Origin of the sequence: Acinetobacter sp. YH12255, from assembly GCF_013417355.1 — a bacterium.
Lineage (GTDB): Bacteria > Pseudomonadota > Gammaproteobacteria > Pseudomonadales > Moraxellaceae > Acinetobacter > Acinetobacter pseudolwoffii.
Genome location: NZ_VPEC01000007.1, coordinates 57,288 through 105,553, shown reverse-complemented (window position 1 = coordinate 105,553; position 48,266 = coordinate 57,288). Strand labels below are relative to the sequence as shown.

58 protein-coding genes, 4 tRNA genes and 2 pseudogenes (1 of these 64 only partly in view) are annotated in these 48,266 nt (G+C 44.6%); 17 read left to right on the top strand and 47 right to left on the bottom strand.

Annotated features, from left to right (window positions below; all coding sequences use genetic code 11):
• A pseudogene (locus FTV30_RS04925) lies at window positions 1–184 on the bottom strand (IS5/IS1182 family transposase); the annotation flags it as partial.
• A 503-nt stretch (window positions 185–687) separates the two neighbouring features.
• On the opposite strand from FTV30_RS04925, the gene FTV30_RS04920 reads away from it, so the two are divergent.
• On the top strand, window positions 688–1,137 hold the full coding sequence (locus FTV30_RS04920; RefSeq protein ID WP_100535247.1) for a hypothetical protein: 450 nt from the start codon (window positions 688–690) through the stop codon (window positions 1,135–1,137).
• A 53-nt stretch (window positions 1,138–1,190) separates the two neighbouring features.
• Here FTV30_RS04920 and wrbA read toward each other — a convergent pair whose 3' ends face one another.
• Complete coding sequence (gene wrbA, locus FTV30_RS04915) at window positions 1,191–1,787, bottom strand: NAD(P)H:quinone oxidoreductase (protein WP_180001125.1); 597 nt, start codon at window positions 1,785–1,787, stop codon at window positions 1,191–1,193.
• 114 nt (window positions 1,788–1,901) lie between these two features.
• On the opposite strand from wrbA, the gene FTV30_RS04910 reads away from it, so the two are divergent.
• On the top strand, window positions 1,902–3,149 hold the full coding sequence (locus FTV30_RS04910) for a YihY family inner membrane protein (protein WP_180001128.1): 1,248 nt from the start codon (window positions 1,902–1,904) through the stop codon (window positions 3,147–3,149).
• Window positions 3,150–3,179: 30 nt separating this feature from the next.
• Here FTV30_RS04910 and yddG read toward each other — a convergent pair whose 3' ends face one another.
• The 4 genes from yddG to FTV30_RS04890 all read right to left on the bottom strand — a co-directional run bounded on the left by yddG (window position 3,180) and on the right by FTV30_RS04890 (window position 6,337).
• Window positions 3,180–4,067 carry an aromatic amino acid DMT transporter YddG gene (yddG, locus tag FTV30_RS04905; protein WP_180001124.1) on the bottom strand — a complete coding sequence of 296 codons (888 nt, stop codon included), beginning with the start codon at window positions 4,065–4,067 and terminating at the stop codon, window positions 3,180–3,182.
• Complete coding sequence (locus FTV30_RS04900) at window positions 4,064–5,002, bottom strand: DMT family transporter (protein WP_180001123.1); 939 nt, start codon at window positions 5,000–5,002, stop codon at window positions 4,064–4,066. Before FTV30_RS04900 ends, yddG begins: the two co-directional genes overlap by 4 nt.
• A gap of 153 nt (window positions 5,003–5,155) precedes the next feature.
• Window positions 5,156–5,797, bottom strand: a complete 642-nt coding sequence (locus FTV30_RS04895) for a fumarylacetoacetate hydrolase family protein (protein WP_180001122.1) — start codon at window positions 5,795–5,797, stop codon at window positions 5,156–5,158.
• Between the two features lie 42 nt (window positions 5,798–5,839).
• Window positions 5,840–6,337 carry a YcxB family protein gene (locus FTV30_RS04890; RefSeq protein ID WP_005168696.1) on the bottom strand — a complete coding sequence of 166 codons (498 nt, stop codon included), beginning with the start codon at window positions 6,335–6,337 and terminating at the stop codon, window positions 5,840–5,842.
• 160 nt (window positions 6,338–6,497) lie between these two features.
• On the opposite strand from FTV30_RS04890, the gene FTV30_RS04885 reads away from it, so the two are divergent.
• On the top strand, window positions 6,498–7,796 hold the full coding sequence (locus tag FTV30_RS04885; protein ID WP_180001121.1) for an SRPBCC family protein: 1,299 nt from the start codon (window positions 6,498–6,500) through the stop codon (window positions 7,794–7,796).
• Window positions 7,797–7,901: 105 nt separating this feature from the next.
• Here FTV30_RS04885 and FTV30_RS04880 read toward each other — a convergent pair.
• The 4 genes from FTV30_RS04880 to FTV30_RS04865 all read right to left on the bottom strand — a co-directional run bounded on the left by FTV30_RS04880 (window position 7,902) and on the right by FTV30_RS04865 (window position 8,581).
• Window positions 7,902–7,978: transfer RNA gene (locus FTV30_RS04880), tRNA-Arg, on the bottom strand.
• A 295-nt stretch (window positions 7,979–8,273) separates the two neighbouring features.
• Window positions 8,274–8,350, bottom strand: a tRNA-Arg gene (locus tag FTV30_RS04875).
• 48 nt (window positions 8,351–8,398) lie between these two features.
• Window positions 8,399–8,475: transfer RNA gene (locus tag FTV30_RS04870), tRNA-Arg, on the bottom strand.
• Between the two features lie 16 nt (window positions 8,476–8,491).
• Window positions 8,492–8,581 (bottom strand) — tRNA-Ser (locus FTV30_RS04865).
• Between the two features lie 263 nt (window positions 8,582–8,844).
• Here FTV30_RS04865 and rnr point away from each other — a divergent pair.
• The 6 genes and pseudogenes from rnr (at window position 8,845) to FTV30_RS04835 (ending at window position 15,439) form a co-directional block, all read left to right on the top strand.
• Window positions 8,845–11,292 (top strand): ribonuclease R, encoded by a 2,448-nt coding sequence (gene rnr / locus FTV30_RS04860; protein WP_074383572.1) that lies wholly within the window; start codon window positions 8,845–8,847, stop codon window positions 11,290–11,292.
• A 79-nt stretch (window positions 11,293–11,371) separates the two neighbouring features.
• The gene (locus FTV30_RS04855) at window positions 11,372–11,926 is read left to right on the top strand and encodes a hypothetical protein (RefSeq protein ID WP_180001120.1); all 555 of its coding nucleotides are present in this window, start codon (window positions 11,372–11,374) and stop codon (window positions 11,924–11,926) included.
• A 70-nt stretch (window positions 11,927–11,996) separates the two neighbouring features.
• Window positions 11,997–14,036: a M3 family metallopeptidase gene (locus FTV30_RS04850; protein ID WP_180001119.1), complete on the top strand. Its 2,040-nt coding sequence runs from the start codon at window positions 11,997–11,999 to the stop codon at window positions 14,034–14,036.
• Between the two features lie 40 nt (window positions 14,037–14,076).
• Window positions 14,077–14,286 carry a YheV family putative zinc ribbon protein gene (locus FTV30_RS04845; RefSeq protein WP_171294115.1) on the top strand — a complete coding sequence of 70 codons (210 nt, stop codon included), beginning with the start codon at window positions 14,077–14,079 and terminating at the stop codon, window positions 14,284–14,286.
• An 18-nt stretch (window positions 14,287–14,304) separates the two neighbouring features.
• Entirely contained in the window at window positions 14,305–14,739 is a 435-nt protein-coding gene (locus FTV30_RS04840; protein ID WP_005094113.1) for a hypothetical protein, read from the top strand.
• Between the two features lie 53 nt (window positions 14,740–14,792).
• Window positions 14,793–15,439 (top strand): annotated as a pseudogene (locus FTV30_RS04835) (DMT family transporter).
• 59 nt (window positions 15,440–15,498) lie between these two features.
• Here FTV30_RS04835 and FTV30_RS04830 read toward each other — a convergent pair.
• The 5 genes from FTV30_RS04830 to FTV30_RS04810 form a co-directional block, all read right to left on the bottom strand.
• Window positions 15,499–17,781 carry a TRAP transporter large permease subunit gene (locus tag FTV30_RS04830; protein WP_180001118.1) on the bottom strand — a complete coding sequence of 761 codons (2,283 nt, stop codon included), beginning with the start codon at window positions 17,779–17,781 and terminating at the stop codon, window positions 15,499–15,501.
• A gap of 197 nt (window positions 17,782–17,978) precedes the next feature.
• Entirely contained in the window at window positions 17,979–18,551 is a 573-nt protein-coding gene (gene rrtA / locus FTV30_RS04825; protein WP_100357814.1) for a rhombosortase, read from the bottom strand.
• Between the two features lie 67 nt (window positions 18,552–18,618).
• The gene (locus FTV30_RS04820) at window positions 18,619–19,659 is read right to left on the bottom strand and encodes a hypothetical protein (RefSeq protein WP_180001117.1); all 1,041 of its coding nucleotides are present in this window, start codon (window positions 19,657–19,659) and stop codon (window positions 18,619–18,621) included.
• Between the two features lie 536 nt (window positions 19,660–20,195).
• Complete coding sequence (locus FTV30_RS04815; protein WP_159138627.1) at window positions 20,196–20,582, bottom strand: hypothetical protein; 387 nt, start codon at window positions 20,580–20,582, stop codon at window positions 20,196–20,198.
• The gene (locus tag FTV30_RS04810) at window positions 20,575–20,832 is read right to left on the bottom strand and encodes a succinate dehydrogenase assembly factor 2 (RefSeq protein ID WP_005094125.1); all 258 of its coding nucleotides are present in this window, start codon (window positions 20,830–20,832) and stop codon (window positions 20,575–20,577) included. The genes FTV30_RS04815 and FTV30_RS04810 overlap by 8 nt, the downstream gene beginning before the upstream one ends.
• Before the next feature lie 183 nt (window positions 20,833–21,015).
• On the opposite strand from FTV30_RS04810, the gene FTV30_RS04805 reads away from it, so the two are divergent.
• Window positions 21,016–22,188, top strand: coding sequence for an acyl-CoA dehydrogenase family protein (locus FTV30_RS04805; RefSeq protein ID WP_180001116.1), 1,173 nt, complete (start codon window positions 21,016–21,018; stop codon window positions 22,186–22,188).
• Window positions 22,189–22,248: 60 nt separating this feature from the next.
• On the opposite strand, the gene FTV30_RS04800 is transcribed toward FTV30_RS04805, so the two are convergent.
• From FTV30_RS04800 to FTV30_RS04655, 30 genes are all read right to left on the bottom strand, one after another.
• Entirely contained in the window at window positions 22,249–23,739 is a 1,491-nt protein-coding gene (locus FTV30_RS04800; protein WP_180001115.1) for an NAD(P)/FAD-dependent oxidoreductase, read from the bottom strand.
• A gap of 221 nt (window positions 23,740–23,960) precedes the next feature.
• Window positions 23,961–24,326, bottom strand: coding sequence for a 50S ribosomal protein L17 (gene rplQ / locus FTV30_RS04795; protein WP_004281488.1), 366 nt, complete (start codon window positions 24,324–24,326; stop codon window positions 23,961–23,963).
• A gap of 18 nt (window positions 24,327–24,344) precedes the next feature.
• Entirely contained in the window at window positions 24,345–25,352 is a 1,008-nt protein-coding gene (locus FTV30_RS04790) for a DNA-directed RNA polymerase subunit alpha (RefSeq protein WP_005094131.1), read from the bottom strand.
• A 16-nt stretch (window positions 25,353–25,368) separates the two neighbouring features.
• A complete protein-coding gene (gene rpsD / locus FTV30_RS04785) occupies window positions 25,369–25,995 on the bottom strand; it encodes a 30S ribosomal protein S4 (protein ID WP_005094132.1) in 627 nt (208 codons plus the stop codon).
• Window positions 25,996–26,007: 12 nt separating this feature from the next.
• A complete protein-coding gene (gene rpsK, locus FTV30_RS04780) occupies window positions 26,008–26,394 on the bottom strand; it encodes a 30S ribosomal protein S11 (protein ID WP_004281491.1) in 387 nt (128 codons plus the stop codon).
• Window positions 26,395–26,413: 19 nt separating this feature from the next.
• On the bottom strand, window positions 26,414–26,770 hold the full coding sequence (gene rpsM / locus FTV30_RS04775; protein WP_004281492.1) for a 30S ribosomal protein S13: 357 nt from the start codon (window positions 26,768–26,770) through the stop codon (window positions 26,414–26,416).
• A gap of 105 nt (window positions 26,771–26,875) precedes the next feature.
• A complete protein-coding gene (rpmJ, locus tag FTV30_RS04770; RefSeq protein ID WP_000867907.1) occupies window positions 26,876–26,992 on the bottom strand; it encodes a 50S ribosomal protein L36 in 117 nt (38 codons plus the stop codon).
• Window positions 26,993–27,012: 20 nt separating this feature from the next.
• On the bottom strand, window positions 27,013–28,332 hold the full coding sequence (secY, locus tag FTV30_RS04765) for a preprotein translocase subunit SecY (RefSeq protein ID WP_171063316.1): 1,320 nt from the start codon (window positions 28,330–28,332) through the stop codon (window positions 27,013–27,015).
• A gap of 45 nt (window positions 28,333–28,377) precedes the next feature.
• Complete coding sequence (gene rplO, locus FTV30_RS04760) at window positions 28,378–28,818, bottom strand: 50S ribosomal protein L15 (RefSeq protein WP_180001114.1); 441 nt, start codon at window positions 28,816–28,818, stop codon at window positions 28,378–28,380.
• A 3-nt stretch (window positions 28,819–28,821) separates the two neighbouring features.
• The gene (gene rpmD, locus FTV30_RS04755; RefSeq protein WP_005094139.1) at window positions 28,822–28,998 is read right to left on the bottom strand and encodes a 50S ribosomal protein L30; all 177 of its coding nucleotides are present in this window, start codon (window positions 28,996–28,998) and stop codon (window positions 28,822–28,824) included.
• Between the two features lie 6 nt (window positions 28,999–29,004).
• Window positions 29,005–29,502: a 30S ribosomal protein S5 gene (gene rpsE / locus FTV30_RS04750; protein WP_004281496.1), complete on the bottom strand. Its 498-nt coding sequence runs from the start codon at window positions 29,500–29,502 to the stop codon at window positions 29,005–29,007.
• A gap of 2 nt (window positions 29,503–29,504) precedes the next feature.
• On the bottom strand, window positions 29,505–29,855 hold the full coding sequence (rplR, locus tag FTV30_RS04745; protein WP_004281497.1) for a 50S ribosomal protein L18: 351 nt from the start codon (window positions 29,853–29,855) through the stop codon (window positions 29,505–29,507).
• Between the two features lie 14 nt (window positions 29,856–29,869).
• Window positions 29,870–30,403, bottom strand: a complete 534-nt coding sequence (gene rplF, locus FTV30_RS04740) for a 50S ribosomal protein L6 (protein ID WP_005094142.1) — start codon at window positions 30,401–30,403, stop codon at window positions 29,870–29,872.
• 13 nt (window positions 30,404–30,416) lie between these two features.
• On the bottom strand, window positions 30,417–30,812 hold the full coding sequence (gene rpsH / locus FTV30_RS04735) for a 30S ribosomal protein S8 (RefSeq protein ID WP_005094144.1): 396 nt from the start codon (window positions 30,810–30,812) through the stop codon (window positions 30,417–30,419).
• Window positions 30,813–30,824: 12 nt separating this feature from the next.
• Complete coding sequence (rpsN, locus tag FTV30_RS04730; protein ID WP_004732275.1) at window positions 30,825–31,130, bottom strand: 30S ribosomal protein S14; 306 nt, start codon at window positions 31,128–31,130, stop codon at window positions 30,825–30,827.
• A gap of 9 nt (window positions 31,131–31,139) precedes the next feature.
• Complete coding sequence (gene rplE, locus FTV30_RS04725) at window positions 31,140–31,676, bottom strand: 50S ribosomal protein L5 (RefSeq protein WP_005094146.1); 537 nt, start codon at window positions 31,674–31,676, stop codon at window positions 31,140–31,142.
• A 16-nt stretch (window positions 31,677–31,692) separates the two neighbouring features.
• The gene (gene rplX, locus FTV30_RS04720) at window positions 31,693–32,010 is read right to left on the bottom strand and encodes a 50S ribosomal protein L24 (protein ID WP_004281502.1); all 318 of its coding nucleotides are present in this window, start codon (window positions 32,008–32,010) and stop codon (window positions 31,693–31,695) included.
• A 9-nt stretch (window positions 32,011–32,019) separates the two neighbouring features.
• The gene (rplN, locus tag FTV30_RS04715; RefSeq protein ID WP_005094147.1) at window positions 32,020–32,388 is read right to left on the bottom strand and encodes a 50S ribosomal protein L14; all 369 of its coding nucleotides are present in this window, start codon (window positions 32,386–32,388) and stop codon (window positions 32,020–32,022) included.
• Window positions 32,389–32,479: 91 nt separating this feature from the next.
• Entirely contained in the window at window positions 32,480–32,737 is a 258-nt protein-coding gene (gene rpsQ, locus FTV30_RS04710) for a 30S ribosomal protein S17 (protein ID WP_004281504.1), read from the bottom strand.
• A complete protein-coding gene (gene rpmC / locus FTV30_RS04705) occupies window positions 32,734–32,931 on the bottom strand; it encodes a 50S ribosomal protein L29 (protein ID WP_004281505.1) in 198 nt (65 codons plus the stop codon). The genes rpsQ and rpmC overlap by 4 nt, the downstream gene beginning before the upstream one ends.
• The gene (rplP, locus tag FTV30_RS04700) at window positions 32,931–33,344 is read right to left on the bottom strand and encodes a 50S ribosomal protein L16 (RefSeq protein WP_004281506.1); all 414 of its coding nucleotides are present in this window, start codon (window positions 33,342–33,344) and stop codon (window positions 32,931–32,933) included. The genes rpmC and rplP overlap by 1 nt, the downstream gene beginning before the upstream one ends.
• 3 nt (window positions 33,345–33,347) lie before the next feature.
• Window positions 33,348–34,100 (bottom strand): 30S ribosomal protein S3, encoded by a 753-nt coding sequence (rpsC, locus tag FTV30_RS04695; RefSeq protein ID WP_004281507.1) that lies wholly within the window; start codon window positions 34,098–34,100, stop codon window positions 33,348–33,350.
• Between the two features lies 1 nt (window position 34,101).
• Window positions 34,102–34,431 (bottom strand): 50S ribosomal protein L22, encoded by a 330-nt coding sequence (gene rplV / locus FTV30_RS04690; RefSeq protein WP_001982638.1) that lies wholly within the window; start codon window positions 34,429–34,431, stop codon window positions 34,102–34,104.
• A gap of 11 nt (window positions 34,432–34,442) precedes the next feature.
• Entirely contained in the window at window positions 34,443–34,718 is a 276-nt protein-coding gene (rpsS, locus tag FTV30_RS04685; protein ID WP_004281508.1) for a 30S ribosomal protein S19, read from the bottom strand.
• 19 nt (window positions 34,719–34,737) lie between these two features.
• The gene (gene rplB / locus FTV30_RS04680) at window positions 34,738–35,562 is read right to left on the bottom strand and encodes a 50S ribosomal protein L2 (protein WP_005094148.1); all 825 of its coding nucleotides are present in this window, start codon (window positions 35,560–35,562) and stop codon (window positions 34,738–34,740) included.
• 11 nt (window positions 35,563–35,573) lie between these two features.
• Entirely contained in the window at window positions 35,574–35,894 is a 321-nt protein-coding gene (gene rplW, locus FTV30_RS04675; RefSeq protein WP_005094149.1) for a 50S ribosomal protein L23, read from the bottom strand.
• Entirely contained in the window at window positions 35,891–36,493 is a 603-nt protein-coding gene (gene rplD, locus FTV30_RS04670) for a 50S ribosomal protein L4 (protein ID WP_005094150.1), read from the bottom strand. The genes rplW and rplD overlap by 4 nt, the downstream gene beginning before the upstream one ends.
• Before the next feature lie 11 nt (window positions 36,494–36,504).
• On the bottom strand, window positions 36,505–37,143 hold the full coding sequence (gene rplC, locus FTV30_RS04665) for a 50S ribosomal protein L3 (protein ID WP_005094152.1): 639 nt from the start codon (window positions 37,141–37,143) through the stop codon (window positions 36,505–36,507).
• A gap of 60 nt (window positions 37,144–37,203) precedes the next feature.
• Window positions 37,204–37,515, bottom strand: coding sequence for a 30S ribosomal protein S10 (rpsJ, locus tag FTV30_RS04660; RefSeq protein ID WP_000070912.1), 312 nt, complete (start codon window positions 37,513–37,515; stop codon window positions 37,204–37,206).
• 246 nt (window positions 37,516–37,761) lie between these two features.
• The gene (locus FTV30_RS04655) at window positions 37,762–38,523 is read right to left on the bottom strand and encodes a type 1 glutamine amidotransferase (RefSeq protein ID WP_180001113.1); all 762 of its coding nucleotides are present in this window, start codon (window positions 38,521–38,523) and stop codon (window positions 37,762–37,764) included.
• 161 nt (window positions 38,524–38,684) lie between these two features.
• Here FTV30_RS04655 and FTV30_RS04650 point away from each other — a divergent pair, with 161 nt between their 5' ends.
• The 6 genes from FTV30_RS04650 (at window position 38,685) to FTV30_RS04625 (ending at window position 43,909) form a co-directional block, all read left to right on the top strand.
• Window positions 38,685–39,887, top strand: coding sequence for a PLP-dependent transferase (locus tag FTV30_RS04650; protein ID WP_005094155.1), 1,203 nt, complete (start codon window positions 38,685–38,687; stop codon window positions 39,885–39,887).
• Between the two features lie 59 nt (window positions 39,888–39,946).
• The gene (locus tag FTV30_RS16435) at window positions 39,947–40,162 is read left to right on the top strand and encodes a hypothetical protein (protein WP_180001093.1); all 216 of its coding nucleotides are present in this window, start codon (window positions 39,947–39,949) and stop codon (window positions 40,160–40,162) included.
• Between the two features lie 309 nt (window positions 40,163–40,471).
• Window positions 40,472–41,683: an NO-inducible flavohemoprotein gene (hmpA, locus tag FTV30_RS04640; RefSeq protein WP_100355133.1), complete on the top strand. Its 1,212-nt coding sequence runs from the start codon at window positions 40,472–40,474 to the stop codon at window positions 41,681–41,683.
• Window positions 41,684–41,772: 89 nt separating this feature from the next.
• Entirely contained in the window at window positions 41,773–42,225 is a 453-nt protein-coding gene (locus tag FTV30_RS04635) for an Rrf2 family transcriptional regulator (RefSeq protein WP_180001112.1), read from the top strand.
• Between the two features lie 88 nt (window positions 42,226–42,313).
• Window positions 42,314–43,258: a ribosome biogenesis GTP-binding protein YihA/YsxC gene (gene yihA / locus FTV30_RS04630; RefSeq protein WP_005168732.1), complete on the top strand. Its 945-nt coding sequence runs from the start codon at window positions 42,314–42,316 to the stop codon at window positions 43,256–43,258.
• Window positions 43,259–43,489: 231 nt separating this feature from the next.
• On the top strand, window positions 43,490–43,909 hold the full coding sequence (locus tag FTV30_RS04625; RefSeq protein ID WP_180001111.1) for a VOC family protein: 420 nt from the start codon (window positions 43,490–43,492) through the stop codon (window positions 43,907–43,909).
• Here FTV30_RS04625 and FTV30_RS04620 read toward each other — a convergent pair.
• Entirely contained in the window at window positions 43,906–45,144 is a 1,239-nt protein-coding gene (locus FTV30_RS04620; RefSeq protein WP_034608350.1) for a dicarboxylate/amino acid:cation symporter, read from the bottom strand. The two genes, FTV30_RS04625 and FTV30_RS04620, sit on opposite strands and share 4 nt — an antisense overlap.
• 177 nt (window positions 45,145–45,321) lie before the next feature.
• Window positions 45,322–46,194: an acyl-CoA thioesterase II gene (locus FTV30_RS04615; protein WP_005094170.1), complete on the bottom strand. Its 873-nt coding sequence runs from the start codon at window positions 46,192–46,194 to the stop codon at window positions 45,322–45,324.
• 285 nt (window positions 46,195–46,479) lie between these two features.
• Here FTV30_RS04615 and plsB point away from each other — a divergent pair, with 285 nt between their 5' ends.
• Window positions 46,480–48,266: the 5' portion of a glycerol-3-phosphate 1-O-acyltransferase PlsB gene (plsB, locus tag FTV30_RS04610; RefSeq protein ID WP_180001110.1), read on the top strand. Its footprint extends 781 nt past the window's final position; 1,787 of the gene's 2,568 nt are visible here — the first part of the coding sequence; its start codon is at window positions 46,480–46,482; its stop codon lies beyond the right edge, outside the window.

The following is a 48,266-nucleotide window of genomic DNA, read 5'->3' as shown; positions in this document are numbered from 1 at the left end:
GTAAGTAATTTAAAGTTAACAACAATTGATCCTCTAAACACAACGAATGAGGTCTTCCAGATTTTTTCTTGGCAAGTTCAGCGTGTTGTAACACTGATACCATTTTTAAGAATAATGGACGAGGAACGCCAACAAGTCGTTTAAATTCCCCATCATTAAATCTAGTTAAATTTTCATATTTCATGGGACTAGTATAAACAATTTTTTACTTTCGCAAGAGGTCTAATTAATCAATGAGAATGAAAACCACTTATAAAAAAATGCCGATTTTAAGCTGTTTTTTTGATAAAAAATGCCAAATAGCTTTAATGATTCCTTTCTGTTTGCAAGCTTTTGAGAGCAGCCAGCAAACCGTCAGCTACTTTGAATATAAAGAAATGGCCAATCAGGCCTGTGTATAGATAGAGTACTGAGGAAGAAAAACCTCCAGAATCTTGTAGTGTCCTGCATGATCGAAATAATTCAAAAATGACTCAAGCAGATAAAAATAAATATATTTACAGCTGAAATACAATGTTTTAGCGTTAATTCAACTAGAATCAGGAAAGTAGGAAATGCTCCTGATCTCAGGATTCAGCATGTATATATGCTGTTGCAGCATATTATGAAGAGCTGCTGATCTAGAGAAAATTGCATCTCCTCCATAAACTTAAAACAAGTGAATACCAATCCTTGATGGAAAAACCTATGCAATGTCCTAAATGTGGTTCCACTGACATCGAACAGCGTGATCACGAACAGAATTTAAAGAAAATTGGTGGCATTCTCATGAGCTCGGCCGGTGCCACTGCGGGTACAGTCGGTGGTGCCGCTTCTGGCGCATCCGTTGGCGCAGCGATTGGTACTGTTGCTGGCCCCTTAGGTGTAATTTTAGGTGGGACAGTGGGTACTTTTGTCGGGGCAATCAGTGTTGGCATTACCGGTGGCGTAATAGGGAATTTCCTCGGCAAAAAAGCCGGGATTTCCGTCGACCGTAATTTATTCTTGGATTATCAATGTTTAAAATGCAAACATAGATTTATTCAAAAAGATCAAAAAGATCAAAAAGATCAAAAAGATCAAAAAGATCAAAAAGATCAAAAAGATCAAAAAGATCAAAAAGATCAAAAAGATCAAAAAGATCAAAAAGAAGATTAATATCATGAAGGAAATGAAGTGAGTGAGTTCTTCATTTCCTTCTGAGTTAATGCTTAAGACTGATTGAGTTTTAAAGCCACTTCAGCCAGTCGTTTGCCCTGTACTTCGCACAAAACTTTTTCATCTGGGCTTAAACCCTGATCATGCCGTGGGCCACTGACATGACTGGCACCGTACGGCGTACCGCCAGTCTTGGTATTGGACAAGGCAGCTGTAGCATTACTGAGCCCCATAATCATCATACCGTGGTGGAATAATGGTGGCAGCATAGTCAACAAGGTACTTTCCTGTCCGCCATGCATGGAACCCGATGCGGTAAAGACACAGGCCGGCTTACCGTGCAGCGCGCCATTCAGCCATAGACTGGTGGTCTGATCCCAAAAGTATTTCATTTCTGAGGCCATATTGCCAAAACGGGTCGGTGAACCTAAGGCCAAGCCAGAACACTGGGCCAAATCCTCTAAACTGCAATAAATATCTCCTTCTGCCGGAATACTCGGCTCGGCTACGGTTACGACGCTAGAAATATTCGGGACAGTCCGAATTTTTACCGCCATTCCTGTCGATTCAACGCCATTGGCTATCAGATGTGCCATTTCTTTCGTTGAGCCATATTTGCTGTAATATAAAACAAGAACATAAGGTTGCATGAGGCTTCTTATTCATTACTTAAAAAAATAAAACTATACGATATTCTGTAACTTTTTTGGTTAAGCTAATGGATGAAAATTCATGATGATTAAAAAAATTGAGATTGGATGCACATGATTGTTGAGTATTTAAAAAAGTTACCCTTTTATGAGAAACACTGGTTTCAGTTTATTTTATTCGTACTCCGACGCTTTGAAGCAGACCGTTGTCGTGAGCAAGCCGGTTCCCTGACCTATACTACGCTTTTCGCAGTCGTGCCGATGTTGACGGTTTTCTTGGTCATTATTTCATCGATTAAAGCCTTAGAGCCTGCACGACAACAATTGCAACAGCTGATCTACAGTAACTTTCTACCCAAAACCACGATTGCCTTTGATAAAGCGCTGAATGCCTTTACCGATAAATCCAGTAATTTAACCGTGATTGGTATCCTGTTTTTATTCATTACGACCGTATTGATGCTCACCAGTATCGAAACGGCCTTTAACCGAATTTGGCGAGTGACTCAGACCCGAGGTGGAATTATCGGGTTTATGCGCTACTGGACTATCATTTCGCTGGGACCGATTTTACTGGGTAGTGCCTTCGTCATTTCATCAACCGTGGCTTCCATGAGTGTCCTCAGCAATAACTTTGCCGGGTATGAACTTAATGGTGCTTTTGTCCTCTGGGCCATTTCCTTTTCTCTGACCGTACTCGGATTTTTCATTCTCAACTGGACCATCCCCAATCGCAGTGTGCCACTCAAGTCTGCATTTATTGCCGGCCTATTTAGTGCAGTGGTGTTTGAGCTGCTTAAAAACCTGTTCGGTTTTGTGATGTCAAACTTTACCAGTTATGAGATTGTCTATGGTGCATTCGCCGCTGTGCCGATCTTTCTACTGTGGATTTATTTATCCTGGAATATTGTCTTACTCGGCGTTGAGATCAGTTATGCCCTGACGGCCTTTGAGTCTAGTCAGGATCATAAACGTCACCCAATCATCATGCTGCTGGATCTATTAGAGCTGTTTCATAAAAAGCAAAAAACTGGTGAGAGCATTAGTGAAGCAGAAGCATTAGATGCTTTGGGTCGTGATGAAATTGGTCGCTGGCCAAACTATGTGAGCATGTTTGAAAAACAAAATCTGATCAAACGTACCGATGACAATGAATATGTCTTGGTACGTGATCTGGATCAGGTGAGTTTTTGGGACTTTTATCTGCAACTTCCTTATCCATTGCCACGTAAGCATCACTTCACCGAGGCACATACCGAGGAAATCTGGATGCAGAAATTCTCGCCTAAGCTACAGGAAACCGATCAATATCTGGAAGAAAAGCTGAGTTTTCCACTTTCCGAATTGTTCCGGAATAAATAATCCTAAATCCTCTCGCTTGAGAGGATTTTTTTAAGTTGTTTGCGTAGACTTCCAGCAGACGATCGCACCTGCGGTCACCAAAGCAGTACCAATCCAAAAACTCAGCTCGGGTCGAATATCCAGAATCAGCATCGACATAACTGAAGACAGAATTGGCATAAAATAGGTGGCCAAAATCAGTACCTTGATATTGCCGTACTGCATGCTCTGATTCCAGTTACTATAAGCAATCCCGATCAGACTGCCTACTATGGCGATTTCCAGCCAGAGCTTCAATGAAGGCATCCTGAAAGGCTCATCCAAGCCCAGATGTAAGCCCCATAACGCAATGACGGCGACCACAAAAAAAATCGGTACGCCATTTTGTCCACGACCATATTTTCTGGTCAGAATGCAATAACATGGCCATAACAAGGCACCGATAAAAGCAAAGCCATAAGCCCAAGGATTTTCAGCTAAAACCTGCATAAGTTTCGATAGATTGGTAATTTCAGGATTGACCACCAACATCAGACCGACTACAGCAAGCAAAAATCCTGGAATGCCCCAAAGACGCGCCTGCAATTGCCGGGCAAATATCGAAAAGACAATCATCAAGGGTGGCCAGAGATAATTGATCATCGCAATCAGCATCACCTGTTCACGGTGATCCGACCAGGCAACTGCAACAAGAAATAGAATTTCATAAGCAACGAACAAAGCCCCACACCCCAATAGATAGCACTTGGACATTTGCCTGATTTTAGGAAATCCAATCAATGCCAGAATCGCCAGACTACTAAAACTGTAAATCAGGGCAATCCCCTGCACCGGACTGGTAGATTCGGTAATCAATTTGACCACAGCCACCAGACTGGCCCAGATCAGAATGGAAGACAGGCCAATCCAGGTGGCCAGTTTCATCGACCAGACGTTCATGTTTGCTCTTGAGGATTGTTCGTTGTATTCGGTTTTTTCAGCCATCCCTGCAAGCTCACCAGAATCACGCCCAGCATGACCATACAGGTTCCAACAATAAAATTCAGTTCGATCTGTTCATCCAGAATCAGCACCCCAAACAGCATGCCAAATACAGGCGTTAAAAAAGAAAATACGCCCAAACGTGAAGCCAGATAATGTTTCAGCATCCAGAACCAGATCAAATAACTGGCAAAGGAAATCAGCACGGTATGAAAGATCAGACTGGAAATAGACAGGGTCGTCCATTGAATGGTCGCTTGTCCACTAAAAAAGGCCAAGGGTAGCAATAATATGCCGCCCATCAATAATTGATAGAATAAGGTCTGGGTGGCAGGTGCTTCAGCCAGTCGGCTCAGACGTACACTGACAGTGGTGGCTGCCCAGAATATACCTCCGAGTAAGGCCAGAAAATCTCCCCACAAAGCATCGGTTTGTAAAGTAGAGCTTGTCTGTGGTCTGAGTAAAAAACTAACCACAATCCCGCTAAATGCCACGAAGATACCGCCCCATTGCACACGCGACAAACGCTCTGCCGGCAATTTCCAGTGCAGACCCAATGCGACAAAAATCGGCGCAGTATAAAGCAAAACAATGGTATGCGAAGCTGAGGTATAGCGTAGTGCTTCCCCAATCAGATAAAACTCGGTTGCGAACAGTATTCCGACCAGCAATCCTGCAGGCAAATAGCGGGTGCTCAAAAGCTGACGGCGCACGCTCTGCTGAATCAGGGGATACACCATGATCGCAGACAAGGCTGAACGCAAGGCAATTTGCATCAAGGCTGAAATATCACTGGCCGCCCATTTCAACACGACCTGTTGTAGCCCCCACAACATACATAATACAAACATGATGGCAGATGCTTTGGTATCTAGCGCCTGACGTTGCTTCACCCCTACTCCTGTGACCGCTTTAAAGTGCCCACTATAATCTTCTCTGCGGTAAAACAATACTTTTCTATTATTTTGCCAGCGCTGTAAATATTTTAAAACTCGATAAAAAAGGACTGCACTCGCAGTCCTTTCAATCAAAAAATAACGTTCAGCTTATTTAACCCAAGTCGTACAGACATAATCCTGAGACTGGCCTTTCAGGGTCATTTTCAACTGATCGCCTGCATGCAATGCCGCCACACCCGCGGGTGTACCCGTCATCACCACATCACCTTCTTCTAAAGTGAATACCTGGCTGATATCTGCCAGTAAAGTCGCGATATCAAAAATCAATAAAGCGGTATCGCCTTTTTGACGCAGTTCTTCATTCACCTCCAAAGTGTAATGCACATCTTGCCAGTCCGCGACCACATCATTCACAGGAATCCAGTCTGACAACAGACACGAACCATCAAAGGCTTTGGCACGTTCCCAAGGCTGGCCTTTTTTCTTGAGTTCATCCTGCAAGTCACGCAGGGTCAAGTCCAGACCTAAAGTCACCGCACCCACCGCTTGCAGTGCTTTTACAGGATCATTTTCTTTGCTTAAAGTCCGGTCAATACGCAAACTGAGTTCACATTCATAGTGGCAGTTGCCCCACTCCGGATTCCATTCAATCCCTGCATCGAGCGAGCCTAAGGCACTCGGTGGCTTAATAAATAAGACCGGACGATCAGGGATCGCATTTCCGAGTTCTTTGGCATGATCGGCATAACTGCGACCAACGCAGACAATTTTGGATGGGCGTGTACTCATGATCAAAACTTTCCTTTATTTGTCTTTATATCGATCTCTGGATTATTTTTTAAATGCATTCTCAAAAATGTTTTGCTCAGTCGCATCTTTAAAGGCACGTTTTGGCACAATGATGACGGTACGGTTTTTCAGTTCCAGCATATAGGTCAGTTTGCCGGCAGCAAAATTCTGCACTTCACTATACGCTACCAGCTTGCTACGCTCATTATTAAAAATCTCCGCATAGTCCTGATACAGATCGAGGCCTTGCTCACTCTTACCAAACTGATATTTGACGAACTGGCGTTTAAACATCATCGGTAGAAACCAGTAACGCATGATGCCTTGCAGGATCAGGAAGAATGCCCCCAAAGCCACGTAATAGCGTCCTACCCCGTCAAAGCCCATCGAAAAGCCCCAAAGGATAATCCCGATACTGACCAGAGGCGTCAGAAAACGTGAAATCTGCTTTTTGCCAAAAGTCGCCAAGGCAAAACCATCCTGAGATTCTTCTAAAGTCAGAAAATAACGGGTCGATAAAGTCGGTGCTGACTCAGTCATAGCATCACATCAAAAAAATAAAATCTTGCCCAATACTATAGCAAAATATGCACAATGCTTATGGCCTGACGCATCAATTACATAACTTTGCTTTGGAAAAACGTGTATTTAGTTTTAAATAAACAGCAATTAAAACAAAAAATATGCAACAGGATGTTGAATGAAAGGATTCAAGCAATGTATTGCAATCGGTATCTGTTCGGGTCTGTCTACTCTATCACTGGCCAAGATCATTCCCTGGGATGCAGAATTACCCAGTAGCCTGAGTGCTTATCCGGGCAATGCCCAACAATTGGCAGAATTAACAGGCGAAAGGATTCTGATTTATGCGCATCCGGTAACTAAAACCCAGCTTCCTACCTTAAACAGTAAGGCCACCAGCAAGGCACAATTTTATAGTGCCGCCGTGGTTTTGCCTGTGGCTGAAACACAGGTCGAGAAATTGCTACAGCATTATCCGGATTATGTTGGCCTGTTTCCGACTTTAAAGTCGGCCAAAATTTTAGAACAGCAAGGCTCGATTCAGCAGGTCAAATATCAGGTGCATATCCCCACACCAATTCCGATATTGAACTTCAAAGAAACCGTGGTGATGCAGCATCATCTGGGCAATAACAGCATCAGCACTTTAATTATTGATGCACCCATTCCTTATGGCGCGGGAAAACTGGAATGGTTCGCGCTTGATCCGCACAGAACTCTGGTGACAGTGACCCAGTGGGGCGACCTGAACCAGCCCAAAGGTTTTCTATTCAGTAAGATTCTCAATGCCCTGCCTGAAGCCAAACTTGGCATTCCTCCCAGTACCAACGCATTTGTACTCGAAGCACTGCAACAGCGCTTTAAAACCAGTCATGCCACAACACTCACCGCCCCGACTCCACAACTGAAATTTAATTCACAACAGCTACAGAAGATTGCCCAGCTTAGTCAAAAATCCGGCCAACCGGTCAGTTTTATTTTGCCCAGCTATCAGATTAAAGAAGGAAAAGCGTCAGAAAATTTGAGATTTAGCAGCACCTATCAATACTTTCCGCATTCGGTAGACAAGCTACGACCGTGGTTGGCTGCACAAGCCAGTCAACAGCTTTTCCCACGCCAGATCAAGAAAGTCGAACTTAACCCGATCAATACCCAAAGTGTAGATGCCAACTATAAAGTTTCAGTGGGCTTAGGCGTGATTCAGATTCCATTCAACTTCAAGATGCGTTTTTACCAGCCCGATCCCTTGCAGAATCAGTTCAATGCCAATGGTGGCGACTTAAAGTTTGTCAAAGGCGGCATGAAGCTATTGCCGCAATCACAAGGTAATCTGTTCCAAATCACCAGCAGCATGAAGATTCATGATCAGGTACCGTTTTTATTAAGGGCCATGCGCAGTCTGCCCTATCACGATGTATTACCTGCGGTGGGTGGCAATACCGTCTATGCACTCAAGGTACAGCAAAAATTAAGATAATCAACGAATCGGTAGTTATTGGTTTTTTATATGAAAAAGCGTTAAATATTACAGACGTAAAAAAACCGCATCAATGTGCGGTTTTTTCAGAATTCTTATCAAGATTGGTGCGCTCAGAGAGATTCGAACTCCCGACCCCTTAGTTCGTAGCCAAGTGCTCTATCCAGCTGAGCTATGAGCGCGACGTCTTGATGGGGTGCATTATACGGATTTTTTAAGGCTTGTTAAGTGTTTTTTAATAAAAGCACAACTGAATGTATAGTAATTAAACGATACAGCAGTATTTACAGTTTTCTGTGAGAATTTCTGCACATTTAGAGCTAAAAACAATTAATACCATCCGGACTTTGACGCTGCATTCAATGTGGCGACAAGCTCCATTTCATCCTGATGAAAAGTACACAGCAAATACCGAGAAAGATGTCCCCAAATTTCAGGCACAAAAAAACCGCTATGAAAGCGGTTGATTGTTAAAGTTGGTGCGCTCAGAGAGATTCGAACTCCCGACCCCTTAGTTCGTAGCCAAGTGCTCTATCCAGCTGAGCTATGAGCGCGTAACTTGTGTGCCTAGGTTGGCAATACGTTTTTATACTTAACTTACTTGGTGCGCTCAGAGAGATTCGAACTCCCGACCCCTTAGTTCGTAGCCAAGTGCTCTATCCAGCTGAGCTATGAGCGCGCGACATAAGTAAGCGTGGCGGTGAGAGAGGGATTCGAACCCTCGATACAGTTACCCGTATGCGTCCTTAGCAGGGACGTGGTTTCAGCCACTCACCCATCTCACCGTAACGTGCGGCCATAATACAAATTTCGGCATGGCACTGCAAGCGCAGCATCGAAAAAAAGTGCATATTTTTGCTCGTTTAAATACTTTTTAAGCAATTCAGCGATTTTTCGTACATTTTCCTGCTCAAAAAACCGAATAAATTTCCAGTTATCTAAAATGAACAGAAAATTGAAAACTTAAATGGATTATTGCAATCATTTACGTGCAGTCTGCGCACACATGTTTTATGCTAAACCTATCTCCTAAGATAAATTTAAAGACATGATGAAAAACTGGGTCGATCCTGAAGCAAAAGCTGAAGCCGAACGTTATGACAACCCTATCCCAAGCCGTACGCTAATTTTAGAAACCATAGAAAAAAATAATGCCCAGTCTCATGCCGACCTGGTAGAACATTTCGAAATCGCAGATCAAAAAAGTATTGATGCTCTCAGCCATCGTTTAATTGCGATGGTGCGTGACGGGCAATTGATGAAAGATGGTTATAAATTCCAGATTGCCGTCGAGCAGCCTGAATCCGAAGCGACGGTTTATATCAATTCCCGCGGGATGGGAACTGCCAACATTTCTGGCCAGGACGATCTCTTACTGGCTGAGCGTGAACTACGGCTGGTCTTTAATGGCGACCGTGTCAAAGTACGTCAAACTTCAGTAGACCGTAAAGGTAAAGCCTGGGGTTATGTGACTGAAGTTGTGCAGCACCGCGTTAAGCAGATCATTGGTAAAGTTTCCCTATATGAAGGTGAATACTTTGTTCAACCTGCCAGCCCAAATGCGCATCAGCCCATTACTCTTGAAAAAGAACTGATTGAACATGCGCAAGTCAATCTGGGTGATTCGATTCGCGTGGCGATTGATACTTATCCGACCCGTGAAGAATTTGCGACCGGTCATATTGTCCAGTCCATGGCAGATAAAGCCGATACCGAAATCATCATTCCACAAACCATTTTAGAATATGGTTTGCCCTATGAATTCCCGGAAGAAGTGATTCAGGATGCAGAAAGCTTTAAAGAACCAACAGAGAAAGACCGTGAAGGTCGTGTGGATCTGCGTGATTTAGCTTTGGTCACTATTGATGGTGAAGATGCACGTGACTTTGATGATGCAGTATATGCTGAAAAACGTCCGGGCGGTGGCTATCGCGTGGTCGTAGCGATTGCCGATGTCAGTCATTATGTACGTACAGGCAAACCGCTGGACGATGAAGCTCAGGAACGCGGAACTTCTGTCTACTTCCCGCACTTTGTTTTACCAATGCTGCCTGAAGCCTTGTCGAATGGCTTGTGTTCTTTAAATCCGGCTGTTGATCGTCTCTGTATGGTCTGTGATTTAAAACTGTCACGTGCCGGTCGTGTTACCGGTTTTGAGTTCTATCCATCCGTGATGCACTCTAAAGCACGTTTGACTTATGATCAGGTTGCCCAATATCTGGAAGGCGACAGTCAGGCCATTACCGAAGATCGCGAAGTTCGCAAGTCGATCAACACCCTGTTCCAACTCTATCAGGTTCTGAAAGGCTTACGTGCTGAACGTCATGCCATGGAATTTGAAACCGTTGAAACGTATATGACTTTTGATGAGCTGGGCGGAATTAAAGAGATTTTGCCGCGTAGCCGTAATGATGCGCATAAGCTGATTGAAGAATGTATGTTGTTGGCCAACGTGGCAGCCGCAGAATATGCATTGAAAAATGAAATTCCGATGTTGTACCGCGTACATGAGCCACCTGAGTTCTCGCGTATTCAAAAAGTCCGTGATTTCGTCAAGCTGCTTGGTTTGAAATTCCCGGAGCAACCGACCCAAGCAGATTATCAGGCGGTGATTGAAGCGACCAAAGACCGCATAGATGCACCAAGCATTCATGCGGTGTTATTACGCTCCATGATGCAGGCTTATTACGGCCCTAACAATGCGGGGCACTACGGTCTGGCTTATGAGGCGTACACACATTTCACTTCGCCAATTCGACGTTATCCAGACCTGTTATTGCATCGTGCCATTAAAGCGCATTTAAATAAAAAGCCATCTCCGCTTTCAGGTGGAGCTTTAGATGAAGCAGGAACACATTTCTCTGCCACTGAACGCCGTGCCGATGAAGCCTCTCGCTCGGTGACGACCTGGTTGAAATGTCATTATATGCAGCAGCATCTGGGCGAAGAATTTGTTGGCATCATTAGTGCGACAGCAGAGTTTGGCCTGTTTGTGACGCTAAAAGACCTGTATGTGGATGGTATGGTGCATGTCAGCCAGTTGGGCGATGACTTCTTTGTCTTTGATCAAGTCAGCCAGAATCTGGTCGGCCAGAATCGTGGTCAGGTCTTTGGTCTGGGCGATGAAGTCAAGATCAAGGTGGCTGGCGTCAATCTGGAAGAGCGCAAGATCGACTTTGAACTGGTACAGCAACTCAGTCATGCCGGCCGTGCGATCCGTGCCCGTGCGCCGCGCGTGAGCGAGAAAAAACCGGCAGTACGTCCAGCAGCAACAGAAGAGGTTTTTAGCAAGAATGAGCGCGAGTCTAAATCCAGCCTGAATGCCGATGGAGAACAGCCCATACGACGCAAAAAAGCCAAAGGAAAACCCAGCTCTTACAACAGCAAGTCTGTTAAAAAATCTGCAGCAAAGCCTGAAGCAAAGGCTAAAGATAAAGTAAAGAAAAAGACCAAGATCAAAAAGAAAAAGTCGAATGCAAAAGCCAAGACTGAATAATTTTTGACAGTATAAAAAGAGCGCTACGGCGCTCTTTTTTATTTATAATCAAAATATTAAAATAGGAAAAATTATAAGAATGAATACCATAACTATTTTTACTTTGATCATTTCTTTAATGGCTTTGCTTGTGACTTATGCCGTATTTAAATCTGATCAGCAACCACAAATTATAGTTTTTGCTCTTCCGCATTACGGTAAGCAATCTTTCATTCAACTACAGATAAAGAATATAGGAAAATCCATTGCCTATAATGTACAAATATCGAGTGATCAACCCATTCCTAAACGGGCCTTCGGAATTAAAAAATTAAATGCTTCAAAAGATTATTTTGATAGCGGTATTTTCAAACATGGAGTCAAAGTATTTCCACCCAATCAGAGCTATATATACGATTGGGGACAATACGGCGGCCTCAGAGAGGCTTTAGATAATAATCCTATCACCATGAAAGTCACGTATTGGTATAAACACCCTTTAAACTTATGGAAAACTCAAATCACTGATATTTCCATCATCGATATAAATGAACTAGAAGCCTTACCTTCATCTGATGGTGGATTTATTGAACAGCTTCAAAATATTAATAAAGAATTGAAAATATTAAATACAAAGCTAGAGAAAAAACTTTAACTCCCTTGATTTCCCCCACCAAAGGCCCTACATCTAGAACTAATATAGGCAATTGATTCGGCAGACCGACATGACTTTAGAAAAGGCAACTTTGCCTGTTCCACAATTTGATCAGATTACCCTGGCCGATCTCAAAGAAAAAATTGAAACAACCATTCAAGCCGGACAAAAGTTTTTAAATGAACTGACTGATACGCCAGACTCGGTTCAGGCTCAACTTGAGATTCTGGAACAGGTCGATACCCTCGAAAATAATATGAGTGAATCCTGGGGCGTGTTATCACATCTGAATGCCGTGATGAACAATGCCGAAACCCGTGACGTCTATCAAGCCTTATTACCGGGTCTGAGCGAATACTATACGCAACTAGGTCAACATACGGCGCTGTATCAAACTTATCAGCATATTCATGATGCATCAATTTTTAATGAATTACCTGCAGCCCAGCAAAGTGCCATCAAACTGGCCTTACGTGACTTCAAACTGTCTGGTGTGGCCTTAGAAGGCGAAGCGAAGAAACGTTATGCGGAAATTTCTGCACGTCTCTCACAACTGTCTTCGGACTTCTCCAACCATGTGCTGGATGCAACTCAGGCTTATTTCAGACCATTAGCTGAAGATGAGTTAGCGGGTCTCTCTGAAAGTAATATTGAGCTGTTAAAACAATATGGCCAGCAACGCGAGCTGGATCAGCCGGTGGCTACGCTAGATTTCCCGTCTTATCTGGCAATCATGACCCATGCGGAACATCGTGAACTGCGTGAAGAGCTGTATAAAGCCTATACCACGCGCGCTTCAGATCAGTCCGAACAGACTGAATTTGACAATACCGCCTTAATTGAAGAAATCCTCAGCTTACGTCAGGAAATGGCCAAGCTGCTCGGCTTCAACAATTATGCAGAATTGTCTCTGGCCAGCAAAATGGCGCCAAGTGTAGAAGCAGTAGACGAATTCTTGCGTGATCTGGCAGAGCATGCCCGTGCGCCGGCAACCAAGGAAATTGCAGAACTAAAAGCCATTGCCGCTGAAGATGGTATTGATGAACTGAAACCTTGGGACAGCAGCTATTATTCAGAGAAGCTGAAAATGCAGCAGTTTAACCTGTCACAGGAGGCGCTGAAACCTTATTTCCCTGCACCAAGAATCCTGCAAGGCCTGTTCAGTATTGTCAATCGCCTGTATGACATTCAGGTGATTGAACGTGAAGCGCCGGTTTGGCATCCAGAGGCGCGTTATTTCGAACTGGAAGATCAAGGTCAGGTGATTGGCGGTTTCTATTTTGACCTGTATGCGCGCCAAGGCAAACGTGGTGGTGCCTGGATGAGCGGTTTCCGTTCGCGCATGCAGACCCGTGATGGCCTGCAAAAACCGATCTGCTATATGGTGGGTAACTTTACTCCACCTGTTGGCAACCGACCTGCACTGCTCACGCATGATGAAGTAATTACCCTGTTCCATGAATTTGGTCACGGCCTGCATCACATGCTGACTGAAGTGGACAATATCGCGGTGGCAGGTACGCATGGCGTGGCTTGGGATGCCGTGGAGCTGCCAAGCCAGTTTATGGAATTCTGGGCCTGGGATCAGGACAGTCTGAATCTGCTCAGTGAACATATTGAAACCAAGGAATCTTTGCCGGCCGACCTGCTCAAAGCCCTGCTCGATGCACGTTTCTTCCAATCCGGTATGCAAACCCTGCGTCAACTTGAATTTGCCTTGTTTGACTTGAGTATTCACCGTGTCAATCCGGCTTCAAATGCTGAACAGGTTCAGGCCACACTGAATGAAATTCGTGAAAAATATGCAGTTCTGCCCACCACCGACTATAACCGTTTTCAGCACAGCTTTAGTCATATCTTTGCAGGTGGTTATGCAGCGGGATATTATTCCTATAAATGGGCCGAAGTTTTGGCCAGTGATGCCTTCGACCGTTTCGAAAATGAAGGGATTTTTAATACCACCACTGGAAAACAGTTTCGGGAAAATATCCTCGCAGTTGGCGGAAAAGATCAAGCACTTGACGCATTTATCAATTTCCGCGGACGCGAGCCAAAAATAGATGCATTGCTACGTCATCAAGGTTGGACGAACCGCTCTAAAAACGCTTAAACTAGCTTTTTAAGTTGATCACAAGGTGAGTATGATGACCATTAAACGTCGTTTCATTGCAGGCGCAAAATGTCCAAAATGTCAGGCGTTAGATCGCGTCGTCATGCTGACCTCTGGTGAAGATGAGTGGATTGAATGTATCGAGTGTGGTTATGAAGAAAATCGTCCCACGCATATTGACCAACCAGAAACACCAGCTGTTCCAGATGAAATTGGCGTGATTCAGTTTAAACCTCGTTCAGCAAAATAAAAAATCAAGGTTCAAGCTATGTCAGTAGAACAAAGAAATAACCCCAAACTTTTAATGGGGATTATGGGGGCTTTAGTTACTGTCGTTGTATTGGTGCTGCTCTATCAATGGTTGAATGCACCTTCGAAGGAGACACAACGCATGCAACAGGAGGAAATCGCAGCTGTTCCGGCAACCACATCTACAGCGACAACTGAAGAAGATACAGATGCAAGCAATGCGGCTGAGGCACTCGAGACCAAAGCATTAATCAGCGGCAGCCTGTTAAAAGCGCCAGTGCCGGAAAATTCTACTTTGGCCAACGAAGAGATGGCCAAATTAGCCGATATTCAAGTTCAGCTCAATGAGCAAAAAGCCACGCTAGAGGCGCAGCACAGCGATGCTGACCAGCTCATTCAATTGAAAGAGGAACAGATCAAGCTACTCGAAGCACAACTGGCTCAAGGCCAATAATCTTGATGCATTTTGGCTAGAAGATCTGCAGATCTTCTAGCCAAATTGTCTCCATGTCTACCACAGCCACCTCACCACTATTCAAAGCCATTATTTTACTGACCTGCTCTGCTTTTTTATTTTCAGTGATGGACGTATGTATCCGTTATGCCTCACAAACGGTTGATCATGCTACTGTGGTTTTCTTCTGTAATGTAGTCGGGCTGTTTATTTTCCTGCCTTTCATTTTCAACCAAGGTCGCGGATTTTTTAAAACTGAAAAACTGTGGATGCACACCTGGCGTGCGGTGGTCGGTCTGATTACCATGTATGGCTTTTGTTACAGTTCGAGCGCTGACCAAAACCGAATCTCCAGAAAAAATCGTATTTTATTTCTGTTTGATTGGCAGCCTGATTGCAATGATTCCGATGTTTTGGGTGTGGCGGCCCTATACTCTGACAGAACTTCAGCTATCTGATTACTGCCGGCATTCTGGCCAATTTCAGTCAGTTATTGATGTCAAATGCTTACAAACTGGCGTCGGCAGGACAAATTGGGCCGGTGAATTATGTGGTGATTTTCTTTGCCGGTATATGGGGTTTTCTGTTCTGGCAGGAGGTTCCTGATCTATATAGCCTGATCGGATTAGGGTTGATTTTCTGCGCGATTCTGCTGTGTAGCCCAATCCTGCAAAAGCGCCTGAATTCATCTAAAATCTGAGCCAAGAATTCAGATTAAATTAAAAAAGCACCCGTAGGTGCTTTTTTAGTGTCTATCTTTTATGGATACCAACCGAACAGCTTAAAGACATAAGGCACATAGGCGATGATCAGCATCGCAGGCAGCAGCACAATCACCGGTAAAATCCAGCGTTCATAACGGTAGTAAAAAGACAGATGGCGTACTTCTGCATCCGCTTCAGCCACTTCGGCATCGCCAATGGATTGTCTGGCCAACAGATGGTTCAGTGCCACCGGTGGCGTCACATAGCCCAGTTCAAAGCCAATCAGGGTGATCATCCAGAAATGCACCGGATGAATGCCGTATTGGTAAGCCACTGGAGCAACAGTCGCCGAGATCAGAATCACCGCACCAAACGGATCCATAATCATCCCGACAAAAATCATCAAGCCGACAATCAGGGAAATGACCAGAATAGTACTGCTGATATCGGTTGGAAACGCTTCCATAATTTCCATACGTTCCAGCAAGCCACCGACACTCACAGAAAGTGCCATCAGGATCACCAGCGCACCAATATGCCCCACGGTTTCACTGGTGGAGATATGCATCGACTTCCAGAAATCCACCTCACGCAAGATTTCTGTCGCCTTTGAACGCTGCACAGCATGATCAACCACCATTTCTTTGCCTGGTTGTTCGCTATGTTCAGCCTCACGATATTCTGCATTGGCTGCGGCACCGGCTGTCGCCAGTTCAGGTGTCGATTTTGAGTTTAGAGTTGCGGTCAAGGTTTCATCCCAATGCCCCACTGCCGGCAACGGCGCAGGTTCATGGCGTAACTTGTCGAACAAGACAATCATCAGCAGAATGACTGGCATCATCACTGGTGCGGTAAATTCATTCAGGTCAGTCGACAAAGCATATTTATAGAATAACCATATCAGAATAAAAATCACGATATATGGAATAATCGCAATGAAAGCACGACCAGATTGAGGAGCTGCTACAGTTGGCGCGGCAATGCGGAATTTGTTTTCTGCAAAGAACAGGGAAATTACCAGGAATAAAGTCGAGCTGAGTAGGAAGACATAAATCCCGTAGTGATACAGTAAGTCGGTGGTCACTTCTTTATTTAGTGATGCGACGACGACAATCAGCAAGCAAGGACGTAAAACCACACCCAGTGAACCGGACATTGCAGTGGCGGCCAGTGCAAACTGACGGCGTCCACCCGCATTCCAGACTTCCTTGTAAATAATCGCACCTGCGGCAATTACGAAAATCCCTGAAGCCCCAGTATAGGCGGTCGGTAATGCAGCTGCCAGCAAGATTAACCAGGTCAGGGTTTCAGGGGCCAGATTCCATGGACGCAGAATATTCAGAAACATGTCCACGACACGGGTCTGTTTCAGCAACATACCGGCCCAGATAAACAAGGCCAAGTTCAGAAAGATACTAGAAAACTCTACCAATTGACCGAGGTAAATCCCCTGTCCCATTGGATAGTCCATAAAGAAAGTGAAGTTTATCCCGGTAGTAATGGCCATATAGGCATATAGCGGTACACTCAGAAAGGCCAGACCAAAACTGCCACCCTCACGTGTTGGTTTTGGTTGTTTGATCACCTGATACAAGCTGATCAGGGTGAGTGCGCTGAACAGAATCATCCACAACCAGTAGATATATTTCATCTCCCCCATCGGCACGCCCGAGTTCAATACGGACTGATATTGGCTATAGGATGAAAATGCCAGGAAAGCATTAGCGACCAGCATGGCGACCGAATAAACTTTAAAGTCGATACGCGTGCTCGGGCTACGCAAGCCAATATGATGGGTTTTTAGAGTGGCACTGATCGCAGCAAAGACCACCATGATGACCAGAAGCAAAGCCCGGTTTTCCGTACCAAACTTGAAGATGCCAAAGAAAGAAGTTTCAAAGGTCCGATAAGCCCGAATACTTGGATGTGCTTGCACATGTTGAATGGCTTTATCATAAAACAGGTAGGATTCTTCACAGACCTGTTGTGCCTGTAACACCGCAGCACGGACATCCGCTTCCGAACGCACCCCGAAGAAGTCGGCATATTCATCGGCTGCATCGGCTTTTATCTGCTGCTGAACGCGTTGATCGACATTAATATTGCGTTCACATTGTGGACGCGTCGGCTCAGCCCTTAAAAATGAATATTGCATTCCTGTTGCCGGATCGCCGTAAATACGCTCCCCCATACGCAGCAACTGGCCGTGAATCATTTCCCCGGTGCCAATAATCAAAGTGAGCAAAAGTAAAACCAGCACGACGAAGGTCGAGATCCACTCTGTCCATATATAACGCAACAGACCTAATCCTGATCTGTTTTGATCATTATTTTGCATGTGTATTCCTATTTTTATTTTAGCGGCCTGATGCTTGGTCTAGGACGCTGATCTTCCCTTCTGCCTAGAAAATTCCTTTTCAAAGGTCAGGATCTTTATTCTATGTTTTGACTTTGCATGAAAATTGGCACAATAAAAATGACAATTTATATTTTCTTTTTGTATTTTCTGCCAAGTAAATTATTTATCTCTGCACTTTAATTATCCCGAAAATAATTGCTCACAATATAGATCAGCGCCAGAATCACGCCCCAAATCACCCCAAGTAAATGTGCCTCAACCAAAACCGGACTACCGATCAGCTGCGCCGTTCCGACATTGCCAATGGTGTTTTCCCAGACCAGTTTGGCAAAAATCAAAAATAATACCAGCGCCGCAAAGCCGCGTTCCCGCTTATACAGCAAATGTACACAGGCTACGGCGACATAGGCACCATGCAGCACGCCCGACAGGCCAGCATAGGCTTCAATATTGGGTAAGAAAAAATAAAAGCTTAAACTGATCAACGGTGGCAAGATCAGCAAAATGGCACAGAAATGCCAGACGGTAGCGCGTGGAAAAATGAAAGGTAAACAGATAAAGGCGAGAATGTTTAGAAAGTAATGAATCCAGCTCACATGTACCCAGTGCGCTGTCCAGAGTCGCCAGAATTCACCCAGCAGACTCTCTTGCCAGTAGATGAAATGATCATGAAAAATTTGCAGACATGCACAGAGAGAGACAAAAGCCGCTAGAAAAATAATTTTTCGTCGAAAATGTTGATCTAGCATCGGCCTGTTGTTCTCCCTGGCTATCTAATTTGACTTCATCCCTGAAGCTTTATGCATAGTATCTGCATTACAGATCCGCACTGAACAGATCATCGAGCTCGGAAGAATTGTCGGATTCATCCCAGAAACGTTGCATGCCATCATCGCCACTGCGTATACCGGTATTTTCTGTCCAGTAACGATCGGATATGCCACTGACCATAATCGCAGCCATACTGTCGATCAGCTTGAATTGCGGATTCACCGGTTTTTCCTCGGTACGGGCCTGAGCAAAGGTTTTCAAGGCATCCCGAACTTTGGCATCATCGCCACTGGCCTGAGCCGCTACAGCGTACAAGGCATGAGATAAACGTACACCTTTTTGCTCACCAATTTGTGTAGATTGTTTTAATGTTTGGTAAGGATCCGGCTTGCCTTCCCCAGCGCCTGGCAATAAAGTCCAGATCACCGCACGGGTGGCATTCGGAGCGCCCCAGAATTTCGCGTTATCCAGACACACCATGCCACGTTCAACCACGGCAGCAATATCTTTCGGTACATGCACTGCACCACCCGAGTTAATATCATTGGTCATGGCCTGTAAACCGCTGAGCATAGCCAGTAGATAAACCGTTTGCTCGATATCACTGTTCATGCGCGGGCATTCTTCGCCCAAGGGTTTCTGGTATTTTTTTTCATAACGGCTCTGGAACAGTTGATAACCGGTATATTGACGCTGTGCTGCCAGTGCCGCCCAGCGCTTCTGCTCGATTCGGGCATCCTGGGCTTCTGCCACCTGATTGGTTTTTGAAGCACGTAAATAGCGTAACTCGGCTTCCAGTGCTTTTTGCTCGGCACAAATACCGGCAGCCGAATACATCAGCACAGCCACCCGCGTTGGATCTGCCCCCATTTCTTTGGTTGCCATGATGGCCGGAGTTAGAGAATTGCCTGAATTACAGACCATCTCGGCATCATCCATGGCTAAAATTGGCGGGACAATATGGTTTTCGGTAAAACCCAGTGCAACATTGGCACCGGTTTTAATGACATGGGAACACCCCGTTAATACTGTTGTTGTTATTGCAATGGTCGCCATACCTTGGCATATTTTACGGACGCCTGACATTTTCCTGTCCTCTATAATTGTGATTATGTCCATCTTTCTGTTAAAGATATCAGAAGCATTTTGTGAATAAAAGAGTATTTACTCTAATCTGGACCAGACACTGTGCCATCAAACTGGCCGACTGCAATTGACTTGATCTGTTGAATTACCAAATTTTGGGCAAAAAAAAGTAGCATTGCGACGGTTCAGCACATGCTACTTATTAACTGTACAAACAGAGAGGCGGTAATAACTCTGCTTGATTAAGATGAAAATTTATCCTTCAGCACCGTCGCGAATTGTCCAACCACCAAAGCTGAAACAATCACTACGATCAAAAACATTTACACTAGAGATTCTATTGAGTTCTCTCGTATTTGCTTTTAGTGCGTTCAATGTACAGGCTAAAAATAAAACATAGGCGGGAAATTGTCATACAATTTATCTTACTGATAAGTCATTATTATTTTCTGTCTGACAATGAAAGCGCGTTAATGATCTAAGTATCTGTTTTATTGAAATTTCAATCAAGTGATTAAAATAGCGTTGTCTGACAACTAGATAAGTTTGGTCAGAACTTTCAGGGATTTCCATTGTTTTAGCGGTAATTGGTCACACCAGATCAATAAAGGCTGAGCCTTAGCGTGCTGAAAATACACCACAATATAAGCTTGATGATCAATCACATGACTAACACATACCCGACAGGTGGGCCGAGATTTGGCTGTCAATGACCATTCACGTCCATCCAGATATTCAAACTGTTCAATCTGGGGCGTCTTGCGATAAAACAGCTGATAAATCACCAGTCCCATCACAGCACACAATAGCCAAATTGTAATTGGCAGTAGCTGATACAGCAGGTACATCAACAGTGCAAAAATAAAAAGCTGAAACGCCAGTGCACAATAACTGCGTTTCAGCTTGAAACAGCGATTATCCATGGACGTAAAATTTAAGCTTCTTGATCAAATCTTTTAATTCAGGACGCGGCGGCTCAGAGACTTCCATAAACCAGTCCAGCAGATCTGGATCTTCCTGATCGACCAACTCAGCAAACATCTGCTTTTCAAATGGATCAGCAGTTAAGTAGTAGTTTTTTACGTAGGGATCAAAATATACATCCAGCTCTTTTAGACCACGACGCGCGCGATAAATCACTTTGCGCTCTTCTAAGGTGATGTCATCAGTCATCGAATTTCCCCAATTCGTTATAAACCGGAATAGTTTACCTGAAGCCATCGCTGAATTTCGAGGGATTTCATACAAATGACCAAAAGCATCAGCATATTTAAGTTATTTGAACATTCCGCTCATTGTTGCTGATCTATGCTTGACCTACTTTAAAGCAAACAGATCAGAATAAGGAATAACAAGATGCAATCTGCAGCCATTCGCCCGCTTGCCCCGATGCTGCCCCGCCAGCTTTTTACTGCCGAACATGAAGCATTTCGTCAAACCGTACGCAAGTTTTATGAAAAGGAAGTTATTCCGCATAGCGAGCGCTATGAAAAGCAACAGCATGTGGATCGAGAGCTCTGGACTAAAGCGGGTGAACTGGGACTACTCTGCGCCACCATGCCAGAGCAATATGGCGGCTCTGGGGTAGACCGGCTGTATAGCATGATTCTGATTGAAGAACAGGCTTATGCTGGTGATTCAGCCACAGGTTTTTCCCTACATTCAGATATTGTCGCCAATTACCTGCTGAACTTTGGCAATGATGCTCAAAAACAGCAGTGGTTACCCAAAATGGCTTCCGGGGAAATCGTCACCGCGATTGCCATGACCGAACCGGGAACCGGTTCTGACCTGCAAACAGTACGTACCTCTGCGGTACTGGATGGCGATGACTATGTGATTAATGGATCCAAGATCTTTATTACCAATGGCTATCTCTGTGATATGGCGATTGTGGTCTGTAAGACCGGTCATAGTGACAAAGGCTCGGCCAATCTCTCATTGATTATGGTCGAAGCCGACCGGGCCGGATTTAGCAAAGCTAAACCGCTGAATAAAATCGGCATGAAAGGCCAGGATACTTGCGAGCTGTTCTTTGACGATGTACGCGTACCACAAGAAAATTTGCTCGGTCTGGAAGGCATGGGCTTTATGATGTTGATGAAAGAACTGGCCTGGGAACGCCTGATTGTGGCAATGATGTGTCAGGCTGGCGCTGAAGCTGCTTTCGCACATACAGTGAAATATACTAAGGAACGTCAGGCCTTTGGCAAGAGTATAAGCCATTTTCAAAATACCCGCTTTAAACTGGCAGAAATGCGTACCGAAATCGAGTTTTGTCGCGCTTATCTGGATCGCTGCATGGAGCTGCAACTCAAGCAAGAACTAGGCATCGATGCCGCTGCTGCGGCCAAATACAAGATTTCAGAAATGTGTAGCAAGGTGGTAGATGAATGCCTGCAATTGCATGGTGGTTATGGCTATATGCTGGAATATCCAATTGCCCGGGCCTATATCGACAACCGTGCCAACCGGATTTATGCTGGTACCAACGAAATCATGAAAGAACTGATTGCACGTTCACTGTAAACTGGACGCATAAAAAAGGAGTCACTCAGGACTCCTTTTTCTTCAGTTCAATATCCGACTTTAAGAGACCAGACGCGGTTTATGTTTAAGAGCCTTGCTGTTTTTCTTAAATTTCAGCACCCTATCTTCAAACGAAGCTTGTTTGAGTTCCTTACGATCTGCCAGATAATTATTGCTGACTTTCCACGGTGCATGTTTACCTTGTTTTGGCATCACATCTGCAGCACGGGCAATATAGCCCGAACTGAGACTACCCATCACAGTATCCTCTAGCAATTCAGTCTGATCACCCTGAGCGATGACTTCAGCATAGCCCTGCTGATCCATATAGTTCAGCAAACGGCAAATGTACTCAGCGGCAATATCGACTTTTAAAGTCCAAGAGGCATTGATATAACCAATAATTAGCGCCATATTCGGCACATCACTAACCATGATGCCTCTATACAGCATATGTTGTGAGGTATCGACAGGTTGACCATCAATCGTCGCCTGAATTCCACCAAGAATCTGGATATTTAAGCCTGTGGCTGAAACGATAATATCTGCCTCCAGATGTTGACCCGATTTCAGCTGAATGCCAGTTTCAGTCAAGCTTTCGATCTGATCGGTTACAACTGATGCCTGCCCTTCACGTAAAATTTTAAACAGATCACCATCCGGCACCACGCATAGGCGCTGATCCCACGGCTCATAATTCGGGGTAAAGTGTTTCATATCCACTTTACCTTTGAGCTGAAACTGCACGGATTTAAGTAACAGCGTTTTTAACAGTTTTGGCTGTTTTTGTGCCAAGGCATAAATTCCGCGCTGCATGCCAATATTCCGGGCACGGGTAATTTTATAAGCCACATCTTCTGGTAGATACTGCCGCATCTTTGCATAAATCATATCAATGGAGGGCACTGAAGCGATATAGGTCGGGGAACGCTGTAACATGGTCACATGCCCGGCGCCGCCTTTGACCATCGCCGGAACTAAAGTAATCGCGGTGGCACCACTACCAATGATCACCACTTTTTTGCCCTGATAATCTAAATTTTCCGGCCAATGCTGCGGATGAATGAATTGACCTTTAAAAGCCTCCTGATTTGGAAACTCAGGCTGAAAACCTTGGTCATAATTGTAATAACCGGTACAACTCAGTACAAAATTCGCAATCCAGATCTGCTTCTTGCTGTGTTCATCCTCAATCTCTACTGACCATTTACAGGTCATAGAATCATAGTTGGCGGTTAACACACGGTGTTGATAATGAATTTTCGATTCCAGATTAAATTCATCTACTACTTCGGCCAGATAGCCCTTAATCGAAGCGCCATCGGCAAGTACACTGGCTTTTTTCCAGGGTTTAAAATTAAAACCAAAGGTCGACATATCCGAATCAGAACGAATTCCCGGATATTTAAATAAATCCCAAGTTCCGCCAATGCTGGCACGTCGCTCAATAATTTCAAATGAGCGCTGCGGACAATGTTTAGAAAGATGCGCTGCCAGACCAATTCCCGAGATCCCCGCACCCACAATTAAAATATCGATTTGCTTTTCCATATTGTTCTTTTACCTAAGCGATACTATCTGTTTTTATTAAATCACAAAATTGACAATACACAATGTCAAGTTTAATAAAAAGCCATTATTTTTTTATCTTTTCAGGCCAGATTCAGATTAGTTCTGCATGATGCAAATACCTGAAAATAAATTTCAGACATTAAAAAAGGCCGGTTTATTCAACCGACCTTTTCGAACAACTCGCGTTATTCTTCACGAAATTAGTTAACTTCGCGATCTACTAGCTCAACGTAAGCCATCGGTGCAGCATCACCTGCACGGAAGCCCGCTTTAAGAACACGTAGATAACCGCCGTTACGCTCTTTGTAACGAGGGCCAAGAACGGTAAATAATTTACCAACAGTTGCTGCTGAACGAGTACGAGCAAACGCCAAACGACGGTTTGCTACTGTATCGTTTTTAGCTAAAGTGATTAAAGGCTCAGCTACACGACGTAACTCTTTCGCTTTAGGCACAGTTGTTTTGATCAACTCGTGCTCGAACAAAGAGTTAGCCATGTTTTGGAACATCGCTTTACGATGGCTGCTTGTACGGCCTAATTTCACACCACTATTACGATGACGCATGGTGATAGTCCTACTTAATTAACGGCTACGATAGGCGAAACGATCGTCCATACGGAGACTAGCCGGTGGCCAGTTCTCTAAACGCATGCCGAGTTGTAAGCCTTTAGAAGCCAGAACATCTTTGATCTCAGTAAGCGATTTTTTACCCAAGTTAGGAGTTTTAAGCAACTCAACTTCAGTACGCTGTACAAGATCACCAATGTAGTAAATGTTTTCTGCTTTCAAACAGTTAGCAGAACGAACAGTTAGCTCTAGATCATCTACTGGGCGAAGCAAGATTGGGTCAACTTCTTCACGCGGCTCTTGAGCCACAGGTGCTTGATCTTTCTGAAGGTCAACAAAGATTGCAATTTGTTGTTGCAAGATTGTTGCCGCTTTGCGGATTGCTTCTTCAGGATCTACAGTACCATTGGTTTCAAGATCAATGACCAATTTGTCAAGGTCAGTACGTTGTTCTACACGAGCGTTTTCCACTGTATAAGACACACGTTTGATTGGGCTATAAGAAGCATCTAACTGCAAGCGACCCACTGGGCGAGTTTCGCCTTCTGGGAAGCGTGAATCAGAAGTCTCGTAGCCACGACCTTGAGCAACTTTCAGACGCATTTTCAATGAGCCTGAGGCACTTAAAGTACCGATCAAATGTTCAGGGTTAACCACTTCAACATTATGAGGTAAACGAAGGTCAGCCGCAGTTACGTCGCCTGCACCTTGTTTCTCTAATGTTAAGTATGCTTCATTTTGATCGAACAGCTTAATCGACAATCCTTTTAGGTTCAGCAAGAGCTCGACGATGTCCTGCTGCAAGCCTTCCAAAGTACTGTACTCGTGCTCGACCCCTTCAATCTCAACTTCTACCACAGCTGCGCCAGGTAGAGAAGAAAGAAGGATGCGACGTAAAGCATTACCCAGAGTATGACCAAAGCCACGCTCTAAAGGTTCTAGAATAACTTTTGCCGAGGTCCCGCTTGCCGCTTCGACCTTGATCGCTTGCGGAGTTAGAAACTCATTTGCAGTACGCGTCATATTGCTTCCTCAAGGATTATTTAGAATACAATTCTACAATCAAGCTTTCGTTGATTTCAGCAGGTAAATCAGAACGATCCGGTGCAGCTTTGAACGTACCTTCTAATTTAGAATGGTCGATTTCCATCCAAGAAGGCATGCCACGTTGAGTTGCTAATTCAATTGCGTTTTTGATACGTAATTGTTGTTTAGCGCCTTCGTGAACTGCGATCACATCACCCGCTTTAACTTGGATAGACGCAATGTTAACACGACGGCCATTCAAAGTGATGCTGCGGTGAGATACTAACTGACGAGCTTCTGCGCGAGTAGAACCGAAACCCATACGATAAACAACGTTATCAAGACGGCTTTCAAGTAGCTTCAACAAGTTTTCACCAGTTGCGCCTTTAACACGAGCAGCTTCTTTGTAGTAGTTACTAAATTGACGCTCTAAAACACCGTACATACGACGTACTTTTTGTTTTTCACGTAATTGTAGTGAGTACTCAGACTGTTTACCGCCACGAGCTCCACCATGTTGGCCAGGAGCTTTAGCGTGTTTTTTAGTTTTTACATCAAACGGTTTAACGCCTGATTTAAGTTGCAGGTCTGTCCCTTCGCGGCGAGAGAGTTTGCATTTTGGACCAATATAACGAGCCATGAATGTTTCTCCTTACACGCGACGTTTTTTAGGTGGACGGCAACCGTTGTGCGGGATTGGCGTCACATCGGTAATGCTGTTAATTTTATAACCCACTGCACCTAAAGCACGAACCGCAGATTCACGACCAGGACCAGGACCTTTTACAAGGACGTCCAAGTTTTTCAAACCGTAGTCTAAAGCAGCTTTACCAGCAACTTCAGCAGCTACCTGAGCAGCGAACGGAGTTGATTTACGTGATCCACGGAAGCCTTGTCCACCTGAAGTGGCCCAAGCCAGTGCATTACCTTGACGATCGGTAATAGTCACAATGGTGTTATTAAAAGAAGCGTGAATGTGTGCGACACCTTCAGAGACGGTACGAGTGACCTTCTTGCGTGCGCGAGTATCTTTAGCCATCTTTTAGCTTCCAGAAATCTTATTTCTTAATAGGTTTGCGCGGACCTTTACGGGTACGAGCGTTAGTTTTGGTGCGTTGACCGCGGACAGGCAAGCTGCGACGATGACGAAGACCGCGATAGCAGCCTAAATCCATTAAACGTTTAATGTTCATGGAAATTTCGCGACGTAAATCACCTTCGGTCGGAACCTTAGCAACTTCTGCACGAATCGCATCAAGCTGAGCGTCATCTAATTCACGGATCTTAGTCGTTGGAGCAATACCCGCAGCAGCTAAAATAGCTTTTGAAGTATGGCGACCAATACCAAAGATATACGTTAGAGAGATAACAGCGTGCTTGTTATCCGGAATGTTTACACCGGCAATACGAGCCATTCAATTTTCTCCAAAAAGGCAGTAGATAATCAACCGCCCCACAAAAATCTTGAGGGGCGGATAATAACCCAATTCGCCTACAGAAATCAACAGGTCTTAATCAGATTAACCTTGACGCTGCTTATGACGAGGTTCTGCGCTACAAATTACGCGGATAACCCCATTACGACGGATAACTTTACAGCTACCACAAATTTTCTTAACAGAAGCTTGTACTTTCATGATGAAACCTCTAAGTGCGCTTATCCCTTAGGATGAGCTGTCGTTTTTCTCATTAACGTTTGATTATCGTACTGGTGCGAGGTGAGGTGTGACTGCAGCTGAGCCATAAAGTCCATCACTACTACCACAACAATCAGCAAAGAAGTACCACCCAAATAGAATGGAATACCAAATGAACTTTGCAACACCATCGGCATCAAACAAATGACGGTGATGTAAATCGCGCCAATAAATGTCAAACGACTGAGAATATGATCTAAGTAACGAGCAGTTTGCTCACCTGGACGTATACCAGGCACATAAGCTCCGCTGCGTTTCAAGTTCTCTGACACTTCTTTAGGACTAAATACCAGTGCTGTATAGAAGTAACAGAAAAAGATAATTAACGCACCAAAGAGCACCAAATACAACGGCTGACCAGGCGACAATACCAATGCTACATCTTGCAGGCTACGCTGAATAAATCCGGCATTCGGATCTGCACTACCCACCCACTGGCCTAAGCTCGCAGGGAACAACAGCAATGAGCTGGCAAAAATTGCCGGAATCACACCCGCCATATTAATTTTCAATGGCAAATGTGTCTGCTGTGCAGTAAATACACGACGACCTTGTTGTTTTTGAGCATAGTTGACCGGAATACGACGCTGCGCTTTCTCGATAAACACGATAGCTGCCAAAACACCCAGAGATAACAGACCAAAAATTACCAAGCCAATCAGGCTGGTCTGGCCATTATCTACAGATGACAAAGATTGCATAATTAAATTAGGCAATCCGGCAACAATACCCGCGAAGATGATCATGGAAATACCATTCCCCACCCCACGTTCGGTAATCTGCTCACCCAACCACATCAAGAACATGGTCCCCGCAACCAATGAGGTTACTGCAGGAATATAAAAAGCCAGACCAGTATTCAGGGTAATCCCCTGACTGATCAAGCCTGCACACATCCCGATCGCTTGTACAAGCGCCAGAAATAATGTGCCTTGTCGTGTGTATTGATTTATTTTACGTTTGCCTTGCTCGCCTTCTTTTTTCAAAGCTTCCAGCGAAGGAACCACTGTCGACATCAGCTGCACGATAATCGATGCAGAAATGTAGGGCATGATCCCAAGAGCAAGAATAGACATTCGTTCTAATGCACCACCGGAAAACATGTTAAACAAACCAAGGATAGTACCTTGGTTTGCATTAAACAGGTTTTCTAGGGCCGCATTATTGATGCCCGGTACTGGAATATGCGCTCCTAGCCGAAACACCAACAACGCACCAATGAGAAACATCATTCGACGAATAATTTCACGGTATTTCACATGAAATGGTTGGCCTTTCATCATGTTGACATGACCTGAAGAACTAGGAGTCATAGACACTGGGGATTACTCCTCGACTTTGCCGCCAGCAGCTTCAATAGCAGCTTTAGCGCCTTTAGTCAATGCAACACCTTGAACAGTGAATGCACGAGTAATTTCACCAGAAAGTACGATACGAGCACGGATCATGTCTTTACGTACAACGTTCGCCGCTTTTAAAGTTTCTAGAGACACGATGTCGCCTTCAACTTTAGCAAGCTCAGATAAACGTACTTCAGCAGTTTTCAAAGCCAATTGGCTAGTGAAGCCGAATTTAGGCAAACGACGATAAAGTGCTGTTTGACCGCCTTCGAAACCTGGACGAGTACCACCGCTCTTACGTGAGTTTTGACCCTTGACACCACGGCCACCGGTCTTACCAACGCCAGAACCGATACCACGGCCTACACGAAGGTTGTCACGTTTAGCACCTTCTGCAGGTGCAATTGTATTTAAACGCAGAGTCATGGCTTATTCCTCTACACTAACCATATAGTAGACTTGGTTGATCATACCACGGTTAGAAGGCGTATCTTGCACTTCTACAGTATGACCAATACGACGCAGACCTAAACCTTGCAGGCTCAGCTTATGATTTTTCAAGCGGTGCGATGCAGATTTAGTCTGGGTAACTTTAATCGTTTTCATGATTGATTACCCTTGAATTTGTTCTACTGAAAGACCACGTTTCGCAGCAACCTTCTCAGGAGTAGTCATATCACGCAAACCGTTGAAAGTTGCGTTAACTACGTTAGCAGCGTTAGTAGAACCACGGCATTTAGTCAAAACGTTACGTACACCTACAGCTTCTAGAACTGCACGCATAGCGCCACCAGCAATTACGCCTGTACCTTCAGAGGCAGGCTGCATGAATACGCGACTAGCGCCATGACGTGCATGAATTGGGTGCTGTAACGTACCATCAACAAGGTCAACAGTAATCATGTTGCGACGAGCAGCTTCAAGTGCTTTAGAGATAGCAGCTGGAACTTCACGTGCTTTACCACGACCAAAACCTACGCGACCATTACCATCACCCACAACAGTTAATGCTGTGAAAGAGAAGATACGACCACCCTTAACAACTTTGGCTACACGATCAACGGCAACCAGCTTTTCAACAAGACCTTCGTTTTGTTCAACTTTAGCCATGATTAGAACTCCAAGCCGTTTTCACGAGCAGCATCAGCCAAGGCTTTGATACGACCATGATATTTAAAACCAGAACGGTCAAATGCAACTTTAGTAACACCAGCTGCTTTAGCGCGTTCTGCGATTAAAGCACCTACTTTTTGAGCTGCTTCAACGTTACCAGTTGTACCTGCACGTAGAGTAGCGTCTAAAGTAGAAGCTTGCGCTAATACTTTGCCACCATCTGCAGAGATAACTTGAGCATAGATGTGACGCGGAGTGCGGTTTACACACAAACGAGTCGCACCCAATGCACGGATGTGCAAGCGTGTGCTTTTCGCACGACGCAAACGGGATTGTTTCTTTTCGTTCATAAGAACCTCGCGCCTTATTTCTTCTTAGCTTCTTTACGAAGTACAACTTCGTCAGAATAACGAACACCTTTGCCTTTATACGGCTCTGGTGGACGGTAACCACGGATATCTGCAGCAACCTGACCTAAAGCTGCTTTGTCAGCAGATTTAAGTACGATTTCAGTTGCAGTTGGAGTTTCAGCAGTTACACCTGCAGGAAGTGCATAATCGATCGGGTGAGAGAAACCAAGGTTAAGATGAACAACATCACCTTTAACCGCAGCTTTATAACCAACACCGATAAGCTGTAACTTACGTTCGAAACCTTCGCTAACACCTTTTACAAGGTTGTTAAGCACAGCGCGAGCAGTACCAGCTTGCATCCAAGCGTCTTTCGACTCTTGTACTGGAGCAATAGCCAGAGTACCGTCTTCCTGTTTAAGCTCGACCAGCGCATGCAGGTTGAAAGACAATGTACCTTTAGTGCCTTTCACTTCGACCTGCCGGCCGTTCTGAGTAACTGTTACACCATTCGGTACAGTTACTGGGGCTTTAGCCACACGAGACATGAGGAATCACCTATTAAGAAACAAAAGCAATAACTTCACCACCAACGCCTGCAGCACGTGCAGCGCGATCAGTCATGATGCCTTTGCTTGTAGAAACAATTGCAATACCTAAACCTTGCTTAACGCTTGGAAGTGCATCTTTACCGCGATACTGACGTAGACCTGGACGGCTTACGCGTTTCACAGTGTCAATCACTGGCTTGCCTTCAAAATATTTTAACGTAATTGTTAAAGTTGGTTTGCCTTCAGCTTCCGCAACTTCTACGTTAGAAATGTAACCTTCTTGTTGAAGTAAGTTAGCAATTGCAACTTTCAACTTAGAATTAGGCATAGAAACAGTTTGTTTCTTCGCCATTTGTGCGTTACGAACACGTGTTAGCATGTCGGCAACGGTATCTTGCATACTCATTTATAGTGCTCCTTACCAGCTTGCCTTAACAACGCCAGGTACATCACCTTGCATTACTGTTTCACGTAATTTGTTACGGCTTAAGCCGAACTTACGGAAATAGCCATGCGGACGACCAGTTAAACCACAACGGTTACGTAGACGTACTGGAGATGCATTACGTGGTAATGCTTGCAATTTCATCATCGCTTCGAAACGTTCTTCGTCTGATGCATTTACGTTTGCAATAACAGCTTTTAATTCAGCACGTTTTGCAGCGTATTTAGCAACAGTAGCTTCGCGTTTCAATTCGCGATTAATCATACCTTTCTTAGCCATATCGACCTCTTATTTGAACGGGAAGCCGAATGCACGCATAAGCGCACGGCCTTCGTCATCGGTGCGAGCAGTCGTAGTAATGGTAATGTCCATACCACGAATACGATCAATCTTGTCAAAATCGATTTCAGGGAACATGATCTGTTCCTTAAGACCCATTGAGTAGTTACCACGACCGTCGAATGATTTCGCAGAGAAACCACGGAAGTCACGGATACGAGGGATCGCAATCGAGATCAAACGGTCTAAGAATTCGTACATACGTTCGCCGCGTAAAGTAACTTTACAACCGATCGGCCAACCATCACGGATTTTAAAACCAGCGATTGATTTACGAGCTAACGTAAGTACTGGTTTTTGACCAGCGATAGCTTGCATATCTGAAAGAGCACCATCAAGGAGTTTTTTGTCAGCAGCAGCTGCGCCAACACCCATGTTGATCGTGATTTTAGTGATGCGAGGAATTTCCATCACATTTTTAACGCCTAAAGTCTCTAATAACTGAGCTTTAAGTTCGTCATTGTAACGTGTTTTAAGTCTGGCCATGGCCTATATCAACCTATTACTTCGCTACCGCCACTGATTCACCATTTGATTTGAATACGCGAGTTTTCACGCCATCAATCACTTGGTAACCAACACGGTCAGCCTTTTGGGTTGTAGCATTAAAAACTGCCACGTTTGAAATATGAAGCGAAGCTTCCTGAGTTACAACGCTACCTTCAGCGCCTGTAGCACGGTTCGGCTTTTGGTGCTTCTTCACCAAGTTAAGGCCTTCAACCTTAACACGGTCATTAGAAACAGACAGAACAGTACCCTGTTTGCCTTTTTCTTTACCTGCGATCACAATTACTTGATCGCCTTTTTTAATCTTAGCCATGATCGCCTCTTATAGAACTTCAGGAGCCAATGAAATAATTTTCATGAACTGTTCAGTACGAAGTTCACGAGTCACTGGTCCGAAAATACGAGTTGCAATCGGCGCTTTGTTGGTGTTCAAAATAACAGCAGCGTTATCGTCGAAACGAATCACTGAACCGTCTGCACGACGGATACCGAATTTTGTACGAACCACAACTGCATTCATCACGTCACCTTTTTTAACACGTGCGCGTGGAATTGCTTCTTTTACAGTAACTTTAATAATGTCGCCAACAGAAGCATAACGACGATGCGAGCCACCAAGTACTTTAATACATTGTACGCGGCGTGCACCACTGTTGTCTGCTACGTCGAGCATAGTTTCGGTCTGAATCATTGCCCTACTCCAAAACCGAGCAACACCGGTCGAAATTTCGAAAGGCTCAAAGAGTACTCGAAATTGACCGATGATGCAACAAGAACGTTAATTACTCAGCAGCTGCTTCAACAACTTCAACTAGAGTCCAAGACTTAGTTTTAGAAATTGGGCGGCTTTCTTTAATGGTTACAACATCACCAGCTTTCGCTGTGTTGTTCTCATCATGAGCATGTAATTTTGTTGAACGGCGGATTAATTTGCCATACAACGGGTGTTGAACTTGGCGTTCAATAAGAACAACGATAGATTTATCCATCTTGTCGCTTACAACTTTGCCAGTTAACGTGCGGACTGTTTTATCACTCATTGTCCGTTCCCCTGTTTTTCGGTAAGGAGGGTCTTAATACGAGCAATCGTCTGACGAGTAAGTGCAACTTCATGCGATTTACCCAATTGACCAGTTGCTTTCGCCATACGAAGACGGAATTGGTTAAGCTGTTGCTCATCAAGCAAAGCTGTCAACTCTTCTACCGACTTTTCACGTAGATCTTTAGTTTTCATTACATTACCGTCCGAGTCACGATAGCGGTTTTAAACGGAAGCTTAGCTGCTGCAAGCGTAAACGCTTCGCGAGCCAATTCTTCGTTAACACCATCAATTTCGTACAAGACTTTACCTGGTTTGATTTGGCAAACCCAATATTCCACAGAACCTTTACCTTTACCCATACGCACTTCAAGCGGCTTAGAAGTAATCGGTTTGTCCGGGAATACACGGATAAAGATCTTACCACCACGCTTAATACGACGGCTAATTGTACGACGCGCTGCTTCAATTTGACGCGCAGTCATTTGACCACGTTCAACTGATTTAAGTGCAATAGTACCGAAAGATACTGTGCTACCGCGGTGTGCTAGACCAGTGTTACGGCCTTTCTGCACTTTACGGAATTTAGTACGCTTAGGTTGCAACATGGATTATTCTCCTTTTTCAGCAGAACGATCATTGCGACGACCACGACGCTCTTGACCTTCACCACGACCACGACCGCGTTTAGCTGGACGTTCTTCTGCTGGAGCTGGGTTCATGACTTGTTTCATGCCGCCCAAGATCTCACCACGGAAGATCCAAACTTTAACACCAATCGTACCGTAAGTAGTCTCAGCACGCATAGTCGCATAGTCGATATCTGCACGAAGCGTATGTAGAGGTACACGACCTTCACGATACCACTCAGTACGAGCAATCTCAGCACCACCTAAACGGCCTGAAACTTCTACTTTGATACCTTTAGCACCAGCACGCATTGTGTTTTGTACCGCACGCTTCATAGCACGACGGAACATTACACGTTTTTCCAATTGAGAAGCGATTGCTTCAGCAACTAGACGCGCGTCTAAGTCTGGACGATCAATTTCATTGATACTTACTTGCGCAGGAACACCCATGATAGATGTTAATTCGCGTTGTAGTTTCTCAATATCTTCGCCTTTTTTACCGATTACGATACCAGGACGAGCAGTGCTAATAGTTACTTTAGCAGCGCCTGTAGGACGTTCGATAAGAATGTTGCTGATCATCGCGTTTTTAAGTTTTTTGATTAAAAACTCACGAACTTGAAGATCTTTAAGCAAGTATTCAGCGTATTGTTTCGGATTCGCATACCAGTTAGCGTTATGACGTTTCACAACACCTAGGCGGATACCGATTGGATGAACCTTCTGACCCATATCAAACCCCTACCTTAACGGTGATGTGACAAGTACGCTTAGTAATACGATCTGCACGGCCTTTAGCACGTGGCATAATACGTTTCAGGCTCATGCCTTCATCAACGTAGATCGTAGAAACTTTAAGGTCGTCTACATCTAAACTGTTATTGTGTTCAGCGTTTGCAATCGCAGATTCCAACGCTTTCTTAACTAGAACTGCAGCTTTTTTGTTGCTGAAGTTAAGGATGTTAAGCGCGTGCGCAACAGATTTGCCGCGGATAAGATCTGCAACCAAACGAGCTTTTTGTGCCGAGATAGCGGCACCGCGTAATTTAGCAGTTACTTCCATCATAGCACCCATTAACGTTTAGATTTCTTGTCAACACCGTGACCGCGATAGGTACGAGTTGGTGCAAATTCACCAAGCTTGTGACCAACCATGTGTTCAGAAACGATCACAGGAACGTGGTTACGGCCATTGTGTACAGAAATTGTTAAACCAACAAAATCCGGTAGGATCATCGAACGACGCGACCAAGTTTTGATCGGCTTACGGTTATTAGCCGCGATAGCCGCTTCAACCTTAGCGAACAAGTGCGCATCGACGAATGGGCCTTTTTTCAGAGAACGAGGCATTGTCAGATTCCTTTACTTGTTACTTAACGCGACGGTCGCGAATGATCATCTTAGTCGTACGCTTATTGGTACGTGTCTTGTACCCTTTAGCTTTTTGACCCCATGGGCTTACAGGTTGAATACCTTTGTTACGCCCTTCACCACCACCGTGCGGATGGTCAACTGGGTTCATTGCCATACCACGAACGGTAGGACGAACACCACGCCAGCGCGATGCACCAGCTTTACCAAGCGAACGAAGGTTGCTTTCCGAGTTAGATACTTCACCTAACACAGCGCGACATTCAACGTGAATTTTACGCATCTCGCCTGAACGTAGACGAACGATAGCGTAAGAACCGTCACGACCCAACAGCTGAACTGAAGTACCAGCTGAACGAGCAATCTGCGCGCCTTTACCGATTTTAAGTTCGATGTTGTGAAGAGTAGAACCGATTGGCATGTTGCGAAGCGGCAAGCAGTTACCTGGACGAATTGGAGCATCGTTACCAGACTGTACTTTATCGCCAGCGCGAAGGCCTTTAGGAGCGATGATATAACGACGTTCACCATCAGCATACAATACAAGTGCAATGTGTGCAGTACGGTTAGGATCGTATTCGATACGCTCTACAGTTGCAGGAATACCATCTTTGTTACGTTTAAAGTCAACTAGACGGTAGTGCTGCTTATGACCGCCACCAACGTGACGAGTCGTGATGTGACCGTTATTGTTACGGCCGCCAGTACGTTTTTTAGCTTCAACCAACGGAGAGTACGGTGCGCCTTTGTGAAGGTGATCATGAACCACTTTCTCTACAAAGCGACGTCCTGGAGACGTTGGCTTACATTTTTGAATAGGCATAATTCTCGTCCTTATTCCGCTGTGCTTTCAGCGGTATCGCCCAAGTCAGCCATTTCAACATCTTGGCCAGCTTTCAGGGTGACGTATGCTTTTTTAACATCAGAACGACGTCCTAATGTTTTACCAAAGCGTTTAGACTTACCTTTAGTGATAGTCGTGTTAACTTTAACAACTTCTACACCAAAGAGTTGTTCCACTGCTTTTTTGATTTCAAGCTTGTTTGCGTTGATAGCAACTTTAAACACTTGAACACCAGCAGTTTCACCTAAAACTTGTGCTTTTTCTGAGAATACAGGTCCTTGCAGGACTTGATAGATACGTTCGTTGTTCATCCGAGTTCTACCTCAATTTTCTTAGCAGCAGCTACAGACATAACAACTTTGTCGAACGCAATCAAGCTAACCGGATCGATTGCAGCAGCATCAACCACATCTACGTGTGGAATATTGCGTGCAGCAAGATACAAGTTCTCATCAACAGCATCGGTAACGATCAATGCACGAGTTGCATTCAAGTCGTTAAGCTTTGCAAGCAATTCTTTAGTTTTTGGAGCTGCAACAGCAAACTCATCAACTAAAATTAGGCGATCTTGACGAACAAGTTCAGCCATGATGCATTGCATAGCACCGCGGTACATTTTACGGTTTACTTTTTGAGACCAGTCTTGTGGACGAGCAGCAAAAGTTTTACCACCGCCAACCCAGATTGGGCTACGAATAGAACCAGCACGAGCACGGCCAGTACCTTTTTGACGGAATGGCTTGCGGCCACCGCCAGAAACGTCTGCACGTGATTTCTGAGCTTTTGAACCTTGACGGCCACCAGCTAAATAAGCTGTAACCACTTGGTGAACAAGAGCTTCATTAAATTCACGACCGAACGCAACTTCTGATAATTCAACAGCAGAGCCGGAAACAGTATTTAAATTCACGTTATTTCCCCTCAGGCCTTGATCGTAGGACGAACGATTACGTCGCCACCAGTAGCACCAGGAACCGCGCCTTTAACAACAAGAACTGAACGTTCTGTGTCGATAGCAACGATCTCAAGACCCTGTGTAGTTACGCGTTCAGCACCTAAATGGCCAGCCATTTTTTTGCCTTTGAATACGCGACCAGGAGTCTGGTTTTGACCAGTAGAACCTAAAACACGGTGAGAAAGCGAGTTACCGTGAGTTGCATCTTGCGTACGGAAGTTCCAACGCTTAACACCACCTTGGAAACCTTTACCTTTAGATTGACCAGTTACGTCAACAACTTGACCAACCTGGAACAATTCAACGGTAAGCGTACCACCAACTTCACGACCTTCAAGATCAGCTTCTGTAGCGCGGAATTCTTGAACTAGACGACCAGCTGCAACACCTGCTTTCGCGAAGTGGCCTTTCTGAGCGTTAGTTACGCGAGATTCGCGACGTTCACCAGTAGTGATTTGAATCGCTTGATAACCATCAGTTTCAAGCGTTTTGATTTGAGTGATGCGGTTAGGATCAACCTCAATCACTGTAACAGGCACAGAAACACCAGCATCTGTAAAGATACGTGTCATACCGCACTTGCGACCGACTAAACCAATAGCCATGTGCATAAACCTCTAAAAAAGCGGCCTAATTAACTTAGAGTGTTAATTAACCCGAAAGCCTTAACCCAATGCGATCTGAACATCAACACCAGCTGCAAGATCTAACTTCATCAATGCATCTACAGTTTTGTCTGTAGGTTGAACGATGTCGATCAAACGCTTGTAAGTACGAATTTCGTACTGGTCACGCGCGTCTTTGTTTACGTGTGGTGATGTTAAAACGTTAAAACGTTCAATGCGTGTTGGCATTGGAATTGGACCACACACTTGTGCGCCAGTACGTTTTGCGGTTTCTACGATTTCTTGAGCAGATTGATCAATCAGGCGATGATCAAAAGACTTAAGACGGATACGAATTCTCTGGTTAGACATACCAGTAAACTCCAAGCCAAATATATAAAGAATCACTCCTGACGCATCTCACCCCACTTTAATACGGGTAAGTGTCAAGAGCAGTGAAATATCACTAAGGTCGTGATCGATGCCACGACTGTAACGATAGTTAACTACTTTATTCGCAGTTAACCCCCTTCCTATCGAAGGGTCGCTTATTATAGCCATTGTTTAATGCATAAGCAAATCCCTTTTATGGTTTTATCCAAGTTTTCAATTTACCCCCTAAAACAAGAGTTTATTTTCTGAATGCGGGGCAGTTTTCGCCAAGACATATTCTATAGCTCGATTTAATATCTGATTTCCTTCAACAAACTTATTTTTATAGGTCTTTTTTAATTCAGAGAGATCCTGAACATATTTTCCTGAAAATTGTGCAAGCTGCTCCTCATCTTCCAAAAATAAAGACAGGGTTTCTGGAGTACTCTCTGGATGAAACTGAAAACCGAGTACATTTTTGCCCAACTGGTACATCTGATTACGACAGGCTTGGTTTTCTGCCAGATGCACTGCCCCTTTGGGTATTTCAAAGCTTTCACTATGCCATTGCAGAATATTGAACTGTTCGGGCAAGCTAAAACATTCTTGCGGTAGATTGGCTACCTTGTGTACCGTGGCCCAGCCCAATTCCTGCTCAGGATTACGACTGACGCCCGCCCCCAATGCATTGGCAATCAATTGTCCACCCAGGCATAAACCGATTGCCGGTTTGCCATGTGACAGATAACGACGCAACCAGCGTTTCTCTATCTTTAACCAAGGGAAATTCGCCTCATCATTGACACTCATGGTTCCGCCCATGATGATCAGTAAATCGACGTCCTCAACCCTTGGCAAAGCCTCAATCTCTAAAGGACGATCCAACGGTAAAGCAAAAAACTCAGTCGCACTAATGTACGCCTGATACTGCTTTAAAAACTCATGACAACTACCATAACCTTCGCCAGCAATATGCTGAAAATAATGCACTTTTAAATGCGACTTCATGCTCCTCAACCTATTTTTTAGCTAGATAGTTTTAGGTTTTGCAAAAATGAAGCCAACTTTTTTCAAGGACCAATTTTTTTAACAATTCACAACCGAACTGGCAGTGAGTCACAGATTCTCTTAAGCTAAGGTAATATTTGATTACATTTAAGGGCATTCACGTGAAAAAAAACGCTCAAACCACTCTGATTCATGCACCACGAAAAGCCCCTCAATCCATTTCTACGGTTCAACCTCCCCTGTTTCGTGCATCGACCATTATTTTTGAGAATACTGATGCGCTATTTAATCGCCACTGGACCGATGCTTATGACTATAGCTACGGCACCCACGGCACACCCACGACATTCACCTTAGGCGATAACATCGCGCAAATTGAAGGGGGTGAATACTGCCTACTTGCGCCGAGCGGTTTATCCGCCATTAACCTGGTGAATTCTTGTTTCTTGAGCCAAGGTGATGAAGTCTGGGTTGCCGATAACATCTATGGCCCAAACATGGAACATCTGCGCAATCTGGAAACGCGTTATGGCATTGCGGTCAAAGTGTATAACCCGCTTGAGGTCGAAACCTTTACACCAAGTGAAAAAGCAAAACTGCTTTGGCTGGAAGCGGCCGGTTCAGTCACACTGGAGTTTCCAGATCTGGTCGGTTTAATCAAAAAAGCCCAGGCACATCATATTTTGACGGCGCTGGATAATACCTGGGGCGCAGGTCTGGCTTTTAATGCTTTTGATTTTGGCGAAGAGCATTTAAGTGTCGATATCACGGTTCATGCCCTGACCAAATATCCAAGCGGTGGTGGCGACATCTTGATGGGCTCAGTTGTTACACGAGATAAAACCCTGCATCACAAACTGTTCCGTACCCATGCCATTCAGGGCATTAGTGTTTCTGGTGATGATGTGGCGCAGGTACAACGCAGTCTGGCTTCGATGCAACTGCGTTATCAGCATCAGTCCGAAAGCGCACTGACTTTAATGAAGTGGCTCAAACAGCAAACTGAGCTTGTTCAAGTTTTACATCCAGCCGATCCAGATTGCGCTGGACATCAATACTGGAAAGATATTTGTAAGACAGGTCAAAGTGCCGGCCTGGTTAGCGTGATTTTTGATCATTCTTATAAGCTGCAAGATATTCGCAATTTCTGTGACAGCTTAAACCTGTTTAAGCTCGGCTTTAGCTGGGGTGGCCCTGTCAGCCTGGTCATGCTCTATAACTTAAAAGACATGCGTGTACTGGAACATTCACATTTAAAACATGGCTTTCTGGTTCGTTTCTGTATCGGACTGGAACATCCGCAAGATTTGATTCAAGATATCCAGTACGCCCTAGAACACATGAAAAAGCCTAAAAATGAATGATAAACAATAGGAAAAGTTATGTAAGCACCACTTGGTATTGCTAAAAAACCACAAATACCATGCAAGACATTGTTTTACGTTCACAGCTTGCCAGTCGGCATGGTCTGCTTGTCGGTTTAACTGAAACTAAAAAAACAGTCACTCTTATTTATGAACAGGGTGTCGATCGGAATAGTGCTTTTGAAATGCTGCAAAAACCCAAGTGGCTAAACCTCAAAAAAATGCCAAACAAGCAGAATTTGCAAAACAGCAAGCCAAGGAACAGTGACCTCTAACCGGTGAGCAACCAAAGGAATTAGAACACGCGACTTAGGCAACCTGAAGAGTTCATAAAAGATACTGATCGATTTATCAAACTGCGCACGCAGGCTCGGAGATGATACCGGGGAGAATTGTCCGCGAGTTTCATGACTGCTTTTTCAGTGAAAATAGCACGATTTATTCCTATCAAGATTTTTAAAATTATGGGATATTCAGATATCCCATAATTTTTTTATGGTTTTATTAAAAGATGTATTTACAAGGCACGCTTTAAGATGTATTTTAAATACATCTTATAAATAAACAGCCATGAGAGATCAAACATGACTCCGCAGCAAATTGACCTTGTAAAAGCAACAGTGCCTGTACTCCGCGAAAATGGTGTGGCACTCACGGGCTATTTTTATAACCGCATGTTAGGCAACAACCCTGCCCTTAAAGAAACGTTTAATATGGGTCACCAACGCAGTGGTGCACAGGCGCAAGCCCTTGCCGGCGCTGTATTGGCCTATGCCGAAAATATTGAAGACCCATCTGTACTTTTACCTGTGGTTGAGCTGATCGCGCATAAACACGTGAGCTTAAACATTCAAGCGCCAGACTATAATATTGTGGGTGAAAACCTGCTGCATTCTATTAGTGAAGTATTAAGCATCCCGATGGAAGATCCATTAATTGATGCTTGGGCTACAGCTTATGGTCAATTGGCTGACTTGTTCATCAGCACTGAAAAAACGATCTATGAGCAGCATCAGCAAACCAAAGGTAGCTGGTTAGGCTGGCGCAATTTCAAAATTGCCCAAAAAGTAGTGGAAAGTGACGAGATTACTTCAATTTATCTACAACCGGTCGATGGTGGTGATTTACCGAAATATGAAGCCGGTCAATATATTTCAGTTCGTGTATTCGTAGAAGAACTTGGCTTAAAACAGCCGCGTCAATATACGCTTTCAACCAGCCCTCAAGCAGACTATTTGCGTATTTCAGTTAAACGTGAACCGGGCAATGGCGCAGATCAAGTTGCAGGTTGGGTGTCTAACACTCTACATGGTTTGCCGGAAGGTTCAGAAATTGAAGTATCTGCACCAACAGGTAACTTCTACCTGATCGATCCAGCTAAACGTAATGTGTTTATCAGTGGTGGTGTTGGCCTGACGCCAATGATCGCGATGCTGAACCAGCTGGTGACTCTGGATATGCCACAACCTGTGACCTTTATCCATGCTTGCCGTAGCAAACAGGTTCATGCGATGCACCAGCATATTCATGACCTGAAAGCAAAATATCCGCGCTTAAGCACCCTTACTGCTTATGAATTTCCACATCAAGCTGACAAACTGGGTGAGGATTATGATGTAGCAGGTCGTCTGGATCTGAGTACAGTTGATGCAGCGCTGTTACCAGTCAATGCCGATTACTACCTTTGCGGCCCAATGCCATTTATGGCAGAACAGCAAAAAGCACTCGTTGCCCGCGGTATTCCTGCTGAAAATATTCATAGTGAAGCATTTGGTACAGGTGGGGTTCACCACTAAGCCCTCGCTTCAAGCTGAATAGGTGGGGCTAGTCTGGTTATGCTAGACTAGCCCTTATCTATTTAATTCTTAAAGATATTAGTGCGATCATGCAATTAAACAAATTTACCGACTATGCTTTGCGTATTTTAATGTACATCTCCCAGCCGCGAGATACGCCGTATACGATTGCGGAAATTGCGCGAGATTTGTATGTGTCACAAAATCATTTAATGAAGATTGTGCATTTCATGTCGAAACAAGACTGGATTATTGCCACACGCGGTAAAGGCGGCGGCATCCGCTTAAATCCTACTACACTAAATCTAAAACTCAGTGAGATCGTGCTTAGCTTGCAGGGTGAAAATCATGTGATTGTCGAATGTAATACCCCACCCTGCGTACTGCGTAGCAATTGTGGTTTAAAAGGTATTCTCGACCATGCGCTGGAACAGTTTTACCAAAGCCTGAACCAATATACGCTGGCCGATGTGCTCACCCCATCTAACCAATCTCATTTTAGTACTGTTTCTCCAATCGGTTTAATTAACCTGATGGATTAAGTTGCAATAGCATTGCAAAGCAAAGTTCGCTTGCCTGTGCGACTTCCTTTATAATGTTTCTTTGTAGATCATTTATTGAAGTTGAGTTATGCACCACAGCAGAGGAAAATCCAAAAACAGTAAGACAGCCCATGCACCCAAGCAAAAGATCAGCTACGAGAAAAAAGTTGATTCTGCTATTACTGAATATTCTGTGCGCTCACTCAACTGGCTACGCAAAGCCGAATTTTTAATGAGTGCACCAAAACTCAGTCTTTGTGTAGAAGATACAGGCTATGAAATTGCTTTTGCCGGTCGCTCCAATGCCGGTAAATCCAGTGCGATTAATGCCCTGACCAACCAGAAACAGTTGGCACGTGCATCAAAAAGACCCGGCCGCACCCAGATGATTAACTTTTTTAGCTTGGGTAATCCAGATCAGCGTCTGGTCGATTTACCAGGCTATGGCTATGCTGCCGTACCAGAGGCGATGAAAATTGTTTGGCAAAAAGAACTGGAAAATTATCTGATTCATCGCAAAAGCTTACAGGGCTTGGTGCTGTTGATGGATATTCGTCATCCGCTACAACACTTTGATGTGATGATGCTGGAATGGGCTTATTCACGTCATTTGTTTGTGCATGTTCTTTTAACCAAATCAGATAAGCTGAATCGTGGCCCTGCCTCTAAAGCGCTTCAGGAAGTCAAAGCTGCATTGAAAAAAATGAAACTGGACTTCTCGATTCAATTGTTCTCCTCCATGAACAAAGAGGGACTTGAAGAACTGGCCAGCGTCATGGGCGGCCGTCTGAATTTCACTTTAGATCAATCAACTCAATTTGATTTGGACAGTATTCCGGAAGTATCGGCTCATGATCTAAATCAATTCGATGAACCAGTTGAACTCGACTCTGGGTCTGATGCAACTGCTATTGGTGAGGTTTCACCGCATGACTTAAATGAAGCTGAAGAACCGCTTGAATTACTTGAGCAGGATCAGTCAGAACTTAAAGCAGCAGATGAGCTAAACCAGAATAAACGCTCAGCTGAATAATCAAATGACAAAATATTTGATTGATTGATTTAAATTAAAAACCTCCGTTATGCCGCATAACGGAGGTTTTTTTCTAAGGTGATTTTCACCATATCAAGCTGGTCAAGTGATAGCAGCGCCGGATTGATCAGATTTACCTGTTTTTACATGAAGACTGCATTGTTTACTTAGTGATTAAATCCTGATTCATATTAGAATAAATCTTGATCAGCCTTAGATCAGGAACCCATTATGAAACCATCTATCTCTGTGATTACGCTGGCTGTTCAGGACATAGAACAGTCATTGCAATTTTATTGTGAGGGTTTAGGCTTTAAAAGCGACGAAATTATGGGGCAGGAATTTGAATATGGTGCGGTGGCGTTTATTCAACTGCAATCCGGTCTTAAGCTTGCCTTATGGCCGCAGCGCAGCCTTCAGCAAGATACCGGTCTTGAATTGAGCCCGATCTGCCCAACCCAAATGGCGCTGGGACATAATGTCTATAGTCCATTAGAGGTTGACCAGATCATGGTACTGGCTGAACGTGCGGGCGCTAAAATTATCAAAGCTGCACACACCACCTTTTATGGCGGATATGCTGGTTATTTTCAGGATCCCAATGGTCATCTCTGGGAAATTGTCTGGAATCCGGACTTAGATAAAGATTAAACCGGCGCTTCAGGTTCACGGGTATGCCGGTCTACCACCACACTGATCATCATATCGCCCTGCACATTCACCACGGTACGTACCGTATCCAGTAAACGGTCGATCGGCAATAAAATCGCAATCGCCTCGGCAGGCAATCCCACAGATTGCAACACCATAATCATGGTGACCATGCCAGCGCTTGGAATCCCAGGTGCGCCTAAGGATGCAATCATTGCCGTGGCACAGACCACCAGCTGTTGCCCTAAACTCAGATCCAGCCCCATTAAATTGGCAATAAACAAGGCGGCGGCTGCTTCATAGAGTGCTGTGCCATCCATATTCAGCTGTGTTCCCAGTGGAATCACAAAACCTGCCGTATGCGGACGTACGCCCAGATTTTCCTGCGCACATTTCATTGACAGTGGCATGGTGGCCGAACTGGAACTGGTGGCAAATGCGGTAATTAAAGCAGCGCGTGTGCCTTTAAAGAACGTGATCGGATCCATCTTGCCAAAAATCCACAGCAATAAAGGCAATACCACGATGCCATGGAAAATGGTGGTTCCGGTGACCACGGCCGCAAATTCAGCCAGACGACTGAGTACCGAAATATCCTCAGTCGCGATCAGCTTGGCCAATAAAGCAAAAATACCGAAAGGTGCCAGTTTCATCACCCAGCCAATCATCAACATCATGATTTCAAAAAACTGGTGACTCAACTTGCGCACGGTACGGAATTTATCTCCGCCTGCGACCAGTGCCACACCGACAAACAAGGCAAAGACCACCACTGCCAGGACATTGCCATCTGAAAATGCCTTAAACGGATTGATCAGGGTATTTTGGATAAAATTGGTAAAGAAAGAAGATGGCGTTAAGGTGTCCGGAGTCTGATGCTGCGCCATGGCATCCTGGAACATCAGTACATCGACACCCTTGCCGACATCAAACAGATGTGCACAGGCCAGACCTAAAATGAGTGCCAAAGTCGTTGTGGTCACACAGCACATCAGGGTGATTTTCCAGGTGCGATTCAGTTGTCCACCTGCCTGCAGATTGGATACCCCGACCACAATCGACGTAAAAATTAGCGGAACCAACAGCATTTTTAATAAGCCGATAAAAACACTGCTGACGATGCCGATGCCGTATAAACTGACATCAAAAAATGAGGTCTGCGGAAATATCGTGAGTAAAAATCCAAACAGCACCCCCAATACGGCGGCAATTAAAATTTGCGTATTTAAGCTCATCTTTTCATGCATTTTAATATAGATCTTAAGCGGCACTATGCCATGCCGATTCTACAGAATCGAGTAATATTTTATAAACGCGTGCCTAGAACAAGATCTCAAATAATGATTGTTCTGCGGATTAAAAACAAAAAAACCGAATCTGGGATTCGGTTTTTTTGAGCAAAAATATAAAAATTATTGGGTTTCGATTTCACGTAAGCGGATCAGCCCTTCCTGCGTGGTACTACAGACCAGTTCGCCATTCTGCCACATCCGTCCAAAATTCAGGCCACGTGAACTGGCACTCTGGGTGGCATCCATGTCATATAGCATCCATTCATCGGCACGAAATGGCTTATGGAAGTACATGGCATGGTCAATACTGGCACATTGCAGGCTTGGCGAAATATAACTCAGACCATGTGGACGCAGTGCCGTGGTCATCAAGGTAAAGTCTGAATAGAAAGCGGCAATGGCCTGATGCAAAGAAATCTGATCCACTTCTGCAGCAATTCGGTCATGGGTGCGGATATAGTGCGCATAAGACGGCGCTTCCGGTTGCGGCTGAAAGGGGTTTTGCGGATTGATCGGGCGAATCTCGACATGACGATCACGGGTGAAAGACGCACGGACATTTTCCGGAATAAACTCAATCATTTGTTTGATCAGTTCTGCTTCATTTTTCAGGCTTTCTGCTGGCGGATATTCCGGCTCTGAAATCTGGTAATTGAGACCTTCTTCCTGATGCGCAAAAGACACCATACACATAAAAATAGTGCGACCATGCTGAATCGCACGTACTTGACGGCTGACAAAGCTCTTGCCGTCACGGATACGATCCACTTCATAAATAATCGGTGCATTGACATCTCCACCAAACAGAAAATAGGCATGTAACGAGTGTGCCGGACGGTCTGTGGTATAAGACGCAGCGCGGAGTGCCTGCCCTAAAACCTGCCCACCAAACACGCGCTTGCCCACCAGATTACGGCTGATTCCCCGAAAAATGTTTTCTTCTAACTTTTCCAAGCTAAGCAGCTCGACCAGTTCCTGTGTTAAGGCATTCATAAGCAACCTACGTAATATTGGAGATATCCCAAAAATGGAAAAACAGATCTAAATAATTAATCTGGAATATTCTGCCACAAAATCAGACCGAAACTCTAAAGATTGCATGACTGTTCTGTCATACTGATGTCATAAGTGACTAGGAAAAGCATCTGCTTTCACGCTAAAATTAGAGCACTTCTGTTGAAGTTGTTAAAAAAAGATATATGGTTTCGCTTTGGAAACCCGCAAAAATAAATCCCCTCAGAAGTCCTGTGGTTTTGGTCAGTAAAATTAGGAGCAGCTATGTCCAAGAATGGCTTTGGTCAAATGTATCGCAAGCTTTCAAGTAAGCTACTTGATCTTGTGGTTACCCCTCATGTTCTTGGGGAAGTACCAAGTGAAGTGACAGCACCTGAACCTGATCAGACTGCAACAGAATCACGAAAGCTGGTCTGCTACGTTTTACAGAACCATTCGCGTAGTAATGCGCTGGTCGTCGATGCAGAAACCCGCCGTTTAAAGTTGCCAGCTGCGCTCGATCCAATGCAACTGGGCAATAGTAAGGAAAAAGCTTCGCTGCTGTTTTTACAGCATCATGATGAAAATAACCTGCTCAGCTCACCGCCGCATGCGTTTCCGCCGCGCCTGTTACGCCTGATTGAAATCCTGGAACAACATCCTGAACTAGATGTGGAATTGGTACCAGTCACGGTGCTTTGGGGACGTGAACCTGAAAAAGAAGATTCCTGGTTCAAACTGCTATTTACCGATACCTGGTCTACGCCAAGCCGGGTCAAGCAACTGGTCAATATCGGTCTGCATGGCCGTCAGTCTTATTTAGAGTTTCACGAACCCCAGTCTTTACGTGCCATGATTGAGCATGCCAAAAAAACGCATCCAAATTCAGCGCCAGCGACTTATATTGTTAGCACTTTAAATGATTATCTGGATGGGCAGCGCGAAGTGATTCTCGGGCCGGATCTGTCCGATCGCCGTAATGTCATGCACGGTTTAATCAAATCGCCAGATGTACAGGCTGCGATTCGCAATGACAGTATTCGCAGTAAAATCTCGATGCTGGAATCTGAACGTCGTGCCATTGGTTATCTAAACGAAATTGTTTCCGATTATTCTCATTCGACTGTACGTTTTGCCGATAAAGCCCTGACTCGTTTATGGACGCAACTTTATGACGGCGTAGAAGTACATAATTTCAGTACCGTGCGTGAACTGGCCAAAGATTATGAGATTGTCTATACCCCATGTCACCGCAGTCACATCGACTATTTGTTATTGTCTTATGTGATCTATCGTCGTGGCTTGATGGTGCCGTATATCGCTGCGGGCGATAACCTGAACATGCCTTTTGTGGGTCAGATTTTACGTGGTGGCGGTGCCTTCTTTATCCGCCGTACTTTCCGTGGCAATGCGCTCTATACCACAGTCTTTAAAGAATATTTATATAGCGTTCTATCACGCAATACCCCACTGGAATACTTTATCGAAGGTGGTCGTTCACGTACTGGTCGTTTGCTACCACCTAAAACTGGGATGCTGGCGATGACCGTGCATGGTCATTTACGCGGCAAAGCCAAACCAATTGTCTTTGTACCGACCTATATCGGTTATGAACGCCTGATGGAAGGCGGCACTTATGTCGGTGAGATGAGCGGCAAGCCGAAAGAAGCCGAATCTATTTTTGGTATTGTCAAAACCCTGCGCAAAATTGAACGCATTTTCGGTAAAGTGCATCTGAATTTTGGTGAGCCGGTATTTCTGGATGACATCCTGAAACAGCATGGCGCAGAAAATATTAAAATTGAAAAGAACGATGATCCAATTCCACAAGCAGTTTCTGATGCAGTAAACAGCTCTGCGCAAGCGATTCTGGAAAATATCAACCGTGCAGTGGTGATCAATCCGGTATCGCTATTATCGTTGATCCTGTTGGCGACACCGAAACATACGCTGGATGAAGAAATCTGTATCAAGCAGCTGGATACTTATCGTACCCTGCTGGCGGCATTACCTTATGATGAGCGGATGGAAGTTACACCGCTTTCAGGCAAAGAAATTATTGCCTATGCAAT

What these genes read in the sequence shown, in the direction of transcription:
- rplF (WP_005094142.1), bottom strand. Translation starts at nt 30,403, where the DNA reads ATGTCTCGTGTGGCTAAAGCCCCAGTAACTGTACCGAATGGTGTAACA.
- FTV30_RS04635 (WP_180001112.1), top strand. Translation starts at nt 41,773, where the DNA reads ATGCAATTAAACAAATTTACCGACTATGCTTTGCGTATTTTAATGTAC.
- rplQ (WP_004281488.1), bottom strand. Translation starts at nt 24,326, where the DNA reads ATGCGTCATCGTAATAGTGGTGTGAAATTAGGCCGTACAAGCAGCCAT.
- rplN (WP_005094147.1), bottom strand. Translation starts at nt 32,388, where the DNA reads ATGATTCAGACCGAAACTATGCTCGACGTAGCAGACAACAGTGGTGCA.
- rpmC (WP_004281505.1), bottom strand. Translation starts at nt 32,931, where the DNA reads ATGAAAACTAAAGATCTACGTGAAAAGTCGGTAGAAGAGTTGACAGCT.
- FTV30_RS04655 (WP_180001113.1), bottom strand. Translation starts at nt 38,523, where the DNA reads ATGAAGTCGCATTTAAAAGTGCATTATTTTCAGCATATTGCTGGCGAA.
- FTV30_RS04910 (WP_180001128.1), top strand. Translation starts at nt 1,902, where the DNA reads ATGATTGTTGAGTATTTAAAAAAGTTACCCTTTTATGAGAAACACTGG.
- FTV30_RS04820 (WP_180001117.1), bottom strand. Translation starts at nt 19,659, where the DNA reads ATGTCAGGCGTCCGTAAAATATGCCAAGGTATGGCGACCATTGCAATA.
- rplX (WP_004281502.1), bottom strand. Translation starts at nt 32,010, where the DNA reads ATGGCTAAGATTAAAAAAGGCGATCAAGTAATTGTGATCGCAGGTAAA.
- yddG (WP_180001124.1), bottom strand. Translation starts at nt 4,067, where the DNA reads ATGAACGTCTGGTCGATGAAACTGGCCACCTGGATTGGCCTGTCTTCC.
- rpsK (WP_004281491.1), bottom strand. Translation starts at nt 26,394, where the DNA reads ATGGCTAAAGATACTCGCGCACGCAAGAAGGTCACTCGTACCGTCTCT.
- FTV30_RS04895 (WP_180001122.1), bottom strand. Translation starts at nt 5,797, where the DNA reads ATGAGTACACGCCCATCCAAAATTGTCTGCGTTGGTCGCAGTTATGCC.
- FTV30_RS04800 (WP_180001115.1), bottom strand. Translation starts at nt 23,739, where the DNA reads ATGGAAAAGCAAATCGATATTTTAATTGTGGGTGCGGGGATCTCGGGA.
- FTV30_RS04790 (WP_005094131.1), bottom strand. Translation starts at nt 25,352, where the DNA reads ATGACGCGTACTGCAAATGAGTTTCTAACTCCGCAAGCGATCAAGGTC.
- FTV30_RS04810 (WP_005094125.1), bottom strand. Translation starts at nt 20,832, where the DNA reads ATGACTGATGACATCACCTTAGAAGAGCGCAAAGTGATTTATCGCGCG.
- FTV30_RS04920 (WP_100535247.1), top strand. Translation starts at nt 688, where the DNA reads ATGCAATGTCCTAAATGTGGTTCCACTGACATCGAACAGCGTGATCAC.
- rpsM (WP_004281492.1), bottom strand. Translation starts at nt 26,770, where the DNA reads ATGGCTCGTATTGCCGGTGTAAACATTCCGGATAACAAGCACGCTGTT.
- secY (WP_171063316.1), bottom strand. Translation starts at nt 28,332, where the DNA reads ATGAAAGGCCAACCATTTCATGTGAAATACCGTGAAATTATTCGTCGA.
- FTV30_RS04805 (WP_180001116.1), top strand. Translation starts at nt 21,016, where the DNA reads ATGCAATCTGCAGCCATTCGCCCGCTTGCCCCGATGCTGCCCCGCCAG.
- rplW (WP_005094149.1), bottom strand. Translation starts at nt 35,894, where the DNA reads ATGAACAACGAACGTATCTATCAAGTCCTGCAAGGACCTGTATTCTCA.
- FTV30_RS04890 (WP_005168696.1), bottom strand. Translation starts at nt 6,337, where the DNA reads ATGACTGAGTCAGCACCGACTTTATCGACCCGTTATTTTCTGACTTTA.
- FTV30_RS04620 (WP_034608350.1), bottom strand. Translation starts at nt 45,144, where the DNA reads ATGAGCTTAAATACGCAAATTTTAATTGCCGCCGTATTGGGGGTGCTG.
- rplC (WP_005094152.1), bottom strand. Translation starts at nt 37,143, where the DNA reads ATGGCTATTGGTTTAGTCGGTCGCAAGTGCGGTATGACACGTATCTTT.
- rnr (WP_074383572.1), top strand. Translation starts at nt 8,845, where the DNA reads ATGATGAAAAACTGGGTCGATCCTGAAGCAAAAGCTGAAGCCGAACGT.
- FTV30_RS04830 (WP_180001118.1), bottom strand. Translation starts at nt 17,781, where the DNA reads ATGCAAAATAATGATCAAAACAGATCAGGATTAGGTCTGTTGCGTTAT.
- rpsE (WP_004281496.1), bottom strand. Translation starts at nt 29,502, where the DNA reads ATGGCTAAAGTTGAACAAAACGAAGGTCTTGTTGAAAAGCTGGTTGCC.
- hmpA (WP_100355133.1), top strand. Translation starts at nt 40,472, where the DNA reads ATGACTCCGCAGCAAATTGACCTTGTAAAAGCAACAGTGCCTGTACTC.
- rplP (WP_004281506.1), bottom strand. Translation starts at nt 33,344, where the DNA reads ATGTTGCAACCTAAGCGTACTAAATTCCGTAAAGTGCAGAAAGGCCGT.
- rpsS (WP_004281508.1), bottom strand. Translation starts at nt 34,718, where the DNA reads ATGCCTCGTTCTCTGAAAAAAGGCCCATTCGTCGATGCGCACTTGTTC.
- FTV30_RS16435 (WP_180001093.1), top strand. Translation starts at nt 39,947, where the DNA reads ATGCAAGACATTGTTTTACGTTCACAGCTTGCCAGTCGGCATGGTCTG.
- rpsH (WP_005094144.1), bottom strand. Translation starts at nt 30,812, where the DNA reads ATGAGTATGCAAGATACCGTTGCCGACATGCTAACACGTGTTCGTAAC.
- rpsD (WP_005094132.1), bottom strand. Translation starts at nt 25,995, where the DNA reads ATGGCTCGTTATATTGGTCCAAAATGCAAACTCTCTCGCCGCGAAGGG.
- FTV30_RS04815 (WP_159138627.1), bottom strand. Translation starts at nt 20,582, where the DNA reads ATGGATAATCGCTGTTTCAAGCTGAAACGCAGTTATTGTGCACTGGCG.
- rpsC (WP_004281507.1), bottom strand. Translation starts at nt 34,100, where the DNA reads ATGGGTCAGAAGGTTCATCCAATCGGTATCCGCCTAGGTGTTGTGAAA.
- rpmJ (WP_000867907.1), bottom strand. Translation starts at nt 26,992, where the DNA reads ATGAAAGTACAAGCTTCTGTTAAGAAAATTTGTGGTAGCTGTAAAGTT.
- rpsQ (WP_004281504.1), bottom strand. Translation starts at nt 32,737, where the DNA reads ATGAGTGATAAAACAGTCCGCACGTTAACTGGCAAAGTTGTAAGCGAC.
- FTV30_RS04885 (WP_180001121.1), top strand. Translation starts at nt 6,498, where the DNA reads ATGAAAGGATTCAAGCAATGTATTGCAATCGGTATCTGTTCGGGTCTG.
- rplO (WP_180001114.1), bottom strand. Translation starts at nt 28,818, where the DNA reads ATGACTCTGCGTTTAAATACAATTGCACCTGCAGAAGGTGCTAAACGT.
- FTV30_RS04850 (WP_180001119.1), top strand. Translation starts at nt 11,997, where the DNA reads ATGACTTTAGAAAAGGCAACTTTGCCTGTTCCACAATTTGATCAGATT.
- rpmD (WP_005094139.1), bottom strand. Translation starts at nt 28,998, where the DNA reads ATGAAAACGATTAAAGTTACCCAGACTAAATCTGCATCGCACCGCTTG.
- rplR (WP_004281497.1), bottom strand. Translation starts at nt 29,855, where the DNA reads ATGAACGAAAAGAAACAATCCCGTTTGCGTCGTGCGAAAAGCACACGC.
- rpsN (WP_004732275.1), bottom strand. Translation starts at nt 31,130, where the DNA reads ATGGCTAAGAAAGGTATGATTAATCGCGAATTGAAACGCGAAGCTACT.
- rplV (WP_001982638.1), bottom strand. Translation starts at nt 34,431, where the DNA reads ATGGAAGTAACTGCTAAATTACGCGGTGCCGCTATCTCGGCACAAAAA.
- FTV30_RS04855 (WP_180001120.1), top strand. Translation starts at nt 11,372, where the DNA reads ATGAATACCATAACTATTTTTACTTTGATCATTTCTTTAATGGCTTTG.
- yihA (WP_005168732.1), top strand. Translation starts at nt 42,314, where the DNA reads ATGCACCACAGCAGAGGAAAATCCAAAAACAGTAAGACAGCCCATGCA.
- FTV30_RS04840 (WP_005094113.1), top strand. Translation starts at nt 14,305, where the DNA reads ATGTCAGTAGAACAAAGAAATAACCCCAAACTTTTAATGGGGATTATG.
- FTV30_RS04615 (WP_005094170.1), bottom strand. Translation starts at nt 46,194, where the DNA reads ATGAATGCCTTAACACAGGAACTGGTCGAGCTGCTTAGCTTGGAAAAG.
- wrbA (WP_180001125.1), bottom strand. Translation starts at nt 1,787, where the DNA reads ATGCAACCTTATGTTCTTGTTTTATATTACAGCAAATATGGCTCAACG.
- rplB (WP_005094148.1), bottom strand. Translation starts at nt 35,562, where the DNA reads ATGCCTATTCAAAAATGTAAGCCAACGTCTCCAGGACGTCGCTTTGTA.
- rpsJ (WP_000070912.1), bottom strand. Translation starts at nt 37,515, where the DNA reads ATGTCTAACCAGAGAATTCGTATCCGTCTTAAGTCTTTTGATCATCGC.
- rplE (WP_005094146.1), bottom strand. Translation starts at nt 31,676, where the DNA reads ATGGCCAGACTTAAAACACGTTACAATGACGAACTTAAAGCTCAGTTA.
- FTV30_RS04625 (WP_180001111.1), top strand. Translation starts at nt 43,490, where the DNA reads ATGAAACCATCTATCTCTGTGATTACGCTGGCTGTTCAGGACATAGAA.
- rrtA (WP_100357814.1), bottom strand. Translation starts at nt 18,551, where the DNA reads ATGCTAGATCAACATTTTCGACGAAAAATTATTTTTCTAGCGGCTTTT.